Below are 57,671 nucleotides of genomic sequence, written 5' to 3'. Positions count from 1 at the left end.
GTTACAGCATGGTCACCTGTAATCATGATTGTCTTAATTCCTGCAGCGTGACAGTCTTTAATACTCTGCCTCACTTCTGGTCTTGGCGGGTCAATCATTCCTTGAAGTCCGGCAAATGTCAGGTTTCTTTCAAGCTGATAACCGGACAATTTCGTCTCTTCTTCTTTAAGCGGTCGATAAGCGATCGCAATCGTTCGAAGCGCCTGGGAGGCGAGGCTGTTGATCGCTTGCTTCGTTTGATCAGCATGCTCTTGTTTTAACAGCTGCCTTCTTCCGCCCCAGTCAATATAATCACTTTTATCGAGCAAAACATCAGGAGCGCCTTTTACGATGAGCATTTTTCCTTTAGAAGCATCTTCCACGATGACACTCATCATTTTGCGTGAAGAATCGAACGGAAATTCCTCTAAAATATTATAATCCTGCTCTAGGTTCTCTTTCTTCACACCGGCTTTTGCTGCGGCAACGAGGAGAGCGGCCTCTGTAGGATCTCCTTGGACCGTCCATTTCCTTCCATCCTCTTCTTTTAAAATGGCATTATTGCATAACACGCCGAAGGAAAGCATCTTATACATCATGTCTTCCGTCTCTTCTCGTTTTTGCTTGCTGCCCGAACCACTGTCAGACACCGTAAATTCATCGTCCGTCACGTTCCATAACGAGTTATCGGCCCATACCTTAGTGACAGTCATTTTATTCTGTGTGAGAGTTCCGGTTTTATCTGAACAAATAACAGTCGCGCAGCCTAACGTTTCAACAGAAGGCAGCTTTCTGACAATGGCCCGCTTTTTTATCATTTTCTGAACCCCGAGCGCGAGGGCGATCGTAACAATCGCGGGAAGTCCCTCAGGAATGGCAGCAACGGCTAGTGATACACCCGCTAGAATCATGCTGTACAAGTCATGTCCTTGATAGACACCGGCTCCTACCACCATTAGCGTCAGCAGCAACGCTATCACGATCAATATCTTTCCAAGCTGTTCAAGCTTCAGCTGAAGAGGAGTGGCTAGCTGTTCGGCGTGCTGGATCAGATGAGCGATCTTCCCCATCTCTGTTCTCATGCCTGTCGCGACAACGATACCCGTCGCGCTCCCTTTTGTCACCATCGTCCCCATAAAGGCCATGTTACCTTGGTCGCCAAGTGGAAGGTTTGTCCCTGCTAACGGCCTCCCATGCTTTTGAACCGGGACCGATTCCCCCGTTAAGGCCGATTCTTCTGCTTGCAAGCCTTTAGAAGAGCATATTCTCAAATCCGCACCAATCCTGTCTCCAGCTTGCACTTTGATCACATCACCTTCTACCAGTTCACGAGAAGGTATAACAGACCACTCTCCATCTCTTAACACGACGGAAGCAGGTGCAGACAGTTCCTTTAAAGACGCAAGAGAGCGCTCTGCTTTTCTTTCCTGTATAAAGCCGAGAATGCCATTCATGATAACAATCAAGATTATAGCCGCCGCATCCAGATACTCACCGAGCATGCCGGATAATAGCGTCGCAGCAAGCAGGACAAGCACCATAAAATCCTTAAACTGTGCTAAAAACACACTGATCGCTGAAGGTTTTTTTCCTTCCGTCAGTTCGTTCGGTCCGTCTTTTTTCAGCTTCCATTCTTGTTCTTTTCTGCTCAGACCTTGCGTAAGGCTGCTGTTCAACTCCTGTTCTACTTCTTCCTGCGACAGCTCGTACCAGTTCATGGCCCCACCTCTAACATTAGAATAGTTACAGCCATTTATATGCAGGCATGTCCAGAGAAATGCTATAATACTCGGTAGAAATAAGAGGTGACTGATAATGAGTTTTGATGGATTGGTAACACGCGCTATTACACACGAACTGAAACAAACGATAGAGACTGGCAGAATCTCCAAAGTCTATCAGCCGCATAAAACGGATCTTGTCTTCACGATCCGCGCTCAAGGAAAAAACCATAAGCTATTCCTTTCTGCCAGCCCTTCATTCGCAAGGCTGCACCTGACAAACCACTCTTATGATAATCCTTCCTCACCGCCCATGTTCTGCATGCTTTTGCGCAAGCATCTCGAAGGTTCGTTCATCGAGAGCATAACACAGCATGATATGGAGCGAATTGTAGAAATCACCGTTCGCACAAGAGACGAGATCGGGGATGAGACGACTAAGAAAATCATTATTGAAATTATGGGACGTCACAGCAACATCCTTTTGCTAGATGAAAAGTCAGGGAAAATCATAGACTGCATCAAGCATATCCCGCCTTCCCAAAACAGACACAGGACGCTTCTTCCTGGGCAACATTATGTGAGGCCGCCGGAACAACACAAACTATCGCCATTTGGCTGGAGTAAAGAGGAAGTCGCCGGCAAGCTGCGATGGAATGAAGGGAAATTGCCGCAGCAAATCGTCCAGACATTCAGCGGTGTTTCGCCATTGCTTGCAGCTGAAATCGTGCACAGTGCTGGGTTATCCACAAAAGAGAACATCGCTTCTGCTTTCACAGGCTTGATGGGCAAGCTCAATATGCATCAGTATGAGCCGCAGATGACATCGGCTCAAGGCAAAGAGTATTTTTATCTCGCACCGCTCACCCACATCGGCGGGGAAGCGAAGACATTCGGTTCTGTAAGTGAACTGCTGGACCGTTTTTATTCAGGCAAAGCAGACCGCGACCGTATCCGTCAGCAGGCACATGACCTGGAACGATTTCTGCACAACGAGTTCGAGAAGCTGACTGCAAAAATTAAAAAGCTGGAAAAAGAATTAATCAATACGGAAAAAGCGGAACAATTAAAACGAAAAGGCGAACTGATCACCGCCTATATGTATCAAGCTAAAAAAGGCGACACTTTCTTGGAAGCGGAAGATTATTTCGATGAAAACATGCCGCTTGTCAAAATCGCTCTCGAGCCGATGAAAACACCGGCAGAGAACGCGCAGCACTATTTTAAAAAGTACAATAAAATGAAGAAATCCATCTCGGCGATCACCGATCAAATAGCGATTGCCAAAGAAGAGGTCGCCTACTTCGACAGGCTGCTCACGTTCATGGAGTCTGCTTCTATTAACGATGTGGAGGAGATAAGAGAAGAACTCGCGGAAGGCGGCTACGTACGCCAGCGGGGCAGCAGCAAAAAGAAAGTAAAAGAGAAGCCGGCGATCGAAGAATATGTGTCAAGTGACGGGACGCTTATCTTTGTCGGAAAAAACAACAAGCAAAATGATTATTTGACTCACAAACTAGCACGACAGAACGAAACGTGGCTGCACACAAAAGATATTCCCGGATCGCATGTATTGATCCGTTCTGAAGATCCGTCTGACACTGCCGTGCTCGAAGCAGCGCATCTTGCCGCCTACTTCAGCAAAGCCCGCCATTCCGGCTCTGTGCCCGTCGACTATACACAAGTGAGAAATGTGAAAAAGCCTTCCGGCGCCAAGCCAGGCTTCGTGATCTATGACAGCCAGCAGACACTCTATGTGACACCAGAAGAGGACATAATACTACGGTTAAAGAAAAAATAACGTTTTGTACAAAAAGGCGGATAATAGATAAGTACACAGCATTGTATATTTAAATGCAATCCTTCCTAGAGCAGCAATCTCTGCCAAAAGAGAATACAAAAAAGAAGAAACCAAAGTCATATCCTCTGGTTTCTTTTTTTATAGGCTGGATGACTTTACAGCAAGTGTTATAGTCGCGAGTCCGTTTAACACATGGACATGGCGGATGGTATGAAAACCTGTTGAAGTTAATAAAGAAGTGAGTTCATCCTCTGAATAACGGTGCCTTCTTGTGCTCACGTTCGCCCATTTGAGCAGCGATGTCAGTTCGAACCCTGATATTCCTTTTTCCTTACCATACTGATGCGCGCTGAGCTGGTTCATCTTTGGTGAAGGATTGAGCATCGCGGCCGTGCCGTCAGCTTTCAGCACGCGGTGCAGTTCTTTCAAGCCAAGCTCCGGCTCTGGCAGGAGAAAAATCACACACGTGGATAGCGCGAGATGAAACGAGCTATTATCTACAGGCAAGGCGCACGCATCACCGATCAAAAACTCTGCTTTTTTGCTTTTGTCGTGGAAAAAAAAGTTTTGAACCGCGCTTTTTACCATTTCACGGGACAAGTCGACACCTGTCACAGCTTCGGCCTCCTCTGCTCCCTTAAGCAGCAGCCGGCCCGTGCCGCAGCCAACATCCAGTACTTTTTTTCCTTCCCATGATCCCGTTTCTTCTTTAATTGTGTCATGAACAGCACTCAGCCACGATGTTCTTGCCATCGAATCAAAAAAATGGACCAGGTCGTCAAATTCTTCTCCGTTCATTTTTCTCAACTGCCGATACCTCCGTTTAGTTTAACGGGGAGCGGCCAGCCAGCCTTGCGGATCGCGTTTCCAAGATTGCAAGAGCTTTAGTTCCCCATTGTCTATGCTTCCTAGTTTCAAAGCTTCCTCTACTAATGTACTAAAGTCCGTCAATGTTTGCACGCGTATGTTTTGTTCCGCAAATTTTATATCAGCTGCCGCTAGTTCGTATGTGAAGATGGCAGCGATCCCCAGCACTTCCACTCCTTTTTCCTCGAGCGCTTTTGCCGCTTGCAGCGAGCTCTTTCCAGTCGAGATCAAATCTTCTATAACGACTGCTTTGCTCCCTTTTTCTGCGAGCCCTTCGATCTGCTTTCCTTTTCCGTGCGCTTTCGCTTCGCCGCGCACATAGCACATCGGCAGCTGCAGCTTGTCCGCGATCAGCGCAGCATGCGGAATACCTGCCGTTGCTGTGCCGGCGATGACGTCCGCTTCAGGATAGGATTGTTTTATGATATTAACAAAGCCCTCCACAATGGCGTTTCTCACTTTCGGAAACCCTAGCGTGATGCGGTTATCACAATAAATCGGGGACAGCATGCCCGAAGACCAAGTATACGGCTGATCAGGAGAAAGAGAAACGGCTTGAATGTTCAAAAGATGTTCAGCGATAAGTGATTTCATGTTGTTGTCCACTCCATTCTTGATAGATTTGGGTGTACGCAGCTCTCGGATCCTCCGCCTCGGTGATGCTTCTGCCCGCCACGATATAGTCCGCTTTAGCGATTGCCGCATCCCGCGGTGTTGCGACACGTATTTGATCATGAACTTTCCCGCCTGCTAGCCGAATGCCCGGAGTAACCGTAATAAACTGGCTTCCGCAAACTTCTTTGATAACAGTCGATTCATTTACTGACGATACGACCCCATCAAGACCGGCTTTCTTCGCGTTCAAAGCGTAGTGAAGGACCGCTTGATCCAGCGAGCACCCCTTGATTAATAGTTCCTCATTCAACATTTCTTCGCTCGTGCTCGTCAGCTGTGTAACAGCGATAAGCAGCGGATTCTGCCCTGAAGAGGAACCGGCATATAACCCTTCTTTTGCAGCGGCCATCATGCTGATGCCGCCTGCACCATGGACGTTTACCATATCCACCCCAGCAGCAGCCAAATTTTTCATCGCTTTATGCACCGTGTTTGGAATATCGTGCAGCTTAAGATCCAGAAAAACACGATGGCCCTTTTCTTTCAATGTGTTCACGATGCTTATGCCTTCACGGTAAAACAATTCCATGCCAACCTTGACAAAAAGCGATTCGCCATGAAAGTTGCGCAAAAAGCTTTCCGTATTGCTGCGATCGGGAAAGTCTAACGCGATAATGACGGTGTTTTGCACGCTTTCCAGCTCCCTCCAATGATTTCTGTAATATGCCCCACTCCCATTTTGTCGAGCACACGCTCCAGCTCTTCAATGATCTCCGGGCAGGCATACGGATTGCTGAAATTGGCGGTTCCGACTGCGACAGCGGACGCCCCTGCGAGCATCATTTCGATCACATCTTCCGCAGTCATAATACCGCCCATCCCGATGATCGGTATGGAAACGTTCTGGCTGGCTTCATAGATCATCCTTATGGCGACCGGCTTGATCGCCGGCCCTGACAATCCGCCAGTTTTATTGGCAAGCAGAGGTCTCCTGCTCTTCAAATCAATCTGCATGCCAAGTAGGGTATTGATCATCGACAGACCGTCTGCTCCTGCTTCTTCTACGGCTACCGCCATCTCAGAAATATCCCGAACGTTTGGGGAAAGCTTCACATAAACAGGCTTGTGAGACACTTGTTTCACTTTTTTCGTCAGTGCGGACGCCGCTTCTGGCGTTACACCGAACTGAATGCCGCCTTCCTTCACGTTAGGACACGATATATTCAGCTCCAGTACAGAAACGAGAGGATGCTTGGACAGCGTTTCGGCTGTTTTCATATAATCCTCTTCCGTCGTCCCGGCAATGTTGGCAACGATCGGAATGCGGTATTTTTCCAGTGCCGGAAGCTCATCGCTCATGATTTTTTCGACGCCTGGATTTTGAAGCCCGATCGCGTTCAGCATACCGGCTTCCGTTTCGGCGACTCGCGGCGTTGGGTTTCCAAACCGCGGATCTGCTGTTGCAGCTTTAATGGCAACAGCTCCAAGAACGCTTAAGTCATACCAATTGGCGTACTCTTTACCGAAGCCAAAACATCCTGAGGCAGGCATGATCGGATTCTTCATTTCAAGTCCCGGCAACGAAACGTTCAGCCTGCTCATAACAGCACCTCCTCTTTGGCAAAGACCGGGCCGTCACTGCAGATTTTCACATATCCGCTCTTGTTATCGGCTTTACATACACAGGCAAAACATGCTCCAACGCCGCATCCCATGCGTTCTTCAAACGAAAAATATGCTTTCAGACCTTTTGTTTTATCTTTAAGTGCACCGAGCATCTGAGAAGGACCGCAGGCGAACACAACAGGTTTCACTTTAGCTTTTCTATCACTGATCAGATCGGTGACAAAGCCTTTCATGCCAAGTGTGCCGTCAGCTGTTGCGACATCTGTTTGTCCCAGCTCATGAAATTTTTCAATATAAAACGAATCCTTTTTTGACTGAAACCCGAGTGCGAACGAAACACGCACCCCGTTCTCGCGCAGCTTTCTGCCTAAATAGTAGAGCGGGGGAACTCCGATTCCTCCTCCAACAAGAAGCGCTTCGCCTCCTGCAGGTTGTGCTGCCGTAAAGCCGTTGCCTAACGGTCCGAGGAGATCCACCTTTTCTCCCGGCTTTCTAGCCGAAAGCCAAACAGTCCCTTTGCCTTGCGCACGGTATACCATCGTCAGTCTTTGGTTCAGTATGTCCACATCGCAGATCGAGATGGGGCGGCGCAGCAGGGAAGAATGGCCTTCGCCTGTTTTCACGTGGAGAAACTGGCCTGGTACACGCATGTTTTCAACTCCGCTTCCTTCCACCGTCAGCTCGTAAATGCTGTCCGCGATGATAGACTGCGAGACGACATCGAGGTTGAGCCTCCTCATACCGTGACACCTTCTTTTACCGAAAAACTCGGCATGCTGCTCGCAGAGAAGGTGATGGATTCAAGGACTTGCAGCAGTGCTTCTGCTGTATCCAGGCTCGTCAGGCAAACGACTCCGCTTTCCGCGCTTTCACGGCGAATGCGGAACCCATCGCGGGCTGGCTGCTTTCCTTTCGTTAAGGTATTGATCACAAAATGCGCTTCTCCTGCCCTGATCACGTCAAGCAGTGTCTTGCCGTCCGCACCGATTTTACCGACCGTTTCTGCCTTGATTTTCTCCTGCTCTATCATGGACGCCGTCCCGCTCGTCGCCATAACCGCATAGCCGATATCAGAAAACCGTTTTACCAGTTTTAGTGCTTCTTCCTTATCTTTGTCGGCGACCGTGAACAGAACGGTTCCATGCTGCGGAATTTTCATCCCAGAAGCGATCAATCCTTTGTACAGTGCTTTCTGCAGCGTTTTGTCACGGCCCATCACCTCACCGGTTGATTTCATTTCCGGTCCCAGATAGGTGTCAACGCTTCGCATCTTCGCAAAAGAAAATACCGGGACCTTCACGAACACGTCTTCCGCTTCCGGCTGGCAGCCTGTTCCATACCCTTGTTCTCGAAGGCTGCTTCCCAATATCACTTTTGTTGCCACATTCGCCATCGGAACACCTGTGATTTTGCTTAAAAAAGGGACCGTACGGCTTGAACGAGGGTTCACTTCAAGCACATACACCTCATCTTTTTGCCAGACAAACTGAATGTTCAGCAGCCCGACAATTTTCAGACCCTTTGCAATTGATATGGTCCGTTCGATCAATTTCTGTTTAATTCTTTCCGGCAGCGTTTGCGGCGGATAAACAGCGATCGAATCACCCGAATGCACACCCGCCCGTTCTATGTGTTCCATCATGCCAGGGATGAACACGTCCACGCCATCTGATATGGCGTCTACTTCCAGCTCCTTGCCCTCAAGATAGCGGTCGACCAGCACGGGGTGGTCCGGGTTCACTTTAACCGCATTGGTCATATACTGCAGCAGTTCTTCTTCCTGATACACGATTTCCATCGCTCTACCGCCGAGTACATAAGAAGGCCGCACTAAAACAGGATAGCCGATCCTAGAAGCAATCTTTACAGCTTCTTTCACTGAAAATGCTGTTTTCCCTGCCGGCTGAGGGATGCGCAGCTGCTGCATGACATGTTCAAAGCGTTCTCTGTCTTCTGCAAGATCCATAGAGTCGATCGTTGTACCGAGAATCGTGACGCCCCCCCTTTCAAGCTCTGCGGCGAGATTGATAGCTGTCTGTCCGCCAAACTGCACGATGACCCCTTTCGGCTTTTCCAGGTCGATAACGTGCATCACATCTTCAACCGTGAGCGGTTCAAAATACAGTTTGTCTGACATGCTGAAATCTGTAGAAACCGTCTCAGGATTGTTGTTGATGATAATTGCCTCAAATCCTGCTTCCTGAATCGCCCACACCGTATGAACGGTAGCATAATCAAATTCGATTCCCTGGCCGATGCGGATCGGTCCGCTTCCCAGCACGATGACGCTCTCTTTCGGTGACCGCAGCGATTCGTTCTCTTCGCCGTAAGTCGAATAAAAGTAAGGTGTTTCGGATTCGAATTCAGAAGCGCACGTATCGACCATTTTAAATACTGGCAGTATGTTATGTTCTCTGCGAAGTTCGTACACTTCTCTTTCATCCACGTTCCACGCTCTGCTAATATAGCTGTCGCTGAAGCCTCTCTCTTTAGCCTTTTTCAGTACATGCAAATCGAGTCTGCGCTGCTTGATGCTTTTTTCTATCTGAAGAATATTTTCTATTTTTTCTAAAAAGAAGTAGTCGATTTCGGTAATCTGATGAATCTCTTCGGCTGTCACGCCTGCGCGAAGCGCATCTGCGACATAAAACAGACGCCGGTCATCCGCTGATGCCATTCTTTTCTTGTATTCTGCAACCGAATGCGTCTCCCCGCTTTCTAAATGAACCGCTCCGATCTCAAGTGAGCGGATCGCTTTCAGGAGTGATTCTTCCAAGTTTCTACCGATGGCCATTACCTCGCCTGTCGCTTTCATCTGTGTTCCGAGTTTTCGGTTCGCGCCTTCAAATTTATCAAACGGCCACCGCGGAATCTTTGTTACGACGTAATCAAGGGCTGGCTCAAAGCAGGCAAACGTGGTGCCGGTCACCGGGTTCTTCAGCTCATCGAGCGTATAGCCGACCGCTATTTTCGCTGCGAGCTTCGCGATCGGGTAGCCCGTCGCTTTAGACGCAAGAGCGGAAGACCGGCTCACCCTAGGGTTCACTTCGATCACATAATACTGGCTGCTGTTAGGATCAAGCGCAAGCTGCACGTTGCAGCCTCCTTCGATCTTCAGTGCACGGATGATGCGCAGCGACGCGTTTCTGAGCATCTGATAATCGCGGTCGCTCAACGTCTGGCTTGGCGCGACAACGATTGAATCACCCGTATGGATGCCGACCGGATCAATATTTTCCATGTTGCACACAACGATCGCTGTATCATTCTTATCACGCATCACTTCATATTCGATCTCTTTAAAGCCCGCGATGCTCTTTTCTATCAATACTTGTGTGACAGGACTTGCATGCAGTCCGCTTGCTGCGATCTCAAGCAATTCTTCCCTAGTTGATGCAATTCCTCCGCCAGTGCCGCCGAGTGTGAAAGCCGGGCGTATGATGACAGGCAGCCCCACCTCGTCGGCAAAGGCAGTTGCTTCTTCTATATTGCGGACGATCGCGCTTTCGGGTACAGGCTGCTGCAGCTCATTCATCAGATTTCTGAACAAATCACGGTCTTCTGCCTGCTCGATGCTATCGAGTGTCGTACCGAGAAGCTCGACCTCATATTCCTTCAGCACGCCGCTTTTGGACAGCTCCACAGCAAGATTCAATCCTGTTTGGCCGCCTAGCGTGGCAAGCAGTCCATCGGGCCGCTCTTTGCGGATGATGCGGGAGACGAACTCAAGCGTCAGCGGCTCGATATAGACTGAGTCTGCCATGTTCGGATCAGTCATGATGGTAGCAGGGTTTGAGTTTACGAGAATCACTTCATAGCCTTCTTCTTTTAATGCCTGGCACGCCTGTGTTCCTGCATAATCAAACTCCGCTGCCTGTCCGATCACGATCGGGCCAGAACCGATCACAAGTATTTTTGATATATCGTTACGCTTTGGCATGAGCGACCCCTTCTTTCTTGTATGTTTTCATTATCGTAAGGAATTCATCAAAAATGCTGTTGGAATCATGCGGTCCTGGTGACGCTTCGGGATGATATTGAATGGAGAATGCGGGTTTTTTCTTATGAATGACTCCCTCAGCCGTTCCATCGTTCACTGCCACATGGCTCAATACTAGGTCCGTGCCGCCTAATGATTCCACATCGACCGCATACCCATGGTTTTGTGATGTCAGCGCCACCTTTCCTGTCAACAAATTTTTCACAGGATGATTGGAGCCGCGGTGACCGAATTTGAGCTTGATCGTCTCCGCTCCGCACGCAAGCGACATCAGCTGATGTCCGAGACAAATGCCTAAGATCGGAACGTTTTGATCAAGCAGCATCGCAATCGTATTCAGAGCATCTGGAACGTCCTTCGGATCTCCTGGCCCATTGGATAACAGCACACCGTCCGGCTTCAGCTGCAAAATTTCAGCAGCAGTGGCATTGTACGGCACGACGACCACATCACATTGCCGCATGGACAATTCCCTCAGCATCCCGCTTTTTACGCCGTAATCGACGACCACAACCCGTTCACCGATGTTAGGCAGCATATACGACGTTTTAGTAGATACGGTTGATACTTGGTTCGTGATAAGTGGTGTTTCATTCAGTTCACGGACGATCTCTTGTGCCTTTTCGCAAGAATTGACCAGCTTTCCCCTGACCGTCCCTTGTTTTCTTAACCGCCTCGTCAGCTTTCTTGTGTCAATGCCGTAAAGTCCAGGAATATTTTTGGCAGCGAGCCACTCGCTCATGCCTTGAATGGATTCACAATGACTTGGAAATGCGGCGTTTTCGTACACGATCACACCAGCCGCAGCCGGGTTGATGGATTCATAGTCATGCCGGTTCATGCCATAGTTGCCGATAAGAGGATACGTGAAGGTAATAATTTGTCCGCAATATGAAGGATCGGTCATCACTTCCTGATAGCCTGTCATGCTTGTTGTGAAAACAACTTCACCGGACACGGACACATCTGCTCCGAACGCCATCCCTTCAAACACGGTTCCGTCTTCTAATATCAAATACCTCACCATGAAAATGCCTCCTCCTTTTGATAGACCATTTCTCCTCCGAACAACGTCGCGACAATCCAACCGCTGCAAGCTTTGCCAGCGAACGGTGTGTTCTTTCCTTTCGAAACAAAGGAATCAGGATCGATTTTCTCTTTATGTGTGAGGTCAATCACACACAGATCGGCTGTAAACCCAGGCTGTATGACCCCATAAGGCAGGGAGAACGCTTTTGCCGGCTTGATTGTCATCGCATCCACAAGGCCCTGCAGTGTCCACTTTCCTTTTAAAACGAGCTCTGTGTAAAGAAGTGGAAACGCGGTTTCAAGGCCAACGATTCCAAACGGTGCGAGTTCCATGCCTAACGCTTTTTCATCTTGTGAATGAGGGGCATGGTCGGTCGCAATAAAATCAATGACCCCGCTTTTAAGCGCATTCAGCAGCAACTCCTGATCAGCTTTTCCTCTTAAAGGAGGGTTCATTTTAAAATTCGGGTCCAGCCCTGGGATATCTTCATCACAAAGCAGCAGATGGTGAGGCGTCACTTCTGCGGTCACTTTAATGCCTGCACGCTTTGCGTCTTGTATGACTCTCACGGTTTCTTTCGCGCTCACATGACAGACGTGATAGCGCGCTCCGGCCGCTTCTGCCAACAGCACATCGCGGGCGACGTGGACGGATTCGCTAACAGATGGTATGCCCGGCATGTTTTCTTTTTTTGCAAAAACGCCGTCGTGTACTGAACCGCCGATCGGCAGCAGCGAGTTGTCTTCACAATGCGCTACAATGACGGTTTCGTTTTTGTTTGCTTCCTTCATTGCCGCTAACATCATGCCGGCCGACTGGACACCCACACCGTCATCTGTGAAAGCGAACGCTCCTGAACGCAGCAGTTCAGAGAAGTCCGTCATCTTCTTTCCCATTTGGCGCTCTGTAATCGAAGCGTATGGAAGGACACGGCAGTGTGCGGTTTTGTTGATCTTATTCACAAGAAAGTCCATCGTGTCTTTATTATCAGGAACAGGTCTAGTGTTCGGCATCGCGGCAACCGTCGTATAACCGCCCTTTACCGCTGCTGCCGTTCCGCTTTCGATCGTTTCTTTATGCTCGCCGCCCGGCTCTCGCAAGTGAACATGCAGATCAATAAATCCTGGTGCTAAAAACAAACCGTTAAGATCACGGACGTTATGTCCTGTTTGAGATAGATTCTGTCCTACTTCTATGATTCTTTCTTGTTCTATCAGTACATCTTGCTGTACCAAGTTATTGTTACCGTCCAGCATGTTAGCGTTTTTCAGCAGCAATCCCATACGTTGATTCCTCCTTTATTCTGTCAAGCGCCCAGTTCAATACAGCCATCCTTACAAACACGCCGTTCTTCATCTGCTTGAATATTCGCGAACGGCTGCATTCCACTAACTCATCTGCCAGCTCCACCCCTCTGTTCACAGGAGCTGGGTGCATGATGATGCTGTGGCGTTTCATCCGGCATTCACGGTCAAGTGTCAGCCCGAACCGGCGGTGATATTCTTCTTTTGACATGTTCATTCCATCAACATGCCTTTCGTGCTGTATGCGCAGCATCATCATGACGTCTGCCGTCGAACATGCTTCATCCATCGTGAGATACCTCTTTTTGCAGTGCTCAGGAATCCATTCCCGAGGTCCGGAGTAATAGACGTTAGCACCCATCTTTTCAAGCAGTTCAGCATTTGATGCGGCAACGCGGCTGTGTCTGATGTCGCCCGCGACCACCACGTTTAAACCTTGAGTGACGATAAACTCCTGCTGTATGGTCATCATGTCCAGCAGCGACTGCGTCGGATGATTGCCGCAGCCGTCTCCGGCATTAATAATCGGGATGGAGATCTTTCCGAGTAATTCATCAAAATACCGGTCTTGGTGATGTCTGATAACAACCGCTTCCGCCCCTATTTCCTCTAGGGTCCGGATCGTATCATAGAGTGTTTCGCCCTTTGTCATGCTCGAGCTCGCTTCGTCAACATTCAACACATGAAACCCAAGATTTCGTTCTGCTGCTTCAAAACTGAACCGTGTTCTTGTGCTTGGCTCGAGGAAAAGGTTCGCGATTAAGATGTTTTCGCTTTCTCTAGGCGTGCTCGTTAGCGCAAGCTTTTGTGCTTCCTTTAAAATATCGTCGATTTCGTGGATAGAAAGATCTTGGATCGTTACCAAATGTTTCATTTTATCGCCTCCTGAACTGTTTAAGGCCGCGTGGTTTCATGAAAGTGTCATGTAAGACTTTATTATTCGGACACGTTCTCAAAAAAAACAGCACACCCTGTAAGTTTCAGGGTGTGCTGAAGGAAGACCGCCAATAAAAGGCACAGTCCTTTTTCCACCCTTTTAAGTCTCTCGTACTTAATTAAAAAGTGTCTTATGCAGCTGAATCGTTTTTTTCTTCGCCAAACATTTTGTTCATGAGATCTTCGTCATTTTCACGTCCCGGCAGGACAAGATTTAAGATCACACCGATCAAGGTAGCCAGTGCCATTCCCGCGATCTGAAGGTTGTCTGACAGTTTCAAAACGGCACCTCCAATTCCTGTTACAAGAATAACGGATGAAATGATGAGGTTGCGTTTGTTGCCAAAGTCAATATTATTGTCGACGAGCATTCTCAGTCCTGAAGATGCGATGATCCCGAACAGAAGGATAGATACCCCTCCCATGACTGCAGATGGAATTGTGCTGATGAGTGCGGTCACTTTTCCTAAAAACCCGAAGCAGATCGCCGTTACGGCAGCTCCCGCAATAACGTAAACAGAATATATACGCGTGATAGCCAGCACTCCAATGTTCTCTCCGTACGTTGTGACCGGAGGCCCTCCGATGAGCGAGCCGATCATCACGCCGACTCCGTCACCGAGGATGGAGCGGTGCAAACCTGGTTTTTCAAGGAAATTTCGTCCGACAACCTTGCTCAGTACAAGCTGATGTCCGATGTGCTCAGCGATTGTGACCGTGGCAACCGGCATCATGATCAAAGCAACCGTCCAAGAAAAATCGGGTGTGTAGGTCACAAAAGGAACGATAAAATCTGGAGCTTGAATGACGTCCGCTTTGATCACTTTAGTAAAGTCGACAAGCCCTCTTGCATAAGCAAACGCAAAGCCTGAAACGATACCGGCCAAGATTGGGATGATTCCAAGTATGCCGCGGAAGAAAAGGGAGCAGACAATCGTCACAGCGAGCGTGAATAGAGCTACTGTAAAATGGCTCAGGCTGTATTCGCCAGTTGCTGGATCGTTCATTGCCATGCCGACTGCCACGTTCGCGAGCCCTAGGCCAATCACAATGATGACAGGGCCGACGACGACAGGAGGCATGATTCTCATGAGCCATTTTAATCCTGATGTTTTTATGATAAGGGCTACAGCTCCGTATACCAATCCCGCCAAGAAACTGCCCAGCATCGCTGCTTCAGGTCCACCAAATGCCTTGACAGCAAGTATCGGTGAAATAAAAGCGAACGAAGAGCCTAGGTATGCCGGAATTTGGCCTTTTGTGATAAGAAGGTAGGCTAACGTAGCAAGTCCGCTAGAAACAAGGGCAACCCCTGGATTAAGCTCTACGAGGAACGGTACAAGCACGGTCGCACCGAACATGGCGAACAAGTGCTGAAGGCTTAATGTCAGCCACTGCGCGGCTGGTGGTTTTTCATGCACATCTAAGATTGGGCTGTTATCTGTTTTCATTTATCTTTCCTCCATTTCAAAATAAAAAGCCTCTTTTGCATTTCACAAAAGAGGCTTTAAAGGCATGTGAACACAAAGTCTCCGCCTAAAAGCGCCTCCCTTGCCAGCCTCTCTGGACTGTGTTTTAAAGGGATGCCGTTATTTTTGTTCGTGAATGGCCACTTCATCCATTCCGTCCACTTCTGTTAACGAAGCAGAAATCATTTCGCTGCTGGAGGTTGGGACGTTCTTTCCGACGTAATCTGCCCGAATCGGCAATTCACGGTGGCCCCGGTCTACGAGAACCGCGAGCTGGATAGTTGCCGGACGGCCAAGGTCCATGATCGCATCCATCGCCGCTCTCACCGTTCTGCCTGTATATAATACATCATCAACAAGCACAACCTTTTTGCCGTCTACATCAACGGGGATGCTCGTTCCTTTTAACTCGGGCTGCTGATCTGCCGTTTTTATCTTTAAATCGTCACGGTAAAGCGAGATATCTACATCACCGACTGACACACCTTTGCCTTCTATCTGTCCAATGCGCTCAGAGAGCCTTTTTGCCAGAAACTCTCCTCTTGTTTTAATGCCCACAAGGACAATGCTTTCAACACCTTTATTCCGCTCAATAATTTCATGCGCGATGCGTGTAAGAGCCCGGCGGATGCCTTGATCATCCATTATGACTGCTTTTTCCATGGTTTGCGCTCCTTTTTGTTTCAATTTCTTAATAGTACCGTAACGTTTCCCATGTAGAAAACTTGGCTGACGCCTAGCCTTTAAGTCAGCCTTAGTTGACCTTATACTTTGTTCGTCAACTTTTTGACTGCGTCGAATTCCTACACTGTTAAAAAGTTATACTTTCTTAAAGTATAAAAAAATCCCCCCGCCGCATGACGAGAGGACAGGACAAACAAACGAATTTGCTCCTTGGATCGTTTCCTTCTCAGCCTCACGGGACTAAAGTTAAAGGACTATTTAAGTTACTGTGATTATGACAAACTTCTACAATGCTGTCAACTGCTTTTACGCAAATAATCTAAAAGATTCTGCATGTCTTCAGGCATTGGAGCAGAAAACTCCATATATTCTCCCGTTCGCGGATGAACAAAGCCGAGCGTCTCCGCGTGAAGGGCCTGTCCGCCAATATCAAGTGTCTTGCGAGGTCCGTACTTTGGATCGCCTGCCAGCGGATAGCCGATGTAACGCATGTGCACTCTGATTTGATGCGTTCTTCCTGTCTCAAGCTGGCATTCTACGAATGAAAAGTTCGGGAATCGCTCTAACACATTAAAATGTGTGACCGCATCCCTGCTGTTATCGTCTGTTACGGTCATTCTTTGACGGTCGCTTTTGTCTCTGCCGATCGGCGCATCCACTGTTCCAAAATCATGAGGCAGAACACCGTGAACGATCGCTTTATACTTTCGAGTGGTCGTCTTGTCTTTCAGCTGCTGAACGAGAGACTCATGAGCTTTATCGTTCTTAGCGACCATCAGCAGACCTGAAGTATCTTTATCAATTCGATGGACGATTCCTGGTCGCAGGACGCCATTGATGCCCGAAAGATCCTTACAGTGAGCCATCAGCCCGTTAACAAGCGTTCCAGAATAGTTGCCCGGCGCCGGATGGACGACCATTCCGCGCGGTTTGTTGACGACAAGAACATCACTGTCTTCATAGATGATTTCAAGATTCAAATCTTCCGCTTCCACTTCGTACACGACAGGTTCAGGAACGACGATTTCAATGCTGTCGCCTTCTGAACATTTATAGTTCGTTTTGACCACATTGCCGTTCACGAGAACGATGCCTTCCTTGATCCACCCTTGAAGCTGCGAGCGCGACCAGTCTTCTTGAACATCCGATAACACTTTATCGATGCGCTGGCCTGCCTGCACATCATTTACAACATGTTGAAACTTATCCATTTTGTTTCTCCTTCTTGCCTTCCAGCACACTGTGAATAAAAATAAGCCCTACACCGACCACTAACGCAGAATCTGCTACATTGAAGATCGGAAAATCATAATTGAAAATATAAAAATCAAGAAAATCGACGACTTCACCGCGAAACAGCCTGTCTGCAAAATTTCCTAACGCGCCTCCGAGAATTAAGCCTAACGCCGACTTAAAGAGTGCATCTCCCGACTTTTTCATGAGCATATACACAACGGCGGCAACTACTGCAGTCGTGATGATGATGAAAAACCAGCGCTGGTCCTGCAGAATGCCGAAGGCCGCTCCCCTGTTTCTGTGAGAGGTGATATAAAAGAAGTCCTGAATGACCGTAATAGACTCTCCAAGCTGCATACTTCCCACAATCCACCACTTTGTCAAGTGGTCAACAACAAACACGGCAAGGGCCAATAAAAAGTAAACCACAATCATATCCCCCGTATCTATATTATGTACTTTTGCATTGTAGCACATTAAAAGCGGCATTCACAATTGAACTGAGAAGATTAGTGATTAGAATAAATAGAATTCAAAAAAGTGTTGATTTCCGCAACAGGCGCACGCTTACCCAGAGGGGCTAGCCCTTTCTGCTGCTGGACAAATTGAAAAGCAGGAATGGCTCGTTAGCCCCGACCAGCAGTAGGTGAACGGGCAAGGAAGGCGCACTTTGCCTTACTGGACCATTCATCCTTCTGACTCTATGGGCTAGCCGACGGAGCTAGACGAGGTGAGACCCAACGCTCTCCACGCTCCATTGAAGGATTTCATTTTCTCAATCCCACTCGCTGGATAAGGAAAGCTGCGCAGCATGACATCAAACGCAAGAAAAAGTGACTTTCTTTTTCGAGAAGTCTGCGCCTTACACTCCAATCAACTATTCTAAAGATGTATTAAAGAGGATACTGAAGAAAATTCATTCCTTCTATTGGACTTGCTCCTAGCCCTTCAATTGCAGCAACTTTCCGTTTGATTATGTTTTAATACGATATACGAAAAAATATAAAAAGGACACTGCACGAGCATGTGCAGTGTCCTTGATTTTTTTATGCGTAATGTTTTTCTACGATTGTGCTGCAGCTCGCACATAGTGTTGGGTGTTTTTCGTCTGAACCCACATCGGTTGTCACGGTCCAGCAGCGTTCGCATGTTTCACCTTCTGCGGCTTTGACGACAACGGATGTTGTACCGTACACTCGTGCATTCTCTGGTGCGGATGCTTTTTCTCCGGCAACAGCGGCGTTTGAAACGATAAACAGCTTGTTAAGATCGTTCGTCTTCTCAAGCCAGCTCTTCACTTCTCCATCCGCATAAAGCTCGATGGAAGCGGTAAGTGATTTCCCGATCACCTTTTCATTACGCGCTTCTTCAAGCGCCTTTAACACTTCATCACGGATGTCCATAAAACGGTCCCACTCTTTAAGCAGGGCTTCTCCATTGGCAAAGGAGCGCTCTTCTGGCATATCCGTCAGCTGAACACTTTCTTCTGTCACTCCTGGGATGAAAGGCCATACTTCATCAGCTGTATGCGCGAGCACTGGCGCCGAGAGCTTTGTAAGTGCAACAAGCGACTCATAAAGAACGGTTTGAATGCTTAATCGCTTATGGTCATCACGGCCCTGAATGTACAGGGTATCTTTAGCCATGTCCAGATAGAATGAGCTTAGTTCAATCGTGCAGAAGTTGTGAATCGTGTTATAGACTGTCAGGAACTGGTACTCTTCATACGCTTTTTTCACCTTGCTGATAACTTTGTTCAATTTCACAAGCATATATTGCTCAAGCTCAGGCAGCTGATCATAGCTTACAAGATGCTTGGCGGGATCAAATCCATCCAAGTTCCCTAGAAGGAAGCGGAACGTGTTGCGAATCTTGCGGTACACTTCTGCAACCTGCTTCAGGATATCATCTGAAACTCGAACGTCAGACTGATAATCAACAGAAGAGACCCATAAACGGATGATGTCTGCTCCGAGCTGGTTCATCACCTTGATCGGATCCATCGTATTCCCGATTGATTTGCTCATTTTGCGCCCTTGGCCGTCAAGTACAAAGCCATGGCTCAGAATTGTCTTGTATGGTGCGCTTCCCGTGATTGCTACAGATGTAGAGAGTGAGGAGTTGAACCACCCTCTGTATTGGTCAGAACCTTCAAGATACAGGTCTGCAGGACGAGTCAGGTCTTCTCTTTCTTCAAGAACCGCCCAGTGTGACGTACCAGAATCGAACCAAACATCCATGATGTCTGTTTCTTTTGTGAATGTACCGTTCGGGCTGTGAACCGATGTAAAGCCTTCTGGAAGAAGATCCTTTGCTTCACGCTCAAACCAGACGTTGGAGCCATGCTCTCTGAAAAGCTTAACAACATGAGCGATCGTCTCTTCTGTGATGATCGCCTCACCGTCTTCTCCGAAGAAGACAGGAATCGGTACGCCCCATGCGCGCTGACGGGAAATACACCAGTCTTCACGATCTTTGATCATGTTATGGAGCCTCGTTTCTCCCCAAACAGGAACCCAGTTTACATCACTGATCGCCTGCAGCATCTGCTCGCGGATTCCCTTAATGGATGCGAACCATTGTGCCGTCGCACGGAAGATGACCGGTTTTTTCGTACGCCAGTCATGGGGATAAGAGTGAGTGATGAAGGACATAGAAACGAGAGCGCCCTTTTCTTTCAGCTGTTCTGTGATCGGTTTATTGGCTTCGTCATAAAAGAGTCCCTCAAATCCAGGAGCTTCTTTAGTCATCACACCTTTATCATCAACCGGGCACAGCACTTCCAGACCATAGCGCTTTCCAACTAGAAAATCGTCCTCACCGTGTCCTGGAGCTGTATGGACACAGCCCGTACCTGCGTCAGTTGTAACATGCTCTCCGCACATCACAAGAGAATCACGTCCGTATAGTGGATGTTCTGCTACGATATGCTCAAGCTCAATCCCTTTTACCTTTTTGACAACTGATGCTTCTTCCCAGCCAAGTTCTTTTTTTAGATTCTCTAAAAGAGCCTCAGCGACTACATATTTACCGTTCTCCGTTTGAACTGAAACATATTCAAGATCGGGATGTACCGAAATCCCAAGGTTAGCTGGAATCGTCCAAGGTGTTGTCGTCCAGATGACGATCTTTTCATCTGCGTCTAGTACACCTTTTCCGTCCTTCACACCAAATGCTACATAAATGGAGGCTGACTTTTTGTCATGGTATTCTATCTCCGCTTCTGCAAGTGCTGATTCAGATGATGGAGACCAGTAGACAGGCTTTAATCCTTTATAGATCAGTTCACGCTTCGCCATTTCACCGAAGACTTCAATCTGGCGGGCTTCATATGATTTATCGAGTGTGATATACGGGCGGTCCCAGTCACCGCGCACGCCGAGACGCTTAAACTGCTCACGCTGGCGGTCTACTTGCGTGAGGGCATATTCTTCACAAAGCTTGCGGAATTCCGCTACTGAAAGCTCTTTTCGTTTTACTTTCCCGCTTTTCGTTAATGCCGTCTCAATCGGAAGTCCATGTGTGTCCCATCCTGGAACATATGGTGCGTTGAAGCCTGTCATCGATTTGAAGCGGACGATCATATCTTTTAAGATTTTGTTTTCTGCATGGCCGATATGGATATCTCCATTCGCATATGGCGGCCCGTCATGCAGGATAAAATCCGGTCGTCCTTTTGTGCGCTCCTGCACTTTTTTATAGATGTTCATTTCATTCCATTTCGCCTGAACTTGCGGCTCTCGCTGCGGCAGGTTGCCTCGCATCGGAAATTCTGTCTTCGGCATCAACAATGTATCTTTGTAGTTCATAGCCATCCTCCTGAATTGTGATAAAGAAAACTCGGCTGACTCCAAGTCTTTTCGGCAGCCCTAGTTAACCTTATACGTTGTTCGTTAACTTTTTGACTGCGTCTTATTCCTTCACTGTTAAAATGTTATCCTTTGTAAAAGGGTAAAAAATAAAAAACCTCCCCGTCCCTGCTTTAATTATCATTAAAGCAGGGACGAGAAGGTTATCCCGCGGTACCACCCTGGTTGGACTGGCAGATGCCAATCCCGCTTGTTCATCCTTTAACGCGGATGAAGCGCCTTTGCTTACTTCAATTTTCAGCAATGGAACTCAAGGGCGATCTTCAAGCATACCTCTTTATACCGGCTTTCACCATACCCGGCTCGCTGAATAAAGAACCAGCATGCTTTACTGTCCCTGTCATAGTCTGCAAGTCATTTTTCTTATGAAAGTATATGCGAAATGACTATCAGAAGTCAAGTTTGTTATTTTACCTCTTCTAGCATATAATCTTCATATTTTTCAGGCGCGTTCAACGCATCCCAGTCATCGTTCTTCAGCATTTCAAGCTGTGCCTCGATGAGCATGCGGAAACGCGTACGGTAAACGGAAGACTGCTTTTTCAATTCATCGATGTCCATAACAATTTTTCTTGATTTAGACAGCGCTTCATTGATGATGCGGTCCGCGTTCTTCTCCGCTTCTTTCACGATCAGTCGCGCTTCTTTATTTGCCGTGCGCTTCACTTCTTCTCCGGTTTCCTGTGCGATTAAGATAGATTTGTTCAGTGTTTCTTCAATATTTTTAAAGTAGGAAATCTTTTCTTCCAGCTTTGAGACGGTTTCTTCTAGTTCCTTTTTCTCACGGATTACCGCTTCATAGTCTTTAATAACCTGATCGAGGAAATCATTGACCTCGTCTTCACTATATCCGCGAAATCCTCGGGTGAATTCTTTATTATGAATATCCAACGGTGTTAAAGGCATGAAAGCCACCTCCAATTGATGCAAATTTTTCTTACCTTCTCATTTCGACAATATTATCGGCATTTCCTTCTAGCTTGTTTACTTTTATTTTAAAATTCCGTAGCGGATCCGCTGTTTGTCTTTCTTTGTCTGCCCGTCAATGGAGAAGAGCTTGCTCCGCCCATAGCCTCTAACGGAAACATAGTCTCCGCCTTCAAGCTCAAAAGATGTGTTTTCGACTTGTCTCCAGTTCACCTTCACTTTCCCGCCTGCAATGAGTGCTGAAGCTTTAGAGCGAGAGATCGAGTACATTTCACTCATCACTGCATCAAGCCGGAGTGATGAGACAGTGCCGTTTTTTTCCGTATATTCCTCCCTGGCCCCTAGAAACATTCCGGGTTCAAGCTCGTTTAATGTGACGGAAGCTCGACCTGCTTTCTCAAAACTGAGTCTTAGATACCCTGCTATCTCACTTGCAGCTGAGAGCTGAATGGTTTCGCCGCTGATAACGATGTCACCGTACTTTTCACGCTTCACACCAAGGTTCATAAGCGCACCAAGGATGTCTTTATGTTCGAGTTTCACGAATTTAGCAGGATAGTTCACTTCAAAGCAAGTGATAGAAAAGTCCTCGTTCTCTGCCGGAACGAATGGAGGATGAATCAGAGCACGCTTGCGTTCTGAATAGGAAGAGCCTCCCCAAAAAGAGAGGCTCACATCCGGGTGGTTTCCAATGACCTGCTGCAGGATAAACTGTTCTCTCGGATTCAGAAAGTCTGTCAAGCGGACTGTATACTGCTCAGCCACTGCTAGCTTCCATCCGTTCACTTTATCGATAAAAGCATGCTCTTCTGGCCTGTAATGCTGATAAATGTTCATCGTTCTACTTCCTGTCTTTTTATACTCTAAAACATGTGAACTAAGTAGCGGACTCCATTCTCAGCAAAACGCAGGGCAAATAGCGCGACGATCGGTGATAGGTCGATCATCCCGAGCGGAGGAATAATGCGGCGGAATGGCGCCAGATAAGGTTCTACCATTCTTGCAAGAAACAATCCGATAGAGGATTCCCTCGCGTTAGGAAACCATGAAAGTAATATGTAGCCAATTACAAGATAGGAATAAATCTGCATAACTTTTATTAAAATAGCACCGATAGTTTCGATCAACCTGTTCCTCTCCTGCCCTAAAATTTAGTCTTGATCTGCCATTTCAGAAATCGTTCCGGATACATCCACGTTCTCCGGTGTGCAAAGAAATGTGTTCGGTCCAAGCTTTTGAATATCTCCGCCGATCGCATACACGGTACCACTTAGAAAATCGACGATTCTCTTCGCTTGGTCATGAGCAATGCGCTGGAGATTCATAACAACGGCTCGGCGGTTTTTTAATTGATCCGCAATATCCTGAGCTTCGGCATAAACGCGCGGCTCAATCAATACCACTTTCACTTGCTGCTGAACACTTTGCAAGCTCACTACGTTCTGCTTTACCTTTTTCGTGTGGCTTGGTGTGATCTCTTCTTCCTCTTGATCTTGTTCTTCTGTTTCTTCCTCATAAATATACTCATCATCCATATCAAAAAAACGTTTAAATTTCGTTTTAATGCCCATCAGGACACCTCCTCTTTTTCATTTCCAACAAGGCTGCTTCCAATGCGAATGAATGTAGCACCCTCCTCAACGGCAATTCTATAATCATTTGACATACCCATTGATAGTTCACTGCAAGGAGCATGGTGCAGACCGCGCTGCTGTATGGATACCTGCAGTTGTTTAAGCTGTCTGAATACATCACGGAGTGTCTTTTCATCCTCTGTATACGGAGCCATTGTCATGAGCCCAACGATTTTGATCTTGTCGAGCTTACCTACTTTATCGACAAAACTCATCACATCGTTTACATCCAATCCGTGTTTGGACTCCTCTTTTGACACATTCACCTGCAAAAAGCAGGAAATGACACTGTCCGCACGTTTTTGAATTTCCTCTGCAAGTGACATTCTGTCAAGTGAATGAATATAGTCGGCGTGAGGCAGAACATCTTTCACTTTTCTCGTTTGAAGCGTTCCAATAAAATGCCAGACTGCATTCTCTGGCAACTGCTCTTTCTTTTCCAGCAATCCTTCCAGTCGGTTCTCACCAAAATGGACAACGCCTGCCTCAGCTGCTTTTAATGCTGTGTCAGCACTCACATATTTCGTAACAGCAATAATATTAACGTCCTCAGGTTTTCTATTTTTTCTGCTGCATGCTTCTTTAACGCCTTCCTGCAGCCTATTAAAGTTGCTTTGTATGTTCACGAGTCAGGTGAATCTCCTTTCAGCATGATATAGCTCATCATGCGGCCCGTCACTCCTCCGTCTTTTCGATAGGAAAAGAACAGGTCATTTCGGCAGCTTGTACAAAAGTTCGATACCGTTATATTTTCCTCACGAATACCAGAAGAGATCAGCAGCTGCCGGTTGGCTTCTTTTAAGTCAAGCATATATTTACCTTCACCAGCAGGGGCAGCTGCTCTGTTAGCCTTGTTGCCAAGCACTTCCGTCATTCGGGACATCACATAATCATCTACTTCATAGCAGCATGGCCCAATCGAGGGGCCGATCGCCGCCATTATGTCCTGCACTTCAGCTCCCTCATCATCTGCCCATCTTTTTACCATCTGTCCTCCAATATCCAGAGCAGTCCCTTTCCAGCCAGCATGCGCGAGTCCTGCTAGTTTTTTGCGGTGATTGTAAAAATACAAAGGCACACAATCTGCATAAAGGGAAGTCAAAAAGACATCTTGCTCTGCCGTATAAAGGCCGTCGGTCATCTTGATCGCAGATTCATAATCCATTGACCCGAACCCTGCATCCTTAGCAGATACTTTGTGTATGTGCGCCTGATGCACCTGCTCTGAACCTGTCCAGCAATCTGCCGGAATGTTTAATTCGGCCGAGACAATGGTTCGATTGGTTCTGACTGTTTCTGGATTGTCATTCACATGAAATCCCATGTTCAGAGAGTGATAAGGCGCTTCGCTTGTACCGCCTTCTCTCATGGTCATTCCCGCAATGACACTTTTATACTCCTCTTTCCATTCCATCAGTTCAAAAAGCAAGCCGCTTTCTTTAAACGATTCCACTTTACCTTCACATCCTGTCCAAAAAAACATGGATTTTACGCTATTTTACCATATTTCTTGGCGGGAAAGAAAAGAGAACCGTTATTTTGACTGATCAAACGGTTCCTTCATGTATTCGTTGCTGTCGCTTGACTCCATGTATCTGACCAATATAACATCGGCTCCGATTTTCACTATATTTCTCCAAGGTATCACGATGTCGCTTTCACGAGCAAAGAAGCCCAGCATCCTGCCTTGGCCTGGAATGATCAGCGCGTCGATTTTTCCTGTATTTAAATTGATCTCTAAGTCAGCGATATGTCCAAGCTTTTTTCCGTTAGCCACATTCACAACATCTTTTACTTGAAAATCAGAAATTTTGTTCATTCCATTCCCCGCCCTTCATCTTTAGTGTATTTATATGATTCAGCTGCGGAAAACATGTTATCGGGAAGCGGTTCAGGGATTGCTGAAAACAGAAAAAACCCGCAAAAAGGGGCGGGTTCATACTTTAGCTGCTTTGTATGTTCTTGTTCATTTGTGAGATCGCTGCTTTTTCCAGCCTTGAAACTTGTGCCTGTGAAATCCCGATCTCATCAGCTACTTCCATCTGTGTTTTTCCTTGAAAAAACCGCATGGTCAAAATCATTTTTTCGCGTGCGTTCAGCCTTCTCATCGCTTCCTTGAGCGCAATCTCTTCAATCCACTGCAAGTCTTTGGCTTTATCATCACTGATTTGATCCATTACATAGATTGGATCTCCACCATCATTGTAGATGGGTTCGAACAATGAAACGGGATCCTGTATCGCGTCAAGGGCGAACACCACTTCTTCTTTGGGCACATCTAGGACTTCGGCTATTTGCTGCGCTGTCGGTTCGCGGGACAGCTTGTTCATCAGCTGGTCTCGAACCTGAAGAGCTTTATACGCGATATCTCTTAAAGAACGGGACACTCGTATCGGGTTGTTGTCCCGTAAATACCTTCTTATTTCTCCGATGATCATCGGGACGGCATACGTTGAAAATTTGACGTTTTGCCCTAGATCAAAATTATCAATCGATTTCATCAGCCCGATGCAGCCGACTTGAAACAGATCATCGACATATTCTCCCCTGTTGTTAAAACGCTGAATCACACTAAGCACAAGCCTTAGGTTTCCGTTCACAAGTGTTTCTCTTGCATCCGGGTCTCCTTTTTGCATCTTATCAAACAAAATCCGCATTTCAGGATTCTTTAAAACAGGCAGCTTTGATGTATCCACGCCGCAGATCTCTACTTTATTTCGACTCAAGTGATTTCCCTCCTGCATGGAGATTTCTGTCAGATTAAGTATGACCTTGCAATGGGAATTTTATGCACTTGAGAAAATCAGCGGTGGACACATGCTCAAAGAGGAAATCCCTTTTTTACAATGATTCTGGTATAGAAAACTTGGCTGACGCTAAGCCTTTTACGTCACCCTTAGTTGCTCGTATACTTCATTCCTAAACATTTTGACTGCGTCGAATTACTCCCCTGTTGATTTTAAGTAAAAAAAAAAATGCGCACAGGCACATTTTTCAGACCATCTTATTAAATTCCTTTTGCAGCCTTTTAATGATTCGCTTTTCTAAGCGCGAAATATACGATTGAGAAATGCCGAGCATATCGGCTACGTCTTTCTGCGTTTTTTCTTCACCGCCTGAAAGCCCAAAACGAAGCTCCATAATTTGTTTCTCTCTGTCGTTTAGTGTAAATAATGCCTTTAAAAGCAGTTTTCGGTCAACATTTGCTTCAATCCGCCTAGTGATGATGTCATCTTCTGTTCCAAGTACATCGGACAGCAGTAGTTCATTCCCATCCCAATCTACGTTCAATGGTTCATCGAACGAAACTTCAGATCTTGTTTTGTTGTTGCGCCTTAAATACATAAGGATTTCGTTCTCAATACAGCGTGACGCATATGTAGCCAATTTGATCTTTTTCTCAGGATTAAATGTATTGACGGCCTTGATTAAGCCAATCGTGCCAATACTGATTAAGTCTTCAATATTAATGCCCGTATTTTCGAACTTCCTGGCAATATACACGACTAGGCGAAGATTTCTTTCGATGAGCATGGATTTCGTTGCTTTGTCACCTGACGGCAGCTTTTCTAGCAGCAGTGCTTCTTCTTCCTTGCTCAATGGAGGAGGCAACGCTTCATTTCCCCCAATATAATAAATCTCATCCGATTTCAGCCCTAATTTGAACAGCAGTTTATACCATAACAAAGAAAGCTTCAGACGCCACTTAAACATATGACCCTCTCCCTTGTTTTAAAATGATGATGCCGGAACCGCTTGTACAGCTTGTGAATCAGCAGCCAAAACTGGATGAAGGATGCAATCAAACTGCCCGTCCGCAGATAGATTGGTCATGCTCAAGCCAACAAGTGCTTTACCCGTGACCCATTCACGGCCGCTGTGGCGTATTTGGATCCGATCTGGCTTTACGCAAAGCAAGAACTGCTGATGTCCGACTGAGCGAAATGGGACGAGACGCAGCTTCGACTCCCAATCGGGACTGATTTCACTTTCCCCAAATTTTGTATAGTCTGCCGCTAGTTGCCGGATGTTTTCTGGAAAATGCCCGGCATGAACGTTCAAATCAAGTATGAGTACCGGCAGTCTCGATACAGGATCATATAGCTTGTTTCCACTGTCGATCAAAGCTTTAGTCAAGATGGCCTCTCCATTGAACCAGATAGTGGTTTCCGTCATCTGCTCATAGCTGATCCGCTGCACTTTGACGTCATCCGCACGCTTTCTGGAAAAGAAGATCAAGGCTGGAAAGCCAAACGCGACAAACACCCAGCTTATAGGGTCTCCCATTCCGTTTCCTGAAGATGTGACCATCATTCCTTGAACAATTGCTGACTGGCTTTGCATAAAATAATGGGCAGCGAATATTCCTCCGCCAGTGATAAAGGATACAAAATAAAACATGGCGACATTTTTTAAAAGAAAGCTTGGTTTTTTAAACCCGAAAGACATAAATAAGATAAGGACTGAAAATAAAAACTTTACGAATGGGTGATACAAAAACGATAACTCTGGAAACAAAATGATAAAGACATAGCTTGAAGCAACAGCTGATGACAGAAAAATTTTACCCCACTTAAACGAGCGCTTTAGCAGCCATCCCGTAAGCCAGATCAGCAGAAAATCAATGCAAAAATTCATAAACCAAATGACATCCAAATAGAGGGTCACCGGTTAGCCCCTTTCAAAAGTTTGAAACAAGTATACCCCACTGCCTGGCTTGAAGTCTGTCAGTTTTTGGGCTGTTTTTCCAACTTATTTTCTGTTTTTTTGTCAGTTTATCTTGCTGTGCAGAAATTGCCTTTTGTAGCCTCACTTACAGCTCATAAGATGGGAATTTTAGAAAACAGAGGAGTAAGGTGTGAAGGATGAAAACAGCGTAAAGACACTATGCTGACACGAATTCTTTCAGTCATCCTTAGTTGCCCTTTTATTTATCCTTGAACTTTTTAACTGCGCCAAATTTTTCTTCTGTTAAAAATTCTCTTTCTCAAAATACAAAGAAAGCCGGCTCAGAGGGAGCCGGCTTTCTTTGTATTTATCTTCTTCTGTTGCGGTTGCGGTTTCTTAAGAACGTAGGGATATCGAGCGTATCTCCGTCTCCTCCATTGTACACAGGGGTGCTGCGCGTCTCAGCAGTCTGTTCTTCGCGTGCAGGCTGCTGTTGCTGCTGCATAGAGGACGTTTGGTTCTGCTGCGGCGGCTGCTGCTGGAATTTTGGACGCTGCGGCTGCAGTGTACTCATGTTCTCATTTTCGTCAAAGCCTGTTGCAATGACGGTTACAAGAATTTCGTCCTTCAATTCTTCATTGATGACGGATCCAAAAATCATATTCACTTCAGGATCTGAAGCAGATGAGACGATATCTGCTGCTTCGTTCACTTCATAAAGGCTAAGGTTATTGCCGCCTGTAATGTTCATAAGAACACCTTTGGCACCGTTGATCGATGTTTCCAGCAAAGGAGAGGATATCGCTTTTCTTGCTGCTTCCGCTGCACGATTCTCCCCAGTCGCGACACCGATACCCATCAATGCTGATCCTTTTTCAGTCATGATTGTTTTTACATCGGCAAAGTCAAGGTTGATCAATCCAGGTGTAGCAATCAAGTCAGAAATACCTTGAACACCTTGGCGAAGCACATTGTCCGCTTCACGGAAAGCTTCCAGCATCGGTGTGTTTTTGTCAACAATTTCAAGCAATCTGTCATTCGGGATAACAATCAGGGTATCAACCTTTTCTTTAAAGATGCTGATTCCGCCGATCGCCTGGGTAGACCGCTTTCGGCCTTCAAACGTAAAGGGACGTGTTACAACCCCTACTGTAAGAGCTCCCAGCTCTTTTGCGATCTCAGCAATAACAGGTGCCGCACCTGTTCCGGTTCCACCGCCCATACCAGCTGTGACGAACACCATGTCTGCTCCGCGCAATGCTTCTTCAATCTGCTCACGGCTTTCTTCCGCCGCCTTTTTGCCGATTTCAGGATTCGCGCCTGCACCAAGGCCTCGTGTCAGCTTTGTGCCGATTTGCATTTTGACTTGTGCTTTAGAAAGATTGAGAGCCTGTGCATCGGTATTCACACAGATAAACTCTACTCCTTGAACTCCGTGCTCGATCATGCGGTTAACAGCATTTCCGCCGCCCCCGCCGACACCGATGACTTTTATCGTAGCAAACTGATCCATATTCATATCAAACTCCAACATGAGCGTTCCTCCTAATGACTAGTAACCTTAATCTTATTCGAAAAATAAGCCGAACCAGTCTTTCACTTTAGATTTTACACCGCCGTTTGCTTTTTCCTGCACTTTCGGCTGTGACTGTTTCTTTTTAGGCATCGCTTCGTTTGTTTCTGAAGCAAGCGCTGCAGCGACCTCTTTGCCTTGAATCCTTAAATTTTCATGCGAGAAATGGATAAGCCCCACACCTGAAGTATACTGAGGCTCTCTGATGCTGATATAGTCCGGCTTAGAAACTCTTACATTTGACTGGAAAATGTCAATTGCAAGCTCCAAAATGCCAGGCATATTAGCCACCCCGCCTGTTAGGACAAAGCCTCCGGGCAGTTCAGTGAAACCTAATCTATGAAGCTCATCGTCTATCATTTCAAACATCTCCGCGAGCCTTGCTTCTACGATGACACTCAAATCGTATTGGGAAATTTCCTGCGTCTGCGAGGAGCCAATCTGGGAGACGGTAAACGTTTCATCCTTTGAAGCATGATCAACGAATGCATGTCCGTGCTTCAATTTGATGCGCTCTGCATCCTCTGCTGAGGTGCGAAGGCCGATGGAAATGTCTTTTGTAATGAATTCTCCTCCGACAGGCAGGACCGTTGTCATTTGCATGATGCCCTGCTCGAACACAGAAACAGTCGTTGAACCGCCTCCGATATCAATCAGTGCGACACCCAGTTCTTTTTCATCAGCAGACAATGCGATGGATGCAGTGGCAAGCGGTTCAAGGCAAATATTAGCTACATATAATCCTGCTTTTTCCACACATCTGCGCAAGTTATGTAAATACGTCTTGGAACCTGTAATGATAGTACCTTCCATCTCCAGGCGGACTCCGTATATTTCACGAGGATTCTTAATCTCATCGCGGCCATCTACAATGAACTGTTCAGGAACAATATCGATGATTTCGCGTTCAGGAGGAATGGAAATAACCTGAGCCGCCTCGATCACACGCATTATGTCTTCATCACCAATTTCACGGTCTTCTCTAGAAACGGCTACCACTCCGTGACAAGGCTGCAGCTGGATGTCATTTCCTTTAACACCAAGTATACATGAATTAATCGGTATTCCAAGCATCCTTTCTGCCTGGTCTACCGCTTTTTTTATGGAACGAACAGTTTCATCGATATCAACAATGGATCCTTTTCGGATTCCAGCGGCTTTTGATTGCCCCACTCCAATGACATTAAAGGATTCACTGGTCATTTCTCCAATGATAACTTTAATATTGGATGTACCGATGTCTAGACTTACATAAAATTCGCTGCTGTTCATTCTTTGGCACCTCCCTGTTTTCTTTGATTCCTGTCTTCTTCATTGATTGGAATAATGATTTCTTGAATTACATTCCACATATCGAGGGTATTCCCTCTTTTTTTTTCAAGTTTTTTCAATAATTTTTACGCTTTATTACGGCTGTCGTTCCATTTTGAAATCATGAGTCTCCTTATGACCGCAATATTGTTGAACAGCCTAACACCGAACGCAAAAATGGCAGCCAAATATAAATCGATGCCCAAGTGCACCCCTAAATAGGCAAGGGCAGCTGCAAGAAGAATATTGAAGAAGAAACCTGAAATGAAGACTTTGTCTTCAAATGTCCCCTGCAGCTGGGCACGTATCCCGCCAAATAGGGTGTCAAGCGCGGCGAGGACAGCTATCGATAAATAGTTGGAATATTCTGGCGGTACTCGAAGTTCCGACATATAACCGAGTGTCAGACCTATAATTAAACTTAGTACGGGCAGCCACATTTCTTAAGAATCCTCCTTCACTTGCTTCATATATTTCACACGGAGCGGCTCTGTATAGGCAGGCAGAACGATCTCGTTTGAAACGGCTGCTTCGACATAAAAGTTTTCTCTAATAAAGTCCTCGATTGCCGGGGAGGCTATCATTTTTTGATGCAGCTTTTCACTGTCATCACTCAAAACTTTTATTTCAACCGGAAACGATGACAGCGGCTCGTTGTTAACATAGATGCTTTCATTCACTTCCCTGATCGGAGTTCTAGAAACGACCCTTTGGTCATCAATCGCTATCTCCTTTGCATCATAGCGATTAAGCTCGTTGATCAGACGGCGAAGCATATCTGGGTACAGCTGCGGGACAGGAGTGTCGTTTCCGACAAGACCTTCATTAAATGGTTCGATAGTGATTGTGATTCCTTGTCCGCTAATACTGGTCAATCCTGCTTGTTTTTTTAAATCCTGCAATGCCAGCTCCATCGCTTCGTTCGCTGCATTTTGCCCCTTGGCTGAATATTGCTGGAGAAGCTCCTCATTTTTCCTGATTTCTTCATTCAGCATCTGCTGTCTTTTTTTCTCTTCCTCCAAATCGGCCCGAAGTTCCCAGATGTCACGCGTATCCCTTTCAACAGGGTTGTTCGCCGTTTGAAATTGAACGGACACCATCAGCCCAAGCACGAGTGCAATAAACGCAAGCATATATTGTCGATTCATTTTCATACAATCAGCTCTCTTCTGTTAAATAAGGCTCCATTTGGATCCCGCTGTTAACGCCGACTCTCACTTGAATTCCATCATCTAACAGCTTATCTGTAATGTACAGGTTCATCGATTTCTCAAGCGTGGAGCTGTCTCCGATCGCTGATATAACAAATGGAGCCGGATACTGTGTGCCGTTGACGCTGATGACAGGTCCGATGCACGAAATAAAGGTATCATGAGAAATGCGCTGGCCGTTTACTGCAATGGCTTCCGCTCCAGAAACAAGCAGCTCATCGATCACACTTCGAACGTGCTCTTCATGGACGATATAATCGTTCGGATTCTCACCTTCTGGCATATAGGAGGCATCTGAGAGAGTAACCTCGATTCCTTCACCTTCCACTTTGACATCTCCTGTCAAAAGACGGAGTTTCGTCAGATCCTCTACCATGTTGTAAGAGGACTGCTCCTCTTTGGCCAGCTTTTTTTCTTTCTTGGCAATAGTCGTTTGCATCTCTCTCAATGAACCGGATAGTTCATGATTGGATTTTTGTATTGTAAGAATTTGATTTCTTAAAGAATCTTCCCGTTTCCATTCATTATTGCTTTCAATTGAACGGTTCTGCTTTTCTGTCATCTGATAAGAAAAAGACAGGATGAAACCTGTAACGAGAAGGATGAGGGACAAAAACAATTGCTTACCGTTCAGTCTCACTGCTGTCTCCTTTCTTCTTTTTCACATATTTTTCAAATCGGCTGCTTATCCCTATATAAAACGTGCCTTTTTCCCCGCTCTTTAACTGCTCGACCATAAGAGGATAATTGCTTAGCCTTTCACTGAAGCCATTGATCGAAATCTTTACTTCATTTCCGTCTGTCATGTAAAGTGTCACATTTCCGCTTTTCATATCTTCCTTATTCTGATGAATCTCTGATATGCGGTGAATGATTCCTTCTGGCACCGTGCGCAGTTCCTGAGCCAGTTCCTCAAGTCGATCCTTGTCCTCCCATTGCATAATAACAGGAGCATTGACTGGCCGCTCTTCTTTCTTAAGCGGCGAAAGCATAGCACCGTTCTGGAGCATAGGGTAGTAGCGGTCTTTTTGTTTTATGTAGCCGACTCTCTGGAATTCTTGCACAGTAATGGTCACTTCATTGTAAAAGGAACGCTTCACATTTGCAGAAGACACTTCATTTAATGAGGTGAGCTTGCGCTGTATCTCCTCTTCGTCTACATTCATAAACTTAGAATCAAGGCTGATTCCGCTTGCTGCGATAATTTGTTTATCGTCCACAAAGTAGTTCCCTTTAACATTTAATTTTTTAATATTGCTCATTCCAGATTGAAAATAGACGACAGCAAGGACAAGTAAAAAGAACAGAGATAAGTAGAATATGAGCCTTCTATTCGCCTTCTGTCTTCGCTGTTCCTTCAGCTTTGGAATCCGGTCTTCGATCGTTACGACCTTTAGCTTGTCCATTTTTTCACCCTCAATTTCATTTATTTCTGTAATGGGTAAAACCAGCAAGGGAATGGAATCGTTGTATATAAACAACGAAACGGCATATCAATATGCCGTTTCTGCTTTTCCTATTTATATCTTTACACTTCGCAGAATGCATCTTATGAGTTATCGTCTATCATTATAGCACGAAATAATTCTATATAGTACCAGTAATACCAAGAAAATGTCAGCTTTTGCGGCCGATAATTTCCACTTCCGTTTCAAGCTGAATGCCTTTTTCCTGCAGCACCTTCTCCTGAATCAGCGCGATCAAGTTCAACACATCATCCGCCGTTGCATCGCCAGTATTCACGATAAAATTGGCATGCATTTCTGAGATTTGGGCACCGCCAAGCGTTGTGCCTTTCAAACCAGAGGATTCAATGAGCTGTCCTGCATAATTAGGAAGCGGGTTGCGGAACACACTGCCGCAGCATGGAAAATTCCACGGCTGTGTTTGCCGGCGGTAATCTTTGTTTTTCTTTAATGAGGCCATGATCTCCTCTTTGCTTCCTTGTTCTAACACGAGGACGGCTTCGACACAAATGCCGCCTTTCTCCTGAAGGATAGACGTTCTATAGCTGAATCCAAGCTCTTCATTAGATAGCCAGCGCAATTCGCCGTCCGGGAACAGAATGAGGGCTTCCTTCACGATGTCAGCCATTTCAGCACCGTGGGCTCCTGCGTTCATAAACACAGAGCCACCTACCGATCCAGGTATGCCGCCTGCAAATTCGAGTCCTTTATAGCCTTCTCTCGCTAAAATAGTGGCTAGCGTGATAATCGAAACACCGCCGCCGACTCTAATTTCACTGCCGCTGCGTTCAATATGATTCAATCCGTCGCCTAGCTTGATCACTACTCCTTCAATGCCGCCGTCAGAAACGAGCAGGTTGGATCCTCTTCCTATCGCGCGGAATGGAACACCGCTTTCTTTAATGATCGCCATGACCACCTTCAATGACTCAGAGTTTTTTGGTTCGACGAACACATCCGCAGGTCCGCCAATTTTTAATGTTGTATGGTTTTTTAAAGGTTCATTTTCTAATACTTTACCGATATCGGCCTTCTTTAATTTTTCGGCTAATGAAGTCATCATTGCCCCTCCTTGCTGATCGATGCCTACATTATCTTATGTATCCGGGCGTCTGCCGTGAATAACACTCTGTATCGTGAAAGCTGCAGAACATAAGACAATAGTAGTATTCGAAACAGATGTTGTTTTATGTCCAAATCGTTTGGCATGCTGTAATTACAAAATAGAACCCCGCCTATTAGGCAGGGCAAGATTTAATCTATCAATAGAATAAGAGAAAACGGCGGCAAACTCAAGCTTTAATACCGTGCATAGCGGCTTATATTCAGCAAAACGCCGATCGATGCGAGCATTAAGGTCAATGAAGAGCCGCCATAGCTTAAAAACGGAAGCGTGATCCCTGTGACGGGCATTAGACCGGTTACAACACCTACATTGATCATAACCTGTATCGCGACCATTCCGATGATCCCGATCGCAAGAAAGCTGCCGAACAAATCAGGTGCTCCGAGGGCGATACGAATGCCTCTCCAAAGCAAGATGCCAAACAGCAGCAGGACGAAAACAGCTCCGATAAAACCCAGCTCCTCGGATAGGATGGCAAAGATGAAATCCGTCTGGGGTTCTGGTAGATACCCGAACTTCTGCCGGCTTTGTCCAAGACCTAGTCCGAGCAGACCACCAGGACCTAGCGCATAAAGTGACTGGATAATTTGAAACCCGCTGCCTAAAGGGTCACTCCAAGGGTCAAGAAAGGATGTAATCCGCTTCATCCGGTATGGTGCAGAGATGATAAGCGCTGCAAATCCGAGCAGTCCTATTATCCCAAGTCCGGCAAAGTGCGACACCCTTGCTCCTGCCACAAAAATCATGACAACACTCGTTCCAACCATTACTGCTCCCGTACCAAGGTCCGGCTGCAGCATAATCATGGCAAATGCCGTCATCACCAATGCAAGTGTTGGTACAAGGCCTTTCTTAAAGGAAGTGATTTTCTTTTGATGTTCAGCCAAGTATTTTGCCAAAAAGGTAATCATCGCTAATTTCATAAACTCTGATGGCTGAATGGAAAAGGCGCCTACCCCGATCCAGCTTCTCGCACCACCTCGTACCTGTCCGATTCCAGGCACAAGTACGACGATCAAAAGAAGAAAGCAGATGAGCAGAAGCACCTTTCCCCATGTTCTCCATGTCATATAGTTGATGTTCATGATAAAAAACATAGCCGCAATGCCAAGACCGGCAAAAAGCATCTGCCTTTTCGCGAAAAAGAACGCATCGTTGAATCGATATTGGCCGAGATCCGCACTTGCGCTGTATACCATAAGTATGCCGATCGACAGCAAAAGAAAAGTGGCGGAAATCAAAATAAAATCAGGAGCCGATTTTTTGGAAGGCAATGCGAACACCCCAACTCTACAATTTGTACAAACCTTACTTCAGTTTATGCACAGAGTTGATAAACATGTCCCCTCTTTGTTCAAACGACTTGTATTGGTCCCAGCTCGCACAAGCAGGGGAAAGCAGCAGCACATCCCCATCAGATGCGATGCTGAACCCTTTAGGGACTGCATCCTCCACATTATCGGCCATAATGATGGTCTCTATTCCCGCTTTACGTGCTGCCTCTTCTAATTTCTTCGCTGTCTGTCCAAAGCAGACGATCCCTTTTACTCCGGATAAAAACGGTATCATCTCATCGAAGCTATTTCCTCTGTCGAGCCCGCCTGCAAGCAGAATGACAGGAGATTGAAATGCAGACAATGCGGCGCTTGTTGCAAGAATGTTTGTCGCTTTGGAATCATTATAGATTTTCACACCCGCCACTTCGTCCACGAACTGAAGCCTGTGCTTGACACCTGTGAACGTTTTGAGCACCTCTTGTATATTCTCTCTGGATGCTCCAGCCAATTTTGCTGCACAGACAGCAGCCAGTATGTTCTCAAGATTATGTTTTCCCGGAAGTGCGATTTCGTTTACACGTATGATCTCTTCATCATAGAAATAAAGAGCACCATCCTTTACATAACCGCCTTCATTCAGTATAGAGGAAGCAGAGAAAGGGACCTTCTTCGCTTTTGACCGCAATGCTAGGGAAGAAACCTTCTCATCATCGGCGTTGTAAACGGCGTAATCTTTTTCGGTTTGATTTGCAAAGATTCTGCCTTTCGCATGGCCATAATCCTCGAAGCTGCCGTGGTAATCAAGATGCGCCTCAAACAAGTTCAAAAGGACAGCAATCCTTGGATGAAATGTCTCGGTCCCTTGAAGCTGGAAACTAGACAGCTCAGCGACAAGAATTTCCTGGTCGGTAGACTTTGCTGCCATTTCACTAAGGACGGTACCAATGTTTCCGGCAACAACAGGTTTTCTTCCGCTGCCTTCTAGCATAAGACCAGTCAATGTGGTTGTCGTTGTTTTCCCGTTAGAACCCGTAATGGCCAAAATATCAGCTTTGGCAACGATAGAGGCTATTTCTATTTCTGTCACAATAGGTATCTGGCGTCTGACCGCTTCATGAATCAAAGGATTGGAATACGGAATGCCCGGATTTTTCACGATCAAGTCAACCGGTTCGTCCAGGAGCTCGAGCGGATGGCCCCCGCAAACCGTTTTGATTTCTTTGTGCTCTAATGCTTCCGCTTCCTTATTCCCTTCTCTCGGTGAATAATCGTTAACCGTTACATATGCACCAAGGTCATGAAGAATGTTCGCTGCTGCAAATCCGCTTTTGGCAAGACCGACTACAAGAACATATTTGCCTTTATATTCTATTGATTTATTCATCTACAACCACACCTCTAGATAAATTCCTAACGAAGCAAACAAAAGACCAACAAGCCAGAACGTCATAACAACTCGCCATTCTGACCACCCGCTCAGTTCGTAGTGATGATGAAGCGGACTCATCTTGAACACACGCTTTCCTCTCAGCTTAAAGGATGTCACTTGAATCATAACGGAAAGGGTTTCAATGACAAACACTCCACCTATGATAACTAGCAATAGCTCCATCTTTGTCAGAATGGCAATGGCACTGATCGCACCACCAAGGGCGAGTGATCCTGTGTCTCCCATGAATACTTTTGCAGGGTGCGCGTTAAATACTAAAAATCCAAGGACGGCACCGACAACGGCTACGGAAAAGATCGCCGCTTCAAAATGAAGCATATTGGATGCCAAAACAGCAAACGCACCAAAGGCTATGGCAGCTGTTCCAGCTAATAGACCGTCAAGTCCATCTGTCAAGTTTACTGCATTGGACGCCCCGATCAGCATAAACAGAACAAAGATTGGATAGAACCAGCCAAGGTCGAAATCAAAATCCGTGCCTGGAACCATAATTTTAGTAGATAACCCCAAATCCGCCAATCCCCAATAAAAGAGACCGGCGATCACAAGCTGGCCAAGAAGCTTTTGCTTGGACGTCAAACCTAAATTTCTCTTCTTAACTACTTTAATAAAATCGTCCAAAAACCCGATCAATCCATATCCAAGTGTGACAAGAAGCAGCAGATGGGTTTCTGCCGTTACGGAAAAGAATTTTGCTGTCATCGCATAGGTACCTGCAACTAATGCAAGAACGATAATGATTCCGCCCATTGTAGGTGTACCCGATTTTTTCTGGTGTGATTTTGGCCCCTCATCACGTATGCTTTGGCCGAATTTCAGCCTTCTTAAAAAAGGTATAAAGAAGGGTGAACTGACAACGGCTACCAGGAAAGAAGTAAGAAGGGTAAAAAGTAAAACTTGCTCAATCATTAGTTTGTCTCCTGTTCATCTGCTGTAAATTCCCGCACTAGCGTTTCAAACGCCATGCCTCTTGATGCTTTAAATAAGACGGCGGCATGTTCTGTCATCATTTGTTTTAGTGCAGACACGGCATCTTCTTTTGCTGTGAAAGCCAAAACATCTGCATCTAAATTGACCCTGCTTTTTAATTCGTCTGCAATCCAGGCAGCTCTTGGACCTATGGTCATTACGACATCAATGTTTTCTGGAAGTTTTCTCGCCACATGCCTGTGCATATCTTCTTCCAAATTTCCTAGTTCATACATGTCTCCAAGCACGGCAATTTTTTTATTGTACCCGTCCATTCCAGCAAGTGTATGGAGCGCTGCGATCATGCTTGTTGGACTGGCATTGTAGGCATCATTGATCAAAAGTGCGCCATTCATACCGGCAGAAGTCTGAAGCCTCATGCTTGTCACCTTGAGCCGATTGAGGCCTTCGTTGATTTTATTTTCTTCGATATTTAAATAGTGGGCGACAGCAATAGCATATGCCGCATTTTTTACATTATGTTTGCCGAGCACCGGAATGCTGTATACTGTGGTCCCTTCTTCGAGCTGGAAACGATACCCATCCACACTGCTTTCAATGTTTGTGATCGAGAAGGAACTTTCCTGGCTGAAGCCGACAGAAAGGACTTGATCTCCCTTCTGATGCTGCAGCAGCGGCTCATCGCCATCAATGACAAGCAGTCCGCTCTCTTTTAAGCCATCTTTGATTTCGAGCTTCGCTTTTGCTATGCCTTCCCTGCTTCCAAGCTGCTCCATATGGCTTTCACCTATATTCGTGACGATCGCCACATCTGGTTCGGCTAATCGGCTTAAGTAGGAGATTTCTCCATATCCGCTCATTCCCATCTCAAGAATGAGCACTTCTGTATTTTCTTCCATCGTCAGAATGGTCAATGGAAGACCAATATGGTTGTTATAATTGCCCTGTGTCTTAAAGGTTTTGAAAGTAGTGGCCGCAACGCTTTCGACCATGTCCTTTACTGTCGTTTTGCCATTGCTTCCAGTGACACCGATTACAACAGGATGAACTTTTTTCAAATACCATTTAGCCAATTCGCCAAGGGCAGCAACCGTATCATCTACAAAAAGAAGGACGAATCCTTCCGGTAAACCTTCTGGAACCTTGGTGCCGCTTTTCCAAAGAGCAGCGACGGATCCTTTCTTTACGGCATCCAGCAGAAAATCATGGCCGTTAAACCGTTCTCCTACTATAGGAACGTAAAGGGATTGCGGTGCTTCCTGTCTTGTGTCTTTTGTTACAGCAGTAATGACTGTATGATCTATGTCACCTGCAATTTGTTCTGCAAGATGGGTGACGTCTTTTAATTGTATTTTCATTTTTTGATTCCTCCGATTGCGTCCATTGCGACTTTTCGATCGTCAAAATCCAGCACTTCGCTTCCGATGATCTGATACGTTTCATGGCCTTTTCCGGCGATCAATATTATATCATCCTTTTTCGCATTACTGATGGCGTATTCAATCGCTTCTTTTCTGTCAGGAATGATTCGGTACTCAGCATCCTTGTCTACGCCTTCTTCCATATCCTTTAGAATAGCCGCTGGATCTTCACTTCGCGGATTATCACTCGTAAACACGGCTTCATCGGCCAGCTGCACTGCAATTCCCGCCATGATCGGGCGCTTCGACTTATCTCTGTCTCCCCCGCAGCCAACAATGGCTGTTATCTTACCAGAAGCAAATTCTTTGATCGTACGAAGAACGTTTTCGAGACTGTCTGGAGTGTGCGAATAATCAACAATCACTGTGAAATCTTGCTCCGCATCGACTGTTTCAAATCGCCCTGGGACGCCTCTGACACTCTCAATAGAGGAAATGATTTGATCGAGTGCGATGCCTGACAAGAAACAGGCACTGATCGCAGCTAGCGCGTTGTAAACAGAGAACTTACCGATCAGGTTTAAATCAACTTTTCTTTCTTCATGACCGGGCACTTGCAATAAGAAGGATGTACCTCTCGAATTGATGGTAATATCCTTCGCCATGATGTCACTTTTGTTATCTATGCCATAGGTTAGGATCTGAGAAGGGGTAACACGTTTAAAGGCGGTAGAAGCCTGATCATCATTATTTAGAACAGCTGCTTTCATAGTGCCTTCTTTATATACATTGCCCATCTGGGAAAACAGGAGACTTTTGGCATACATATATTCATCCATGTTCCGGTGGTAATCAAGATGATCTTGAGTCAAGTTCGTGAAAACGGCAATATTAAAATCACAGCCCCTCACTCGTCCTTGATCGAGGGCATGTGATGAAACCTCCATCACGGCTGTTTTTACCCCTTCTTCTTTCATCTGGTAAAATGCTTTTTGCAAAAAGAGTGATTCTGGCGTGGTGTTTGCGACTTTATAGCTTTTACCTTTAATTTTCATATCAATGGTGCCGATCAGACCGGATGGGACGTTGGCATCACTTACTATTTTCTCAATGATATGAGAGGTGGTCGTTTTTCCGTTCGTACCCGTTATTCCGATCAAATGCATATGCTGTGTCGGGTGGCCATAGAACGAATCAGACAAAATCGCCATCGCGCGTCTCGTATCATTTACGATCACAACAGGGACTCCGGCATTGTCAACCTCTTTTTCAGCTAATATCGCCACCGCACCGTTTTGAACAGCCTGCTTCGCAAACTGGTGCCCGTCCATTGTGAACCCTTCAATACAGATGAATAGGCTGTTTTTTTGCAGCCTTCTAGAATCCATTTCTATCGAATCAATTTCAGGGTTCTCATCCTTGTTCAATGAATAATGAAGTAAGCTGCTTAGTAATGTTTTCAGTTTCATGTAGAATAGACCTTCTTCCGTCTTGGCTTTTATAGAAAACTTGGCTGACGCCTTTTTGTCAGCCTTAGTAGAACTTATACTTTATTCCTAAACTTTTTGACTGCGTCGATTTCCTTCACTGTTAAAAAGTTATATTTTCTTAAAGTATAAAGAAAACTTGGCTGACGCCTTTTTGTCAGCCTTAGTTGAACTTATACTTTATTCCTAAACTTTTTGACTGCGTCGATTTCCTTCACTGTTAAAAAGTTATATTTTCTTAAAGTATAAAGAAAACTTGGCTGACGCAAGCATTTTGCGTCAGCCTTGGGTGCTCTTATGCGTATGGTGTATGCTTAACAACTATGCCTTTTTGATCAATTGCTCGGGCATAGAAGAAGCCAAGGCCTCTTCTGCGCTTGGCTGTATATCGGCAACCTCTATTTTAATCTCCCGCTTCTTTTTTGTCACCCAAAAATAGACGAATGGATGTACCTGCCTTCACTTTTGCACCTGCTTTTGGCGATTGTTCAATAATATAGGATCCCTCACCGTACGATTTCACTTTCAAGTTATAAAACATTTGCTTTAAATCCTTCGTTTTTTTCCCAACGAGGTGGGGAACTTCTATTAGCGGTTCATCCAGCCAGGTCAATTCTTTTTCGATCTGATCCTTCCGTTTAGGCACATTCAATGCACGAAGGCTGTCATCTATAATGTTTCTCACAATCGGGGCCGCAACCACACCACCGAACTGAAGTGTTCCTTTCGGGTTGTCGATGGCGACATAAACGACGATTTGCGGATCATCTGCAGGGGCCATCCCTATAAAGGATACTATATGATTGTTCTTTAAATAAACACCGCCCTGCGCTTTCTGGGCTGTACCTGTTTTTCCGCCAACACGATAGCCATCCACGAAGGCGTTCTTTCCCGTCCCTTGAGCAACAACACTTTCAAGTGCCCGACGGACTTCCTTCGATGTTTTTTCAGAAATGACTTTCCGCTTTAATTTCGGAGTTTGCCGGCTGACAACTTTTCCGGTTATCGGATCGACAAGCTCTTTCGCAATATATGGTTCGTACAAGTACCCGCCGTTTACGGCCGCAGACACGGCAGCTACCTGCTGGATCGGCGTCACTGCTACACCTTGGCCAAATGCTGTTGTTGCCTGTTCGAGGGGTCCGACCCGATCTAGCGGAAACAAGATCCCTTTTCCCTCTCCCTGCAGGTCAATGCCTGTTTTTTCACCAAATCCGAACTGTTTTATATAGGAAAACAATTTTTTCTTGCCCAACCTCTCGCCTAACATGACGAAACCTGGGTTGCATGAATTCTGGACACCTTCGAGGAAACTCTGGCTTCCATGTCCGCCTGGTTTCCAGCATTTCAGCTTTCTTCCCGCAACAGTTATGCTGCCAGGATCATGAAAGTGGTCATTATCCAGGTCCACTTTCCCTTCTTCAAGCGCTGCGGCGAGCGTGATGATCTTAAACGTAGAACCAGGCTCATATTGTGCCCAAACTGGAAGGTTGCGGTTGTAAATCTCAGGAGCTGTATCTTGGTACTCTTCCGGATTAAAATCTGGGCGGCTAGACATAGCCAGTATCTCTCCTGTGTTCGGATTCATCGCGATGGCGATCGCTCCATCAGGGTTATATAATGCATCCGCATTATCCAGCTCGCGCTCCATGATTGTTTCCACTCTTGAATCTACCGTCAGCCTTAGGTTGTATCCGTCTTTCGGTTTTTCATATTTATCAGAGAGTGACGGCATCCTTCTTCCTCTCGCATCAGAAAAGAAAGAGACATGGCCTTTTTCACCGCTCAACTGTTTATCATAATACAGTTCAAGCCCTGTCAGCCCTTGATTGTCTATGCCCGCAAACCCGAGAACATGAGATAAATAAGAACCGTTCGGGTAGTGGCGCTTGCTGTCTTCTGCTACGAACACACCCGGCAGATCCAGGCTTCTCACTTCATTTGCCTTTTCGTTGCTGATTTTTCTTCCGCCAGGATAAATTTTTACCATAGATTCTTTTTCGGTGATTTTTTTATAAACAGCGGTTTTCGAAACGCCAAGGACGGCTGCCAGCTGCTCAGCTGTATCGTTGGCGTCGGCCACTTGTCGCGGCACAACATATACAGTCGGTGCACTGATGTTCACCGCCAGCGGCACATCGTTGCGGTCGACAATCTTTCCGCGCTTCGGCTCAAACGGGATGTTCCGGCTCCATGAATCAAGTGCTCTCCCTGTGAGCATATCTCCTTGAACAAACTGGACATATCCTAATCTGACACTGATGATAAAGAAAAAGGACAGCCCGAATACAAGGGCAAAAATAAGACGCCTGCGTACAGTTACATTTGAAACGCGCACATACATGACCTCCCTCATATGGCTCGTAACAAATATATGCTTGTACACAGGCGTCTAGAACGCTTGTCAGTCGGTGACCTTTAAACCTTCTTCCGCGCTTTTGTCAGCAGGATCTTTCGGTGCTCCTGCCGGCTTCAGCTGAACGACAAGAAAATCGCCTTTTTTTACAATAGAGTCTTTCTTGATATTTTGCTTCGATACAAATCCGCTGCCTGTCACTGTTTCTTTCAAGGAAAGAAGACTGGACAGCCTTAAAATATCCATGTAAGACCATCCGTTTAAGTTTGGCATTTTCACTGTTCCGCCTGTAAAGAGGATTACCCTCTCCCCTTTAAGCAGCTTAGCCCCTTCATAAGGTTCTTGTGAAACGACTGAACTGCCGTCTCCAAGTACTACAGGCTGATAGCCAGCATTTTTAAGTTTTCCTGCCGCTTCTTCCGCGTTTTCTCCAATGAGACTGGAAAGCGCGCTGCCATGCTCCTTAAGCGACTTCTCTTTCGGAGCAAGCTTAGCTTCTTCTGGAACTATATTTAAATATTGCAGGCTGCTCTTCATAACAGAAGTGAAAATGTTTGCTACCGGAGTATAGCCCATTTCGGGATACTTGATGCTTGGTCTGTCAACCGCTACGTACATGAGAAGCCGCGGATTATCTTTAGGCACCATTCCCAAAAATGAGAAAATATTCTCTCCCCACCCATGCAAGTACATGCCGGTTTTTTCATCGGTCACCTGAGCGGTTCCAGTCTTGCCTGCGACCGAGTATCCTTCGATGGCATAAGGCCTTCCTGTTCCGTTGACGACTACCTTTTCTAAGATATCCCGTGTCTGTTTGGCTGTCGCCTCAGAGATGGGACGGCCAGCGATTAACGGTTCATGATCCTCCATGATTTGGCCTGTTTTCGGATCTGTAATTTTTTCAATCACATATGGCTTCATCATTTTGCCGCCGTTAGCTATCGCTGTAGCAGCCTGAATTTGCTGTATAGGCGTAACCGTCGTCCCTTGTCCGAAAGCAGTTGTAACTTTTTCAATTTCAAAATTATACAGCACTTTCCCGCTCGCTTCTTTCGGCAGGTCTATGCCCGTTTCTTTGTCGAGACCGAATTTAGACAAATACGATCTCAGCCTCTCATATCCTAGCTTTTCACGGGCAAGGATAGAAAATGCTACGTTAGATGAATTTTCCACACCTTTATCAAAGGTGATGGATCCCCATCCCGTTCGGTTATGGTCATAAATGGGCCTGCTTATTTTAGGAAGCTTATAAGATCCTGATTGGAATGACGCGTTGCCGTTATACACCTTTTCTTCGATCGCTGCGGCGAGCGTGAAGATTTTCATCGTCGAACCTGGTTCATACGCAGATGAAATAGCATAGTTGGTATAGTTGGTAATATCTTTTTTATTCGGATTGAACGAAGGCCTCGAACTCATGGCCAGAATCTTACCTGTTTTCGGATCAGCTACGATCCCAACTATCCGTTTAGGCTTATATTTCTTATCAGCCTGGCTCATTGCTTGATCCAGGTACATCTGAATCTTTTCATCGAGCGTTAGATGAATATCCAGTCCGTTTTTAGGCGGAACAATTTTCTCTTTGGAATCTGGCAGCTCATTGCTGTAACGGTCACCCATGAACGTGATGCGTCCATCCTTTTCTCCTAGGTGTTTTTCGAGACTTTTCTCTAGCCCCATAAGCCCGGTACGCTCATGAGCATCATTCACCCCAGTAAACCCAATAACATGAGAAGCAAAGTCTTGGTTCGGATAATACCTTTTGGAACCTCTGTCGAAGCTGATTCCGGCAATCTTCAATGCTTCAATCTTTTCCTTTTTGCTGTGTGAGATGTTTCGGCCAGCCGGAATTTCAACTTGGAAGACGTTGTCCTTTTTTAAAAGCGTTTCTAGATTTTCTTTATCTGTATCAAGGATAGGCGCGAGCTTTTTTGCTGCTTCTTCAGGGTCTTTAACATGAACAGGATAATCCTTTTTTAAAATCGCAATGACGGTATAGGCTGGGATGTCCTGTGCCAATGGCTCACCGCTGCGGTCATAAATGTTCCCTCGTTTCGCCGACAAAATATCACTTTTAATCCATTTTTGTTTGCCGTATTCAATGAGGTCTACTCCCTCTGCACTGCCTGTATAGGTGACGAAAAAGAATTTCCCCGTTAAAACAGAAAAAAGCAAGATAAAGATTAAACTCAAAAATCTTGCTCCGCTATTGATTCGTTTATTTTTTTTCATAGAACACACCTTGCCGCCGGTTAATTCTGTACGACCTTAACATTTTTATCATCTAGTTTAAAGCCTTGTTCCTTTGCAATCTTGAACATTCTTTCTGGTGCACTCAGCTCTGTTACCTGAAGCTTATAATCTTCTGTTTTCTTGGTTTCAAGGGCAATCTTCTGTTCTAACTTCTGGTTGCTCAATGCACTGCTATAGATGGAAGCATAGTTAGCGATGATCCAGACTGCTCCAGCAAGCAGGATCACGGCCGCTGACACCCAAAGGATTTTCTCACCCTTCGTCACTCCTCTTGTTTGCACCGTGGGGCTGATTAACGGGCGTTTGGACGGCTTTGGCATCATCTGTTGATTCTGTCTTTGCACTTCGTAAGCTAAGTTGCTCATTTTCTTCTCTCCTTTACTTTTGTTTTTCAGCTACTCTTAGTTTCGCCGACCGAGAACGTCGGTTATCATCTACTTCTTGATCACTTGGCAAGATTGGTTTTCTTGTTATGAGCTTAAGTGTCGGCTTGTATTCTTCTGGAATGATCGGCAGTCCCGGTGGAAGTTCTGGTCCTGTGCTTTCTTTTTTCAGAATCGTCTTACACGCTCTGTCCTCAAGAGAATGGAACGTGATGACAGCAATTCTTCCGCCCTTTTTTAGGATGTCAATCGAGTCCTTCAGCGCTTCTTCAAATGCGTTCAATTCGTCATTGACAGCAATGCGTATCGCTTGGAACGTACGCTTTGCCGGATGTCCGCCTGTACGCCTAGCAGGAGCTGGAATCGCCTCTTTAATAATTTCCACAAGCTCACCAGTCGTTTCAATAGATTTTTTCGTTCTGTGAGCCTCAATCTTACGGGCAATCTGCTTAGAGAATTTCTCTTCGCCATATTGCCAAAAGATTCTTGTCAATTTTTCAAACGGCCATTCGTTCACGACTTCATGTGCTGAAAGCGGTGCCGTCTGATCCATCCTCATATCCAGTGGTGCGTCATGCTGATAGCTGAAACCTCTGTCTGCTTCATCAAGCTGAGGAGAAGAAACACCCAGATCGAACAAGACACCGTCTACCTTTGTAACGCCAAGATGCTCTAGTTCTTCTTTTATGTAGCGGAAATTGCTGCGAATGATGGTGAATTTCCCTTCATGCGCCGAAAGCATTTCCTTCGCGTTTTCAATCGCTTTATCATCTTGATCAAAAGCATAAAGATGCCCAGTTGTCAGCTTGGACAAGATGAGTGCTGAATGGCCTGCGCCGCCCAGTGTGCAATCAACGTAAATGCCATCAGGCTTTACATCAAGTGCATCAACAGATTCTTTAAGAAGTACCGTTATATGGTCAAACAATTACAAAATCCTTTCTTATAGCGAGACTAAGGTGCTAAAGGTCAAAATCCAGCAGGCTCTCAGCAATTTCGCCAAAAGACTGTTCTGATTCTGAGAAGTAGCCTTCCCATTTTGCTTTGCTCCAAATCTCTATTCTATTCGACACGCCAATGACTATGCAATCTTTTTCGAGTTTGGCATAGTCCCGCAGTGTGGGAGCTATATTTACTCTCCCCTGTTTGTCAAGCTGGCATTCGGTGGCTCCAGAAAAGAAGAAACGGGTAAATGCCCGCGCATCTTTCTTTGTAAAGGGTAGGCTTTTAAGCTTCTGCTCGATTATTTTCCATTCTTCAAGAGGATAGCCGAATACACATTCATCCAGGCCTCTTGTCAAAATAAACGTAGAACCGAGCTCTTCTCTAAATTTAGCGGGGATGATCATACGTCCTTTTTCATCGATGTTGTGCTGATGCTCTCCCATGAACATATGAATCCACCACCTTCTACCCTAAATCTACCACATCACTCCACTTTCCACCACTTAAAATTAGTATTCGTCTGAAATGAAGAAAATCCTTCTGTCAATCAGAAGGATTTTCAAAAAATATATTAAGTGGAATGCATCCATATCCATTTATGTTTACCGTTAAATTCCAACGTTTCACTTAAAAGCTTTCTCGGAAAATCTGGGCCGTAGCGGTTGATCATCTCGTAAGGAGAAAACACTCGTTCCTGCAGCACTCCGTCTGGCTTTAGCTGAAGTTCTAAATTTTGCAGGATGGAAAGAGGGCTCTTCACCTTCTTCCGTAATCGATGCTCCATCTTTCTTTGCAGATAAGCGATTTCTCTTAATATGCGCTCTTGATTATACAGGCTTACGTGCTCTAAGTCAGGATTGATGCTCACAGCCATCTTCCGAATCGCTTCATGGCCCTCCAGTATCTGCGCGGTGGCTGCCTGAAGTACATCCTCGTAATAGTCTGGTTTCTGCGAACTGACAACCTTCGCCCTTTCCTTTGAAAGTCCGGATGCGATCAAACTTTCTGGAGTTATCCCGAGCCCGGTTAGATCATCCATTTCTTTTTGCCCGGCAATCGTGAATGACAGCCTCGGAACGACCGGAGGCAGCTTCCTCCCGAATATATGGAACACGTTTTTTAACGCGGCCCAGTAAGCGATCTCCCCAGGACCCGCAATAAATGATAACACAGGAAGCATCCATTCTTGCATGAGCGGCCGTGTAACAACATTATTGCTCAGTTTCTCAGGTTCATGTTCAGCCAGTTCCTTCAGCTTTTCTACGGAAAATGACAATTCCCCATCCTTGGACTTAATCATTCCCTCTTTATCACGGTAAAGCAAGCTTCTCTTGTCTTTATCATAATAAAAAAGGTGAGTGCTGCCATCCTGCACATCGATAGGAGCAGGAAAGCCCGAACACTCTAGTTCATGTATGCCTGAAGCGAACGCTTCATGGATGCGTTCATTTTCCTCTGTCAGAACGGCGGTGAAGGATGATTGCATCTTTTTAAAATCATGATCACCCGAATCTAAGAGCAACAAACCTTCTTCACCGAAAAGCCTTCCCATGCAGTGCGCAAAAAACTCAACGAACGTGCGGCTTTTATTGGCATCATGCTTTAAGGACAGCAAAAGATCTTTCGTATAAGGTGTTTCGCCAAAAGAGCGGATCACCGAATCGATGAGCGCATCCACTTCCTGATGATTCAGCTTGAAGTGGCTTGCCGGACTTTGAGACAGGCCAGTCTGCTTGAGCGGCTTCTTTTTGAGCACTCCGCCTTCTCTGACGAAAACATGATTGATTTCATCTAAATCGTGATCTTCTCCCGCGATCCAAAAGACAGGGGCAACAGGAATGCCCAGCTCATCCTCCGCTTTTTTTGCATAAAGAATAACGCTGATTGCTTTGTAGAGGGCGAGCAGCGGACCAGTCATGAACCCTGCCTGCTGTCCGCCGACAACGGCCAACCCTTTCGGATGTTTTATTTTTTCAATGGAACGTGCCGTATGCTCAGTATAAAAAAATCGTTTGTTAAAACGTTCAAAATAAGACGCCAACGGCTCTCTCGGATAGGTAAGTGCATGAAGTTCATCCATCCTGTTTTTCAAGGTATCTCTGCTTTTGTAATCATAATCAAAAAATGATGTGGCTATAGGATCATCTGCAAGGTATGCAGCTGTAAAGTGCTGTTTTTCTGGAATGTTCAATTCCTGGATTTTCATTTGCCGGGACTCCCTTTCTCTATGTAACCGTGCGATAAGAGTATAGCAGAGAACCAAGCCTCACAGAAAATAATCTGCTTTCACACCGTGTTGATGCGGTCTATTATGCCATACACAATCAAGCAGGCATAAGCAGCGGAAAGGATTAAAAACTGGAGCCTCCAGTTAATTTTCAGAAGTTTCCAAGCTGTAATTTCCTTCTCCATCTTCCACAAAACGATGCTTACTCCTATACACCCGATCAAAAAAGCGAGCAGCATCCCCCAAACGAACGGTTTATGAAAGATTTCTACATTTAAACGGTAAACCGACAAAAACAGTACAAATGTCGTAGCGTCACGTGCTGCAACAGCTGGTCTTCTATGTTTTTTCGTCCTTCTCTTCATAAAAGCATGAACGATCATGTACAGCAAAAATGGAGCTGCTGCAAAAATGCCGAGCACTCCTCCTGCAAATGTGGCCACGATGAAATCAGCCCTCCCATTCCATTCCTTTTATCCCCTCAAATACCATCACTGTAGCAGGTGTTTGAATTCCTTCTTGTCTAGCTATTTCTATTATGTAACCGCTGATGCTTTCAATCTCTGACTTTCGCTTTGATTCAATATCTCGAAGCATAGAAGATCGATTATCACTTGTATTTCGGCAAATTCTATATAAATCCTCTAAAAGCCTCTCTTTATGCTCCACCATCCCGAGCACGCAAACGGCCTCTTTAAACAATTCTTTCATGATCCATCTAAAATGCGGGTTCTCCAAGAGCTTGCCGTTTCTTACTCTAAAGAGTGCCGTGACAGGATTAATAGAAGCGTTAATGATCAGTTTCTCTGAGAGCATAGGTAAATAATCATCCAATATCTCGATTATGGATTTCCCCCCAAATAATTCTCGCCATGGATTATCACCTTTCAATGATACAGGAGCTAGCCTTAACCGCCCTACACCGGTATGACGTACCGTTCTTTCCCCTTCTTTCCATACACCGTGTTCTGCGACACCAGCCCATACTGTGCGTCCAGCATCCGCCAGCTGGTTCATCATTCGAACATGTGACATGCCATTTTGAAGAAATAAAAACGTTTTTCCTTTAGTTCTTTGATCGAAGAACATATCTTGAAGCGCGTGCAATGATGGCTGCTTGACACACACCATCATTACGTCTTCGGTATACTTCATCTCAGAAATGGGCAGCGCTTTAAGCGATATGGTTTCGGTTACCTCTTTTCTATATAACAGCCCTTTTTCTCTTAATAAAGCGGCCTGCTGCACGGTACGGCAATACACGACAGAAGCTATCCCGTTTTTGCTGAGAAGACTAGCAGTTAGAAGCCCGATAGCCCCTCCCCCAATAATCGCCACTTTCATGGTACTATTTCTCCTTCCTCAAACCTTTAATTATATTATAGGGTTATTTTCTCGTTAGGAAAACTTGGCTGACGTCATGATGTTAAGTCAGCCTTAGTTGCTCTTATACTTCATTCCTAAACTTTTTGACTGCGTCGACTTCCTCCTCTGATAAAAAGTTATACTTTCCTGAAGTGTTAGGAAAACTTGGCTGACGTCATGATTTTAAGTCAGCCTTAGTTGCTCTTATACTTCATTCCTAAACTTTTTGACTGCGTCGACTTCCTCCTCTGATAAAAAGTTATACTTTCGTGAAGTGTTAGGAAAACTTGGCTGACGTCATGATTTTAAGTCAGCCTTATGGATGTTTTATTATCCTTTAGCAGAAGACAAATCAGAAGCGAAAACAAGGGAACTCTCATGACAAAACATGTGAGTTCCCTTGCCTATAAATGGTTTAGCAATCATAATGCTGTTTTTCATATGTTTGAATGGCAACGGTTTACACCGGATAGACAGGATGCTTTCTTTCGCTGAATACCATATCCTTCGATTCATACAGTGATAGACGGCCGATTAATGCGTCTCTTAAAGAAGAGGCCTGGACGATATCATCGATGATCATTTCTGATGCTAACTTGTAAATATCAATATGTTCTTTATATTCTTGGTGTTTTTGCTGGACAAACTGTAATCGTTCTTTCGGATCCTCAATTTCATTAATCTTATTCGAGTAAACCGCATTCACAGCCGCTTCTGGTCCCATTACAGCAATCTGCGCTGTCGGCAACGCGATACAGCAATCGGGTTCAAAAGCTGGACCTGCCATCGCATACAGTCCCGCACCATAGGCTTTACGGACTATAACCGAAATTTTCGGAACCGTTACATCACTCATTGCCGCAATCAGCTTGGCACCATGCCGGATGATGCCGGCGCGTTCCACTTTCGTTCCAATCATGAAGCCAGGTACATCTGCCAAGAAGATGACAGGAATCGAGAATGCATCGCAAAGTGTGATAAATCGAGCTGCTTTGTCTGCTGAATCAACGAACAGCACGCCCCCCTTCACTTTCGGCTGGTTAGCGATCAGGCCGACAACTCTGCCGCTGATGCGCGCGAAGCCTGTCACGATTTCTTGCGCAAATAGCTTCTTCATCTCGAAGAAACTGTCTTCATCCACTAGCCTGTCAATGAATTCATACATATCAAAAGGAACGTTCTGGTTTTCCGGTACGATTGCTTCTAAATCTCGGCCCTCTATTGGCTCCCGGCTTTCAACGACTTTCGGCTTCTCTTTATAGTTAGCTGGGAAATAGCTTAAATACTTCCGAGCCTCTTGGATTGCTTTTTCCTCTGAGAGTGCGAGCACATCTCCGCAGCCGCTGACAGAACAATGCATGCGGGCTCCGCCCATCTCCTCGAGCGTCACCTTTTCGCCAATCACCTTCTCCGCCATGCGAGGTGAGCCAAGATACATGGAAGCGTTCTGATCAACCATGATCACATTATCACAGAATGCCGGAATATAAGCCCCGCCAGCCGCTGATGGTCCGAACAGAATGCACACCTGCGGAATCATTCCGGACATCTTTACTTGATTGTAAAAGATTTTCCCAGCGCCTCTTCTATTCGGAAACATATCAATTTGATCGGTGATCCGGGCACCCGCAGAATCAACAAGATACAGCATAGGAACCTTCAGCTTTTGTGCTGTTTCCTGAATACGGATGATTTTCTCAACGGTCCTTGCGCCCCAGCTCCCTGCTTTTACCGTTGAATCGTTCGCCATCACACATACCGTCTGTCCATTCACTTTTCCGACCGCTGTCACAACACCATCTGCCGGCAGGCCATCTGCTTGGTTATTGGCGAACAATGCATCCTCAGCGCTGTATTCCCCTGAATCAAATAATCGTTCCAGTCGTTCTCTAACGAACAGTTTATTTTGAGCCGCGTTCTTTTCATGATACTTAGCCGCTCCGCCAGCGGTAATGGTTTCCAGCTTCTCTTTCAGACGTTCATCCAGCTTCACAGTCATGATAACCCTCCGTCTAGTAAATTGAGCGCCCGCTCAGAATACAGGCATTTCTTGATGACTCGCCCTCCGTAAGGCTGCGCACGCAAATCACAGTCTTATGATAAAACAGCCAGCACGTCTCCTTCGTTTACGAAATCACCAGGAGCCACCTTTAATTCTGCCACGGTACCCGCATCAGGGGCTTCCATCGGGATCTCCATTTTCATAGACTCCAAAATGATAACACTTTGACCTGCTTCTACCGTGTCACCTTCTGCCACTAATACTTGCCAAACTGTTCCTGCCATAGATGCTGTAATTTCTTTCATGATATTCTCTCCTCTTTTTCTACTGTTTCGAAGGCTGTTTCGCCAAAAACGATGTTGTATAGTTCCCTTCACAGAAATTCTCATCACTCAGAATACGCTGAAACAAAGGGGCGTTTGTTTTAAGGCCTTCAATGGTCAGCTCATTAAAGAAGGTACGCGCTTCTTTAATGACAGATTCCCTATTGGAATCGCTTACAATTATTTTCGCAATCATCGGATCATAGAAAGGAGTGACCGCATTCCCCTCTTTGTAGCCGCTGTCAATTCGCACGTTATTGGCAGAAGGTATGTTTAAAATAGTGATCTTCCCTGGTGATGGCATGAAGGTAACAGGATCTTCCGCATACAGCCTGAACTCCATCGAGTGTCCAGTTGACACGATTTCATCCTGAACCAATGATAATGGCTTCCCGTCTGCTACATCCAGCTGCCAGGCGACGAGGTCAATTCCGGTAATCATCTCCGTTACCGGATGCTCGACCTGCAGTCTCGTGTTCATTTCAAGGAAAAAGAAATCCCCGTTCTCGCTCACAACAAATTCAACTGTTCCTGCATTCGTATAATTCACTGCTTTAGCAGCAAGTACAGCAGCCTCAGTTATCTTCTTTCTTAGCTCAGCGGTTAAGAACGGTGAAGGTGTTTCTTCAATTACTTTTTGGTTGCGCCTTTGTACACTGCAGTCACGCTCATACAAATGCACAACGTTTCCATGAACATCTCCAAAAATTTGGACTTCAATATGACGAGCGTTCTCAATGTATTTCTCGATGAACATGGCGCCATTCCCAAAATAAGATAGCGCTCTCTGCTGGCTGGAAGCAAAATGCTGAAGAAGCATCTTTTCGTTATCGCATTTGATCATTCCGATGCCGCCACCGCCTCCGCTCGCTTTCAGCATGACCGGATATCCGATCGATGCGGCAATTTTCACGCCTTCTTCCACGTCTGCTACCGGATCAATCGTTCCGGGCACAACCGGAACCCCTGCCTCGAGCATGGTTTTGCGTGCGACGATCTTATCACCCATTTTCTCGACGGTTCTCCAGTCGGGACCAATAAACTTAATGCCCGCTTCTTCTATCTTTCTAGCAAACTCTGCGTTTTCAGAAAGAAGCCCATAACCTGGATGTACAGCGTCCGCACCTTCATTTATCGCGATTTCAATCAACTTATCACTGTTTAAATAAGACTTTGCGACAGGCGGTTCACCAATTCTGAAGGCTCGATCTGCCTCGCTTACAAATGGAAGCTCTGCATCTGCATCCGAGTAGACGGCAATCGTTTCAATCCCGCGTTCTTTACAAGTTTTAATAATTCTTGAAGCGATTTCACCGCGATTAGCAATCAATACTCTTTTCATCCTATCTCCTCCTCCCTGCTGTTCCCTATCCGTTTTTCGACAACCGCTGCAACGATTCCTTTTTTTCTGACGCGAAATGAAATGAATATTTCATTTTTAAAGAATTTTTCGCCTTTTTATTATATACTATTGTTATAGATACGAGAACATTTAACAGGGGGGCACAACAGATGCAGTACGAAGTGAAAAGACTGGTCGTGAATTATAAAACCCTTGAGGAGTTTAAACAGTTCAAGGAATATGGCATACAAGAACTGTCCATGCTAGAGGATCTTCAAGATAACATTATCGAAAATGACAGCGAATCCCCGTTTTACGGAATATATTATGGTGACAGACTGGCAGCGAGAATGAGCTTATATAAGATTGAATCCGCTTACGACAAATTTTTTGAACCTAGCAAAGGATATCTTGAATTATGGAAACTTGAAGTTCTTCCTCAGTACAAAGGTAAAGGTATGGGGCGTGCACTCGTTGAGTATGCGAAGAGCTTGGATTTGCCAGTAAAAACGAACGGACGCCAGCAATCGAGCGGTTTTTGGGAAAAGATGGGGTTCGAACCCGCTTCTTACGTGGAAGAAAGAGACAGAGGCGAGAATCCTTATGTCTGGTATCCAAAAGGCGTAAGCGAACAGCGCTTGGCGTGAACCTTATCAATGACAAAGCAGGATGGCAATTGCCATCCTGCTCTTATTTTGGCTGACTCGCCTCAAGCTCTTGCGGCCTCGCGCGCTGTCTTGCTCTGTCCATGATTCCGATCAGCGCTTTATAATCTTCACAGACGATGGTGTATTCTTTATTTAATCGTTCAAGGCTCTCTTTTAATTCAACATGGCGGCTTTCAAGCTCAAGGAGCTGCTTTCTGAGAGAACGGTTTTCTTCCTCTAAAGGTTCTCCGCTTTTATTCTTCTCTTTTAAATCTCGAAGAAATAAGATGACTTTATCAATAAATGCACTATCATTTTCTTCATATACATCTTCACCGCCGCCATGCTGGACATCTCGGTCAAGCACTTGCCATTTCTCTTTTCTTGCCGCTTTTCCTCTGTTTCTTTCTTTTCTCTGCTGCTTCGCAAGCAAGATGGCCGATTCATGCTGTTTCCTTATTAGTGAGTTCCACCTGAATCCACAGGCAGCAGGCGTTCTTGTCAGCTTTTCCCCGACTTCCTCGAATGCCGAAAGCTGTGTGCTGCTTTCTCGAATATGCCTGAGCGTCACCTCTGCAAGCAGAAGATCTTCATCCTGAGTCCACGCATCCTGGCGCATAATCGTCAATCTTATCCCTCCTAATTTCAGTCATATACTATACGTATGCGTTTACTAGAAGAGATAGACGTTCCTATTATCTGCTTTTTCAAAGGAAACTCTTACTATTTTGGCTATTTGCCCAAAAAGCGCCGAACTCGCTCATGATGCTCGTCAGATTCCCATAAATAGCTGCACCTCTTTATTTCCTCAGCCACCCTTCCTTCTAGGGTTCCCCGGTCCACTCTATCGAGAAAAAGCTGTTTATACGACTGAATTACCCCTAGCGGCTGAGCTGTGTAGCGCTTTAAATAAGCTGCCGCAGCACCTTTCAAATCATTATCTTTAAACACATATTGCAGGAACTTTTTTTCATACGCTTGCTTGGCAGTAAACAACGAAGCACTGCAAAGCATGTCCAGCGCTTCAGAAGCAGGCATTCTTTCAAGCAAGTAGCTTCCTCCCCCCCAGCCCGTGGAAATGCCGAGAGATCCTTGAATAAAGCCTACCTTTACCCCTCCCGCACTAAGCCTTATATCACAAGCACTAGCCATCTCGCATCCGCCGCCAACAGCTGCTCCATTCAGCAGCGCTGCTGAAAGTTTCGGAAAATAAAAGAGAGCCTTGAGCACAGACCCCATCTCTGAGAGCATCACATGAGCTTCAGCGGCACTGTTCAATGAGTGAAAGGCTGAAAGGTCGCCTCCTGAGCAAAATGCTTTTGCACCTGAACCTGTTACGACTAAAATTTTGACATTGGCTGCCTCTGCCGCCTGTTTGATATACTGCTTCATCAATGCCATGACCTCAAAGTTTACAGCATTTCTAATTTGAGGGCGGTTAATAGTAAGCCATGCGATTTCGTCTTTTACTTCGTATAATACAGAAGGCATACTGCCCCTCCTTTTATTAAGACTCTTTTCGTAAAGATTGTTGCTTTTGAGAAACTTATTACTGCTGGACTACATCTGTGTAAATTACTCCATTTTGTATTCCACACATTATCTAAAGGACTGCTTGCACCTGTAACGGAGATCAACCACTTCTTAGACTATTTGAAGCAACAATGTTTGCGAAAACAACCTTTATTAAAGCGCTTTCTTATTTATGTATATGAAAAAACAGGAAGCGATACGCTTCCTGCTTACGTTGCAATTACTTGCTTACTACTTCTTTTCCTTTGTAGCTGCCACACTCACGGCAAACACGGTGAGATAGTTTGTATTCACCACAGTTTGAACATTTTACCATTCCTGGCATAGAAAGCTTGTAGTGTGTACGGCGCTTAGCTTGGCGAGTTTGGGAAGTTCTGCGAAAAGGTACTGCCATTTGTTCCACCTCCTTAAAAGACTGGAGAAAAACGGGGGTTCCCGGATTCCTTATTTGTTTTCATTTTGATCAAAAAATTTAGCAAGTCCAGCTAATCTCGGATCAACGCGGTTGTTTCGGTCTTCCTCAGTAATGCGCTGCCAGCCTTTGCCTGTTGTAGGCGCCGGACCTTCATCCACTCCGACAGCAGTAATCTTCAGCGGTTTTTCCAGCAAAATGTGCTCTTCTATAATCGGGATAAGATCCACATAATGTCCGTCAACCTTATGAAGGTTATCTTCATCGCCTACAGCCGGATAGTCCGGATTAAGCATAAAGATTTCTGTCGTTTTTACTGAGAAAG

At 45.7% G+C, this 57,671-nt stretch carries 54 protein-coding genes and 1 other annotated feature (2 of these 55 cut by a window edge); of the genes, 2 read left to right on the top strand and 52 right to left on the bottom strand.

Going from position 1 to position 57,671, the window contains the following annotated elements:
- A protein-coding gene (locus ACFQPF_RS10495) for a calcium-translocating P-type ATPase, SERCA-type (protein ID WP_379749367.1) crosses the window boundary here: on the bottom strand, nt 1-1,697 show its 5' portion. 982 nt of this gene lie to the left of the window's left edge; the window shows 1,697 of its 2,679 coding nt (coding positions 1-1,697); the start codon lies at nt 1,695-1,697; the stop codon falls past the left edge of the window.
- Nucleotides 1,698-1,794: 97 nt separating this feature from the next.
- On the opposite strand from ACFQPF_RS10495, the gene ACFQPF_RS10490 reads away from it, so the two are divergent.
- Nucleotides 1,795-3,501, top strand: coding sequence for an Rqc2 family fibronectin-binding protein (locus ACFQPF_RS10490; RefSeq protein WP_379749365.1), 1,707 nt, complete (start codon nt 1,795-1,797; stop codon nt 3,499-3,501).
- A gap of 138 nt (nt 3,502-3,639) precedes the next feature.
- Here the strand turns inward: ACFQPF_RS10490 and ACFQPF_RS10485 are convergent, their stop codons facing one another.
- The 47 genes from ACFQPF_RS10485 to ACFQPF_RS10255 form a co-directional block, all read right to left on the bottom strand.
- The gene (locus ACFQPF_RS10485) at nt 3,640-4,299 is read right to left on the bottom strand and encodes a class I SAM-dependent methyltransferase (protein ID WP_379749690.1); all 660 of its coding nucleotides are present in this window, start codon (nt 4,297-4,299) and stop codon (nt 3,640-3,642) included.
- 30 nt (nt 4,300-4,329) lie between these two features.
- Nucleotides 4,330-4,962: an orotate phosphoribosyltransferase gene (gene pyrE / locus ACFQPF_RS10480; RefSeq protein ID WP_379749363.1), complete on the bottom strand. Its 633-nt coding sequence runs from the start codon at nt 4,960-4,962 to the stop codon at nt 4,330-4,332.
- Nucleotides 4,943-5,674, bottom strand: coding sequence for an orotidine-5'-phosphate decarboxylase (gene pyrF, locus ACFQPF_RS10475; protein ID WP_379749361.1), 732 nt, complete (start codon nt 5,672-5,674; stop codon nt 4,943-4,945). The genes pyrE and pyrF overlap by 20 nt, the downstream gene beginning before the upstream one ends.
- On the bottom strand, nt 5,647-6,585 hold the full coding sequence (locus ACFQPF_RS10470) for a dihydroorotate dehydrogenase (RefSeq protein ID WP_379749359.1): 939 nt from the start codon (nt 6,583-6,585) through the stop codon (nt 5,647-5,649). Before ACFQPF_RS10470 ends, pyrF begins: the two co-directional genes overlap by 28 nt.
- On the bottom strand, nt 6,582-7,349 hold the full coding sequence (locus tag ACFQPF_RS10465; protein WP_379749357.1) for a dihydroorotate dehydrogenase electron transfer subunit: 768 nt from the start codon (nt 7,347-7,349) through the stop codon (nt 6,582-6,584). The genes ACFQPF_RS10470 and ACFQPF_RS10465 overlap by 4 nt, the downstream gene beginning before the upstream one ends.
- Complete coding sequence (gene carB, locus ACFQPF_RS10460) at nt 7,346-10,549, bottom strand: carbamoyl-phosphate synthase large subunit (RefSeq protein ID WP_379749355.1); 3,204 nt, start codon at nt 10,547-10,549, stop codon at nt 7,346-7,348. The genes ACFQPF_RS10465 and carB overlap by 4 nt, the downstream gene beginning before the upstream one ends.
- Nucleotides 10,536-11,636 carry a carbamoyl phosphate synthase small subunit gene (locus tag ACFQPF_RS10455; RefSeq protein ID WP_379749353.1) on the bottom strand — a complete coding sequence of 367 codons (1,101 nt, stop codon included), beginning with the start codon at nt 11,634-11,636 and terminating at the stop codon, nt 10,536-10,538. Before ACFQPF_RS10455 ends, carB begins: the two co-directional genes overlap by 14 nt.
- Entirely contained in the window at nt 11,630-12,922 is a 1,293-nt protein-coding gene (locus ACFQPF_RS10450) for a dihydroorotase (protein ID WP_379749351.1), read from the bottom strand. The genes ACFQPF_RS10455 and ACFQPF_RS10450 overlap by 7 nt, the downstream gene beginning before the upstream one ends.
- Nucleotides 12,897-13,817 carry an aspartate carbamoyltransferase catalytic subunit gene (locus ACFQPF_RS10445; RefSeq protein WP_379749349.1) on the bottom strand — a complete coding sequence of 307 codons (921 nt, stop codon included), beginning with the start codon at nt 13,815-13,817 and terminating at the stop codon, nt 12,897-12,899. The genes ACFQPF_RS10450 and ACFQPF_RS10445 overlap by 26 nt, the downstream gene beginning before the upstream one ends.
- Before the next feature lie 193 nt (nt 13,818-14,010).
- Entirely contained in the window at nt 14,011-15,330 is a 1,320-nt protein-coding gene (locus ACFQPF_RS10440; RefSeq protein WP_379749347.1) for a solute carrier family 23 protein, read from the bottom strand.
- Nucleotides 15,331-15,468: 138 nt separating this feature from the next.
- On the bottom strand, nt 15,469-16,035 hold the full coding sequence (pyrR, locus tag ACFQPF_RS10435) for a bifunctional pyr operon transcriptional regulator/uracil phosphoribosyltransferase PyrR (protein ID WP_379749345.1): 567 nt from the start codon (nt 16,033-16,035) through the stop codon (nt 15,469-15,471).
- A 293-nt stretch (nt 16,036-16,328) separates the two neighbouring features.
- Nucleotides 16,329-17,243 (bottom strand): RluA family pseudouridine synthase, encoded by a 915-nt coding sequence (locus ACFQPF_RS10430; protein ID WP_379749343.1) that lies wholly within the window; start codon nt 17,241-17,243, stop codon nt 16,329-16,331.
- The gene (gene lspA, locus ACFQPF_RS10425; protein ID WP_379749341.1) at nt 17,236-17,697 is read right to left on the bottom strand and encodes a signal peptidase II; all 462 of its coding nucleotides are present in this window, start codon (nt 17,695-17,697) and stop codon (nt 17,236-17,238) included. Before lspA ends, ACFQPF_RS10430 begins: the two co-directional genes overlap by 8 nt.
- A gap of 617 nt (nt 17,698-18,314) precedes the next feature.
- Nucleotides 18,315-21,077 (bottom strand): isoleucine--tRNA ligase, encoded by a 2,763-nt coding sequence (gene ileS, locus ACFQPF_RS10420; RefSeq protein WP_379749339.1) that lies wholly within the window; start codon nt 21,075-21,077, stop codon nt 18,315-18,317.
- A 187-nt stretch (nt 21,078-21,264) separates the two neighbouring features.
- Nucleotides 21,265-21,490: a binding site (T-box leader), on the bottom strand.
- Nucleotides 21,491-21,542: 52 nt separating this feature from the next.
- The gene (locus ACFQPF_RS10415) at nt 21,543-22,043 is read right to left on the bottom strand and encodes a DivIVA domain-containing protein (protein WP_379749337.1); all 501 of its coding nucleotides are present in this window, start codon (nt 22,041-22,043) and stop codon (nt 21,543-21,545) included.
- A gap of 84 nt (nt 22,044-22,127) precedes the next feature.
- On the bottom strand, nt 22,128-22,901 hold the full coding sequence (locus tag ACFQPF_RS10410; protein ID WP_379749335.1) for a YlmH family RNA-binding protein: 774 nt from the start codon (nt 22,899-22,901) through the stop codon (nt 22,128-22,130).
- A 26-nt stretch (nt 22,902-22,927) separates the two neighbouring features.
- Nucleotides 22,928-23,188, bottom strand: a complete 261-nt coding sequence (locus ACFQPF_RS10405; RefSeq protein WP_379749688.1) for a YggT family protein — start codon at nt 23,186-23,188, stop codon at nt 22,928-22,930.
- 27 nt (nt 23,189-23,215) lie between these two features.
- Nucleotides 23,216-23,635 (bottom strand): cell division protein SepF, encoded by a 420-nt coding sequence (locus ACFQPF_RS10400; protein ID WP_379749333.1) that lies wholly within the window; start codon nt 23,633-23,635, stop codon nt 23,216-23,218.
- The gene (locus ACFQPF_RS10395) at nt 23,635-24,324 is read right to left on the bottom strand and encodes a YggS family pyridoxal phosphate-dependent enzyme (protein WP_379749331.1); all 690 of its coding nucleotides are present in this window, start codon (nt 24,322-24,324) and stop codon (nt 23,635-23,637) included. The genes ACFQPF_RS10400 and ACFQPF_RS10395 overlap by 1 nt, the downstream gene beginning before the upstream one ends.
- Nucleotides 24,321-25,151: a peptidoglycan editing factor PgeF gene (gene pgeF / locus ACFQPF_RS10390; RefSeq protein WP_379749329.1), complete on the bottom strand. Its 831-nt coding sequence runs from the start codon at nt 25,149-25,151 to the stop codon at nt 24,321-24,323. The genes ACFQPF_RS10395 and pgeF overlap by 4 nt, the downstream gene beginning before the upstream one ends.
- Nucleotides 25,152-25,232: 81 nt before the next feature.
- Nucleotides 25,233-25,517 carry a YlmC/YmxH family sporulation protein gene (locus ACFQPF_RS10385; protein WP_379749327.1) on the bottom strand — a complete coding sequence of 95 codons (285 nt, stop codon included), beginning with the start codon at nt 25,515-25,517 and terminating at the stop codon, nt 25,233-25,235.
- Nucleotides 25,518-25,641: 124 nt separating this feature from the next.
- Nucleotides 25,642-26,424 carry an RNA polymerase sporulation sigma factor SigG gene (gene sigG / locus ACFQPF_RS10380; RefSeq protein WP_379749325.1) on the bottom strand — a complete coding sequence of 261 codons (783 nt, stop codon included), beginning with the start codon at nt 26,422-26,424 and terminating at the stop codon, nt 25,642-25,644.
- Nucleotides 26,425-26,692: 268 nt separating this feature from the next.
- Entirely contained in the window at nt 26,693-27,412 is a 720-nt protein-coding gene (gene sigE, locus ACFQPF_RS10375; RefSeq protein ID WP_379749323.1) for an RNA polymerase sporulation sigma factor SigE, read from the bottom strand.
- A gap of 18 nt (nt 27,413-27,430) precedes the next feature.
- Nucleotides 27,431-28,366 (bottom strand): sigma-E processing peptidase SpoIIGA, encoded by a 936-nt coding sequence (spoIIGA, locus tag ACFQPF_RS10370; RefSeq protein WP_379749321.1) that lies wholly within the window; start codon nt 28,364-28,366, stop codon nt 27,431-27,433.
- A 367-nt stretch (nt 28,367-28,733) separates the two neighbouring features.
- Nucleotides 28,734-29,900, bottom strand: a complete 1,167-nt coding sequence (gene ftsZ / locus ACFQPF_RS10365; protein ID WP_379749319.1) for a cell division protein FtsZ — start codon at nt 29,898-29,900, stop codon at nt 28,734-28,736.
- A gap of 33 nt (nt 29,901-29,933) precedes the next feature.
- Nucleotides 29,934-31,211 (bottom strand): cell division protein FtsA, encoded by a 1,278-nt coding sequence (ftsA, locus tag ACFQPF_RS10360; RefSeq protein ID WP_379749317.1) that lies wholly within the window; start codon nt 31,209-31,211, stop codon nt 29,934-29,936.
- Nucleotides 31,212-31,336: 125 nt separating this feature from the next.
- A complete protein-coding gene (locus ACFQPF_RS10355; protein ID WP_379749315.1) occupies nt 31,337-31,690 on the bottom strand; it encodes a small basic family protein in 354 nt (117 codons plus the stop codon).
- 3 nt (nt 31,691-31,693) lie between these two features.
- On the bottom strand, nt 31,694-32,404 hold the full coding sequence (locus ACFQPF_RS10350; protein WP_379749313.1) for a DUF881 domain-containing protein: 711 nt from the start codon (nt 32,402-32,404) through the stop codon (nt 31,694-31,696).
- Nucleotides 32,405-32,408: 4 nt separating this feature from the next.
- The gene (locus tag ACFQPF_RS10345) at nt 32,409-33,101 is read right to left on the bottom strand and encodes a DUF881 domain-containing protein (RefSeq protein ID WP_379749311.1); all 693 of its coding nucleotides are present in this window, start codon (nt 33,099-33,101) and stop codon (nt 32,409-32,411) included.
- Nucleotides 33,085-33,867 carry a cell division protein FtsQ/DivIB gene (locus ACFQPF_RS10340; RefSeq protein ID WP_379749309.1) on the bottom strand — a complete coding sequence of 261 codons (783 nt, stop codon included), beginning with the start codon at nt 33,865-33,867 and terminating at the stop codon, nt 33,085-33,087. Before ACFQPF_RS10340 ends, ACFQPF_RS10345 begins: the two co-directional genes overlap by 17 nt.
- A 211-nt stretch (nt 33,868-34,078) precedes the next feature.
- Entirely contained in the window at nt 34,079-34,987 is a 909-nt protein-coding gene (gene murB, locus ACFQPF_RS10335) for a UDP-N-acetylmuramate dehydrogenase (RefSeq protein WP_379749686.1), read from the bottom strand.
- 239 nt (nt 34,988-35,226) lie between these two features.
- Nucleotides 35,227-36,327, bottom strand: coding sequence for a stage V sporulation protein E (spoVE, locus tag ACFQPF_RS10330; protein ID WP_379749306.1), 1,101 nt, complete (start codon nt 36,325-36,327; stop codon nt 35,227-35,229).
- 34 nt (nt 36,328-36,361) lie between these two features.
- Nucleotides 36,362-37,714, bottom strand: a complete 1,353-nt coding sequence (gene murD, locus ACFQPF_RS10325) for a UDP-N-acetylmuramoyl-L-alanine--D-glutamate ligase (protein WP_379749304.1) — start codon at nt 37,712-37,714, stop codon at nt 36,362-36,364.
- Nucleotides 37,715-38,689 (bottom strand): phospho-N-acetylmuramoyl-pentapeptide-transferase, encoded by a 975-nt coding sequence (gene mraY, locus ACFQPF_RS10320; protein ID WP_379749302.1) that lies wholly within the window; start codon nt 38,687-38,689, stop codon nt 37,715-37,717.
- Nucleotides 38,689-40,068, bottom strand: coding sequence for a UDP-N-acetylmuramoyl-tripeptide--D-alanyl-D-alanine ligase (locus ACFQPF_RS10315; protein WP_379749300.1), 1,380 nt, complete (start codon nt 40,066-40,068; stop codon nt 38,689-38,691). The genes mraY and ACFQPF_RS10315 overlap by 1 nt, the downstream gene beginning before the upstream one ends.
- Complete coding sequence (locus ACFQPF_RS10310) at nt 40,065-41,540, bottom strand: UDP-N-acetylmuramoyl-L-alanyl-D-glutamate--2,6-diaminopimelate ligase (RefSeq protein WP_379749298.1); 1,476 nt, start codon at nt 41,538-41,540, stop codon at nt 40,065-40,067. The genes ACFQPF_RS10315 and ACFQPF_RS10310 overlap by 4 nt, the downstream gene beginning before the upstream one ends.
- A gap of 421 nt (nt 41,541-41,961) precedes the next feature.
- Nucleotides 41,962-43,896 (bottom strand): stage V sporulation protein D, encoded by a 1,935-nt coding sequence (locus ACFQPF_RS10305; protein WP_486599203.1) that lies wholly within the window; start codon nt 43,894-43,896, stop codon nt 41,962-41,964.
- A gap of 66 nt (nt 43,897-43,962) precedes the next feature.
- Nucleotides 43,963-46,146, bottom strand: a complete 2,184-nt coding sequence (locus tag ACFQPF_RS10300; protein WP_379749294.1) for a penicillin-binding protein — start codon at nt 46,144-46,146, stop codon at nt 43,963-43,965.
- Nucleotides 46,147-46,166: 20 nt separating this feature from the next.
- Complete coding sequence (gene ftsL, locus ACFQPF_RS10295; RefSeq protein WP_379749292.1) at nt 46,167-46,532, bottom strand: cell division protein FtsL; 366 nt, start codon at nt 46,530-46,532, stop codon at nt 46,167-46,169.
- Nucleotides 46,533-46,545: 13 nt separating this feature from the next.
- Entirely contained in the window at nt 46,546-47,478 is a 933-nt protein-coding gene (gene rsmH / locus ACFQPF_RS10290; protein ID WP_379749290.1) for a 16S rRNA (cytosine(1402)-N(4))-methyltransferase RsmH, read from the bottom strand.
- Between the two features lie 34 nt (nt 47,479-47,512).
- Nucleotides 47,513-47,944 (bottom strand): division/cell wall cluster transcriptional repressor MraZ, encoded by a 432-nt coding sequence (mraZ, locus tag ACFQPF_RS10285; RefSeq protein ID WP_379749288.1) that lies wholly within the window; start codon nt 47,942-47,944, stop codon nt 47,513-47,515.
- A gap of 122 nt (nt 47,945-48,066) precedes the next feature.
- A complete protein-coding gene (bshC, locus tag ACFQPF_RS10280; RefSeq protein WP_379749286.1) occupies nt 48,067-49,701 on the bottom strand; it encodes a bacillithiol biosynthesis cysteine-adding enzyme BshC in 1,635 nt (544 codons plus the stop codon).
- Between the two features lie 80 nt (nt 49,702-49,781).
- Entirely contained in the window at nt 49,782-50,165 is a 384-nt protein-coding gene (locus ACFQPF_RS10275) for a DUF3397 domain-containing protein (RefSeq protein WP_379749284.1), read from the bottom strand.
- A gap of 7 nt (nt 50,166-50,172) precedes the next feature.
- Nucleotides 50,173-51,066, bottom strand: coding sequence for a ketopantoate reductase family protein (locus ACFQPF_RS10270; protein WP_379749282.1), 894 nt, complete (start codon nt 51,064-51,066; stop codon nt 50,173-50,175).
- Between the two features lie 481 nt (nt 51,067-51,547).
- Nucleotides 51,548-53,086 (bottom strand): acyl-CoA carboxylase subunit beta, encoded by a 1,539-nt coding sequence (locus ACFQPF_RS10265; RefSeq protein ID WP_379749280.1) that lies wholly within the window; start codon nt 53,084-53,086, stop codon nt 51,548-51,550.
- 95 nt (nt 53,087-53,181) lie between these two features.
- Nucleotides 53,182-53,394 carry an acetyl-CoA carboxylase biotin carboxyl carrier protein subunit gene (locus ACFQPF_RS10260; protein ID WP_379749278.1) on the bottom strand — a complete coding sequence of 71 codons (213 nt, stop codon included), beginning with the start codon at nt 53,392-53,394 and terminating at the stop codon, nt 53,182-53,184.
- Nucleotides 53,395-53,413: 19 nt separating this feature from the next.
- On the bottom strand, nt 53,414-54,754 hold the full coding sequence (locus ACFQPF_RS10255; RefSeq protein WP_379749276.1) for an acetyl-CoA carboxylase biotin carboxylase subunit: 1,341 nt from the start codon (nt 54,752-54,754) through the stop codon (nt 53,414-53,416).
- A gap of 170 nt (nt 54,755-54,924) precedes the next feature.
- Between ACFQPF_RS10255 and ACFQPF_RS10250 the strand changes: the two genes are divergently transcribed.
- Entirely contained in the window at nt 54,925-55,401 is a 477-nt protein-coding gene (locus ACFQPF_RS10250; RefSeq protein ID WP_379749274.1) for an N-acetyltransferase, read from the top strand.
- Between the two features lie 43 nt (nt 55,402-55,444).
- On the opposite strand, the gene ACFQPF_RS10245 is transcribed toward ACFQPF_RS10250, so the two are convergent.
- The 4 genes from ACFQPF_RS10245 to ACFQPF_RS10230 all read right to left on the bottom strand — a co-directional run.
- Complete coding sequence (locus tag ACFQPF_RS10245; protein WP_379749272.1) at nt 55,445-56,029, bottom strand: RsfA family transcriptional regulator; 585 nt, start codon at nt 56,027-56,029, stop codon at nt 55,445-55,447.
- A gap of 104 nt (nt 56,030-56,133) precedes the next feature.
- Nucleotides 56,134-56,892, bottom strand: a complete 759-nt coding sequence (locus ACFQPF_RS10240; protein WP_379749270.1) for an enoyl-CoA hydratase/isomerase family protein — start codon at nt 56,890-56,892, stop codon at nt 56,134-56,136.
- 262 nt (nt 56,893-57,154) lie between these two features.
- Nucleotides 57,155-57,328, bottom strand: a complete 174-nt coding sequence (gene rpmF / locus ACFQPF_RS10235) for a 50S ribosomal protein L32 (protein WP_094250921.1) — start codon at nt 57,326-57,328, stop codon at nt 57,155-57,157.
- A gap of 50 nt (nt 57,329-57,378) precedes the next feature.
- Nucleotides 57,379-57,671, bottom strand: partial view of a YceD family protein gene (locus tag ACFQPF_RS10230; RefSeq protein ID WP_379749268.1) — the 3' portion only. Its footprint extends 229 nt past the window's final position; only the last 293 of its 522 coding nucleotides appear in the window; the start codon falls outside the window, past its right edge — the gene reads right to left on this strand; the stop codon is at nt 57,379-57,381.

Origin of the sequence: Fictibacillus iocasae (genome assembly GCF_042665465.1) — a bacterium.
Lineage (GTDB): Bacteria > Bacillota > Bacilli > Bacillales > Fictibacillaceae > Fictibacillus > Fictibacillus iocasae.
Note: the sequence above shows the minus strand (reverse complement) of the source record. Positions and strands in the feature narration are given on the sequence as shown.

Excerpts from the sequence above, each read along its gene's own strand:
- ACFQPF_RS10430 (WP_379749343.1), bottom strand. The coding sequence starts at position 17,243 with ATGGATAAGTTTCAACATGTTGTAAATGATGTGCAGGCAGGCCAGCGC.
- mraZ (WP_379749288.1), bottom strand. The coding sequence starts at position 47,944 with ATGTTCATGGGAGAGCATCAGCACAACATCGATGAAAAAGGACGTATG.
- ACFQPF_RS10300 (WP_379749294.1), bottom strand. The coding sequence starts at position 46,146 with ATGAAAAAAAATAAACGAATCAATAGCGGAGCAAGATTTTTGAGTTTA.
- ftsZ (WP_379749319.1), bottom strand. The coding sequence starts at position 29,900 with ATGTTGGAGTTTGATATGAATATGGATCAGTTTGCTACGATAAAAGTC.
- ftsA (WP_379749317.1), bottom strand. The coding sequence starts at position 31,211 with ATGAACAGCAGCGAATTTTATGTAAGTCTAGACATCGGTACATCCAAT.
- ftsL (WP_379749292.1), bottom strand. The coding sequence starts at position 46,532 with ATGAGCAACTTAGCTTACGAAGTGCAAAGACAGAATCAACAGATGATG.
- carB (WP_379749355.1), bottom strand. The coding sequence starts at position 10,549 with ATGCCAAAGCGTAACGATATATCAAAAATACTTGTGATCGGTTCTGGC.
- ACFQPF_RS10310 (WP_379749298.1), bottom strand. The coding sequence starts at position 41,540 with ATGAAACTGAAAACATTACTAAGCAGCTTACTTCATTATTCATTGAAC.
- ACFQPF_RS10445 (WP_379749349.1), bottom strand. The coding sequence starts at position 13,817 with ATGAAACATTTGGTAACGATCCAAGATCTTTCTATCCACGAAATCGAC.
- ACFQPF_RS10485 (WP_379749690.1), bottom strand. The coding sequence starts at position 4,299 with ATGAACGGAGAAGAATTTGACGACCTGGTCCATTTTTTTGATTCGATG.
- ACFQPF_RS10400 (WP_379749333.1), bottom strand. The coding sequence starts at position 23,635 with ATGGGCATTAAAACGAAATTTAAACGTTTTTTTGATATGGATGATGAG.
- ACFQPF_RS10250 (WP_379749274.1), top strand. The coding sequence starts at position 54,925 with ATGCAGTACGAAGTGAAAAGACTGGTCGTGAATTATAAAACCCTTGAG.
- ACFQPF_RS10265 (WP_379749280.1), bottom strand. The coding sequence starts at position 53,086 with ATGACTGTGAAGCTGGATGAACGTCTGAAAGAGAAGCTGGAAACCATT.
- ileS (WP_379749339.1), bottom strand. The coding sequence starts at position 21,077 with ATGAACTACAAAGATACATTGTTGATGCCGAAGACAGAATTTCCGATG.
- ACFQPF_RS10260 (WP_379749278.1), bottom strand. The coding sequence starts at position 53,394 with ATGAAAGAAATTACAGCATCTATGGCAGGAACAGTTTGGCAAGTATTA.
- ACFQPF_RS10240 (WP_379749270.1), bottom strand. The coding sequence starts at position 56,892 with ATGCCTTCTGTATTATACGAAGTAAAAGACGAAATCGCATGGCTTACT.
- ACFQPF_RS10450 (WP_379749351.1), bottom strand. The coding sequence starts at position 12,922 with ATGGGATTGCTGCTGAAAAACGCTAACATGCTGGACGGTAACAATAAC.
- sigE (WP_379749323.1), bottom strand. The coding sequence starts at position 27,412 with ATGTTTAAGTGGCGTCTGAAGCTTTCTTTGTTATGGTATAAACTGCTG.
- ACFQPF_RS10255 (WP_379749276.1), bottom strand. The coding sequence starts at position 54,754 with ATGAAAAGAGTATTGATTGCTAATCGCGGTGAAATCGCTTCAAGAATT.
- ACFQPF_RS10415 (WP_379749337.1), bottom strand. The coding sequence starts at position 22,043 with ATGCCTTTAACACCGTTGGATATTCATAATAAAGAATTCACCCGAGGA.
- ACFQPF_RS10455 (WP_379749353.1), bottom strand. The coding sequence starts at position 11,636 with ATGGTGAGGTATTTGATATTAGAAGACGGAACCGTGTTTGAAGGGATG.
- murD (WP_379749304.1), bottom strand. The coding sequence starts at position 37,714 with ATGAATAAATCAATAGAATATAAAGGCAAATATGTTCTTGTAGTCGGT.
- ACFQPF_RS10315 (WP_379749300.1), bottom strand. The coding sequence starts at position 40,068 with ATGAAAATACAATTAAAAGACGTCACCCATCTTGCAGAACAAATTGCA.
- ACFQPF_RS10350 (WP_379749313.1), bottom strand. The coding sequence starts at position 32,404 with ATGAAAATGAATCGACAATATATGCTTGCGTTTATTGCACTCGTGCTT.
- pyrE (WP_379749363.1), bottom strand. The coding sequence starts at position 4,962 with ATGAAATCACTTATCGCTGAACATCTTTTGAACATTCAAGCCGTTTCT.
- ACFQPF_RS10490 (WP_379749365.1), top strand. The coding sequence starts at position 1,795 with ATGAGTTTTGATGGATTGGTAACACGCGCTATTACACACGAACTGAAA.
- ACFQPF_RS10270 (WP_379749282.1), bottom strand. The coding sequence starts at position 51,066 with ATGAAAGTGGCGATTATTGGGGGAGGGGCTATCGGGCTTCTAACTGCT.
- ACFQPF_RS10465 (WP_379749357.1), bottom strand. The coding sequence starts at position 7,349 with ATGAGGAGGCTCAACCTCGATGTCGTCTCGCAGTCTATCATCGCGGAC.
- murB (WP_379749686.1), bottom strand. The coding sequence starts at position 34,987 with ATGACTTCATTAGCCGAAAAATTAAAGAAGGCCGATATCGGTAAAGTA.
- bshC (WP_379749286.1), bottom strand. The coding sequence starts at position 49,701 with ATGAAAATCCAGGAATTGAACATTCCAGAAAAACAGCACTTTACAGCT.
- ACFQPF_RS10385 (WP_379749327.1), bottom strand. The coding sequence starts at position 25,517 with ATGAACAAAATTTCTGATTTTCAAGTAAAAGATGTTGTGAATGTGGCT.
- ACFQPF_RS10470 (WP_379749359.1), bottom strand. The coding sequence starts at position 6,585 with ATGAGCAGGCTGAACGTTTCGTTGCCGGGACTTGAAATGAAGAATCCG.
- mraY (WP_379749302.1), bottom strand. The coding sequence starts at position 38,689 with ATGATTGAGCAAGTTTTACTTTTTACCCTTCTTACTTCTTTCCTGGTA.
- rpmF (WP_094250921.1), bottom strand. The coding sequence starts at position 57,328 with ATGGCAGTACCTTTTCGCAGAACTTCCCAAACTCGCCAAGCTAAGCGC.
- ACFQPF_RS10340 (WP_379749309.1), bottom strand. The coding sequence starts at position 33,867 with ATGGACAAGCTAAAGGTCGTAACGATCGAAGACCGGATTCCAAAGCTG.
- ACFQPF_RS10440 (WP_379749347.1), bottom strand. The coding sequence starts at position 15,330 with ATGAAAACAGATAACAGCCCAATCTTAGATGTGCATGAAAAACCACCA.
- ACFQPF_RS10410 (WP_379749335.1), bottom strand. The coding sequence starts at position 22,901 with ATGAACATTTATCAGCATTACAGGCCAGAAGAGCATGCTTTTATCGAT.
- ACFQPF_RS10355 (WP_379749315.1), bottom strand. The coding sequence starts at position 31,690 with ATGTGGCTGCCCGTACTAAGTTTAATTATAGGTCTGACACTCGGTTAT.